The organism is Amycolatopsis sp. NPDC051106, assembly GCF_040682775.1.
Lineage (GTDB): Bacteria > Actinomycetota > Actinomycetes > Mycobacteriales > Pseudonocardiaceae > Amycolatopsis.
In genome coordinates, this window is sequence record NZ_JBFBBQ010000019.1 from 55,630 (window position 1) to 111,033 (window position 55,404).

Annotated in this window: 58 protein-coding genes (1 of these 58 only partly in view); 20 read left to right on the forward strand and 38 right to left on the reverse strand. The window is 71.0% G+C overall.

Going from position 1 to position 55,404, the window contains the following annotated elements; all coding sequences use genetic code 11:
• Positions 1-175 precede the first annotated feature (175 nt).
• The 6 genes from AB0M83_RS17235 to AB0M83_RS17260 form a co-directional block, all read right to left on the reverse strand.
• A complete protein-coding gene (locus AB0M83_RS17235) occupies positions 176-1,459 on the reverse strand; it encodes a thymidine phosphorylase (RefSeq protein WP_364518016.1) in 1,284 nt (427 codons plus the stop codon).
• Complete coding sequence (locus AB0M83_RS17240; protein WP_364518018.1) at positions 1,456-1,848, reverse strand: cytidine deaminase; 393 nt, start codon at positions 1,846-1,848, stop codon at positions 1,456-1,458. Before AB0M83_RS17240 ends, AB0M83_RS17235 begins: the two co-directional genes overlap by 4 nt.
• Positions 1,848-3,125: an ABC transporter permease gene (locus AB0M83_RS17245; RefSeq protein WP_364518020.1), complete on the reverse strand. Its 1,278-nt coding sequence runs from the start codon at positions 3,123-3,125 to the stop codon at positions 1,848-1,850. Before AB0M83_RS17245 ends, AB0M83_RS17240 begins: the two co-directional genes overlap by 1 nt.
• Positions 3,125-4,222: an ABC transporter permease gene (locus AB0M83_RS17250; protein WP_364518022.1), complete on the reverse strand. Its 1,098-nt coding sequence runs from the start codon at positions 4,220-4,222 to the stop codon at positions 3,125-3,127. The genes AB0M83_RS17245 and AB0M83_RS17250 overlap by 1 nt, the downstream gene beginning before the upstream one ends.
• Positions 4,219-5,790, reverse strand: coding sequence for an ABC transporter ATP-binding protein (locus AB0M83_RS17255; protein WP_364518024.1), 1,572 nt, complete (start codon positions 5,788-5,790; stop codon positions 4,219-4,221). The genes AB0M83_RS17250 and AB0M83_RS17255 overlap by 4 nt, the downstream gene beginning before the upstream one ends.
• A gap of 80 nt (positions 5,791-5,870) precedes the next feature.
• The gene (locus AB0M83_RS17260) at positions 5,871-7,013 is read right to left on the reverse strand and encodes a BMP family ABC transporter substrate-binding protein (protein WP_364518026.1); all 1,143 of its coding nucleotides are present in this window, start codon (positions 7,011-7,013) and stop codon (positions 5,871-5,873) included.
• Positions 7,014-7,679: 666 nt separating this feature from the next.
• Here AB0M83_RS17260 and sdhC point away from each other — a divergent pair.
• The 4 genes from sdhC to AB0M83_RS17280 are packed head-to-tail and all read left to right on the forward strand — an operon-like array spanning position 7,680 to position 11,121.
• Positions 7,680-8,162 (forward strand): succinate dehydrogenase, cytochrome b556 subunit, encoded by a 483-nt coding sequence (gene sdhC, locus AB0M83_RS17265; protein ID WP_364518028.1) that lies wholly within the window; start codon positions 7,680-7,682, stop codon positions 8,160-8,162.
• Between the two features lies 1 nt (position 8,163).
• Positions 8,164-8,577 carry a succinate dehydrogenase hydrophobic membrane anchor subunit gene (locus tag AB0M83_RS17270; RefSeq protein ID WP_155549007.1) on the forward strand — a complete coding sequence of 138 codons (414 nt, stop codon included), beginning with the start codon at positions 8,164-8,166 and terminating at the stop codon, positions 8,575-8,577.
• Positions 8,578-8,596: 19 nt separating this feature from the next.
• Positions 8,597-10,351 carry a succinate dehydrogenase flavoprotein subunit gene (gene sdhA / locus AB0M83_RS17275; RefSeq protein ID WP_364518030.1) on the forward strand — a complete coding sequence of 585 codons (1,755 nt, stop codon included), beginning with the start codon at positions 8,597-8,599 and terminating at the stop codon, positions 10,349-10,351.
• Positions 10,351-11,121 (forward strand): succinate dehydrogenase iron-sulfur subunit, encoded by a 771-nt coding sequence (locus AB0M83_RS17280; protein WP_364518032.1) that lies wholly within the window; start codon positions 10,351-10,353, stop codon positions 11,119-11,121. The genes sdhA and AB0M83_RS17280 overlap by 1 nt, the downstream gene beginning before the upstream one ends.
• A 494-nt stretch (positions 11,122-11,615) precedes the next feature.
• Here AB0M83_RS17280 and AB0M83_RS17285 read toward each other — a convergent pair whose 3' ends face one another.
• The gene (locus tag AB0M83_RS17285; RefSeq protein ID WP_364518034.1) at positions 11,616-13,010 is read right to left on the reverse strand and encodes a S8 family serine peptidase; all 1,395 of its coding nucleotides are present in this window, start codon (positions 13,008-13,010) and stop codon (positions 11,616-11,618) included.
• 63 nt (positions 13,011-13,073) lie between these two features.
• The gene (locus AB0M83_RS17290) at positions 13,074-13,313 is read right to left on the reverse strand and encodes a hypothetical protein (protein ID WP_364518036.1); all 240 of its coding nucleotides are present in this window, start codon (positions 13,311-13,313) and stop codon (positions 13,074-13,076) included.
• 43 nt (positions 13,314-13,356) lie between these two features.
• On the opposite strand from AB0M83_RS17290, the gene AB0M83_RS17295 reads away from it, so the two are divergent.
• Complete coding sequence (locus tag AB0M83_RS17295) at positions 13,357-14,601, forward strand: D-alanyl-D-alanine carboxypeptidase family protein (RefSeq protein WP_364518038.1); 1,245 nt, start codon at positions 13,357-13,359, stop codon at positions 14,599-14,601.
• Here the strand turns inward: AB0M83_RS17295 and AB0M83_RS17300 are convergent.
• From AB0M83_RS17300 to AB0M83_RS17325, 6 genes are all read right to left on the reverse strand, one after another.
• A complete protein-coding gene (locus tag AB0M83_RS17300; RefSeq protein ID WP_364518040.1) occupies positions 14,598-15,035 on the reverse strand; it encodes a helix-turn-helix domain-containing protein in 438 nt (145 codons plus the stop codon). The genes AB0M83_RS17295 and AB0M83_RS17300 overlap by 4 nt on opposite strands.
• The gene (locus AB0M83_RS17305; protein ID WP_364518042.1) at positions 15,032-16,138 is read right to left on the reverse strand and encodes an acyl-CoA dehydrogenase family protein; all 1,107 of its coding nucleotides are present in this window, start codon (positions 16,136-16,138) and stop codon (positions 15,032-15,034) included. Before AB0M83_RS17305 ends, AB0M83_RS17300 begins: the two co-directional genes overlap by 4 nt.
• A 56-nt stretch (positions 16,139-16,194) precedes the next feature.
• Positions 16,195-17,205: an inner membrane protein YhjD gene (gene yhjD, locus AB0M83_RS17310; RefSeq protein ID WP_364518044.1), complete on the reverse strand. Its 1,011-nt coding sequence runs from the start codon at positions 17,203-17,205 to the stop codon at positions 16,195-16,197.
• Between the two features lie 45 nt (positions 17,206-17,250).
• Complete coding sequence (locus tag AB0M83_RS17315; protein WP_364518046.1) at positions 17,251-17,754, reverse strand: ATP-binding protein; 504 nt, start codon at positions 17,752-17,754, stop codon at positions 17,251-17,253.
• Entirely contained in the window at positions 17,751-18,782 is a 1,032-nt protein-coding gene (gene trpS / locus AB0M83_RS17320; RefSeq protein ID WP_364518048.1) for a tryptophan--tRNA ligase, read from the reverse strand. The genes AB0M83_RS17315 and trpS overlap by 4 nt, the downstream gene beginning before the upstream one ends.
• 124 nt (positions 18,783-18,906) lie before the next feature.
• Positions 18,907-19,257: a hypothetical protein gene (locus AB0M83_RS17325; protein ID WP_364518050.1), complete on the reverse strand. Its 351-nt coding sequence runs from the start codon at positions 19,255-19,257 to the stop codon at positions 18,907-18,909.
• Between the two features lie 454 nt (positions 19,258-19,711).
• Between AB0M83_RS17325 and AB0M83_RS17330 the strand changes: the two genes are divergently transcribed.
• Positions 19,712-20,440: a chitinase gene (locus tag AB0M83_RS17330; RefSeq protein ID WP_364518052.1), complete on the forward strand. Its 729-nt coding sequence runs from the start codon at positions 19,712-19,714 to the stop codon at positions 20,438-20,440.
• Positions 20,441-20,497: 57 nt separating this feature from the next.
• On the opposite strand, the gene AB0M83_RS17335 is transcribed toward AB0M83_RS17330, so the two are convergent.
• Entirely contained in the window at positions 20,498-20,998 is a 501-nt protein-coding gene (locus AB0M83_RS17335; RefSeq protein WP_364518054.1) for a MarR family transcriptional regulator, read from the reverse strand.
• A gap of 82 nt (positions 20,999-21,080) precedes the next feature.
• On the opposite strand from AB0M83_RS17335, the gene AB0M83_RS17340 reads away from it, so the two are divergent.
• Positions 21,081-21,554, forward strand: a complete 474-nt coding sequence (locus AB0M83_RS17340; protein WP_364518056.1) for a cupin domain-containing protein — start codon at positions 21,081-21,083, stop codon at positions 21,552-21,554.
• Here AB0M83_RS17340 and AB0M83_RS17345 read toward each other — a convergent pair.
• Positions 21,551-22,357: an exodeoxyribonuclease III gene (locus AB0M83_RS17345; RefSeq protein ID WP_364518058.1), complete on the reverse strand. Its 807-nt coding sequence runs from the start codon at positions 22,355-22,357 to the stop codon at positions 21,551-21,553. The genes AB0M83_RS17340 and AB0M83_RS17345 overlap by 4 nt on opposite strands.
• A gap of 52 nt (positions 22,358-22,409) precedes the next feature.
• Between AB0M83_RS17345 and AB0M83_RS17350 the strand changes: the two genes are divergently transcribed.
• Positions 22,410-23,147 (forward strand): MBL fold metallo-hydrolase, encoded by a 738-nt coding sequence (locus AB0M83_RS17350; RefSeq protein WP_364518060.1) that lies wholly within the window; start codon positions 22,410-22,412, stop codon positions 23,145-23,147.
• Positions 23,148-23,731: 584 nt separating this feature from the next.
• Here AB0M83_RS17350 and AB0M83_RS17355 read toward each other — a convergent pair.
• Both AB0M83_RS17355 and AB0M83_RS17360 read right to left on the reverse strand, forming a co-directional pair.
• On the reverse strand, positions 23,732-24,028 hold the full coding sequence (locus tag AB0M83_RS17355; RefSeq protein WP_364518062.1) for an SH3 domain-containing protein: 297 nt from the start codon (positions 24,026-24,028) through the stop codon (positions 23,732-23,734).
• Between the two features lie 179 nt (positions 24,029-24,207).
• The gene (locus tag AB0M83_RS17360) at positions 24,208-25,431 is read right to left on the reverse strand and encodes an NADP-dependent isocitrate dehydrogenase (protein WP_364518064.1); all 1,224 of its coding nucleotides are present in this window, start codon (positions 25,429-25,431) and stop codon (positions 24,208-24,210) included.
• Positions 25,432-25,688: 257 nt separating this feature from the next.
• On the opposite strand from AB0M83_RS17360, the gene AB0M83_RS17365 reads away from it, so the two are divergent.
• Genes AB0M83_RS17365 through AB0M83_RS17375 form a run of 3 tightly spaced genes read left to right on the forward strand, consistent with a single transcriptional unit; the run spans position 25,689 to position 27,240 of the window.
• A complete protein-coding gene (locus AB0M83_RS17365) occupies positions 25,689-26,207 on the forward strand; it encodes a hypothetical protein (RefSeq protein ID WP_364518066.1) in 519 nt (172 codons plus the stop codon).
• 25 nt (positions 26,208-26,232) lie between these two features.
• Positions 26,233-26,613, forward strand: coding sequence for a DUF2203 domain-containing protein (locus AB0M83_RS17370; protein WP_364518068.1), 381 nt, complete (start codon positions 26,233-26,235; stop codon positions 26,611-26,613).
• A gap of 9 nt (positions 26,614-26,622) precedes the next feature.
• Complete coding sequence (locus tag AB0M83_RS17375) at positions 26,623-27,240, forward strand: class I SAM-dependent methyltransferase (protein ID WP_364518070.1); 618 nt, start codon at positions 26,623-26,625, stop codon at positions 27,238-27,240.
• A 259-nt stretch (positions 27,241-27,499) separates the two neighbouring features.
• Here the strand turns inward: AB0M83_RS17375 and AB0M83_RS17380 are convergent, their stop codons facing one another.
• Entirely contained in the window at positions 27,500-28,006 is a 507-nt protein-coding gene (locus tag AB0M83_RS17380) for a hypothetical protein (RefSeq protein ID WP_364518072.1), read from the reverse strand.
• A gap of 77 nt (positions 28,007-28,083) precedes the next feature.
• Positions 28,084-28,497 carry a DUF2000 domain-containing protein gene (locus tag AB0M83_RS17385; protein ID WP_364518074.1) on the reverse strand — a complete coding sequence of 138 codons (414 nt, stop codon included), beginning with the start codon at positions 28,495-28,497 and terminating at the stop codon, positions 28,084-28,086.
• A 50-nt stretch (positions 28,498-28,547) separates the two neighbouring features.
• On the opposite strand from AB0M83_RS17385, the gene AB0M83_RS17390 reads away from it, so the two are divergent.
• Positions 28,548-29,327 (forward strand): AraC family transcriptional regulator, encoded by a 780-nt coding sequence (locus AB0M83_RS17390; protein WP_364518076.1) that lies wholly within the window; start codon positions 28,548-28,550, stop codon positions 29,325-29,327.
• Between the two features lie 30 nt (positions 29,328-29,357).
• On the forward strand, positions 29,358-29,939 hold the full coding sequence (locus tag AB0M83_RS17395) for an HhH-GPD-type base excision DNA repair protein (RefSeq protein WP_364518078.1): 582 nt from the start codon (positions 29,358-29,360) through the stop codon (positions 29,937-29,939).
• Between the two features lie 126 nt (positions 29,940-30,065).
• Here the strand turns inward: AB0M83_RS17395 and AB0M83_RS17400 are convergent, their stop codons facing one another.
• A complete protein-coding gene (locus AB0M83_RS17400; protein WP_364518080.1) occupies positions 30,066-30,500 on the reverse strand; it encodes a TrmH family RNA methyltransferase in 435 nt (144 codons plus the stop codon).
• 195 nt (positions 30,501-30,695) lie between these two features.
• Here AB0M83_RS17400 and AB0M83_RS17405 point away from each other — a divergent pair, with 195 nt between their 5' ends.
• Positions 30,696-30,884, forward strand: a complete 189-nt coding sequence (locus AB0M83_RS17405; protein ID WP_364518082.1) for a DUF1918 domain-containing protein — start codon at positions 30,696-30,698, stop codon at positions 30,882-30,884.
• Here the strand turns inward: AB0M83_RS17405 and AB0M83_RS17410 are convergent.
• A complete protein-coding gene (locus AB0M83_RS17410) occupies positions 30,881-32,056 on the reverse strand; it encodes an MFS transporter (protein ID WP_364518084.1) in 1,176 nt (391 codons plus the stop codon). The genes AB0M83_RS17405 and AB0M83_RS17410 overlap by 4 nt on opposite strands.
• 109 nt (positions 32,057-32,165) lie before the next feature.
• Between AB0M83_RS17410 and AB0M83_RS17415 the strand changes: the two genes are divergently transcribed.
• Complete coding sequence (locus AB0M83_RS17415; protein WP_364518086.1) at positions 32,166-32,489, forward strand: metalloregulator ArsR/SmtB family transcription factor; 324 nt, start codon at positions 32,166-32,168, stop codon at positions 32,487-32,489.
• Positions 32,490-32,683: 194 nt separating this feature from the next.
• The gene (locus AB0M83_RS17420) at positions 32,684-33,865 is read left to right on the forward strand and encodes an MFS transporter (protein WP_364518088.1); all 1,182 of its coding nucleotides are present in this window, start codon (positions 32,684-32,686) and stop codon (positions 33,863-33,865) included.
• On the opposite strand, the gene AB0M83_RS17425 is transcribed toward AB0M83_RS17420, so the two are convergent.
• Both AB0M83_RS17425 and AB0M83_RS17430 read right to left on the reverse strand, forming a co-directional pair.
• A complete protein-coding gene (locus tag AB0M83_RS17425; RefSeq protein WP_364518090.1) occupies positions 33,862-34,185 on the reverse strand; it encodes a DUF3017 domain-containing protein in 324 nt (107 codons plus the stop codon). The genes AB0M83_RS17420 and AB0M83_RS17425 overlap by 4 nt on opposite strands.
• Positions 34,182-35,039, reverse strand: a complete 858-nt coding sequence (locus AB0M83_RS17430; protein WP_364518092.1) for a bifunctional methylenetetrahydrofolate dehydrogenase/methenyltetrahydrofolate cyclohydrolase — start codon at positions 35,037-35,039, stop codon at positions 34,182-34,184. The genes AB0M83_RS17425 and AB0M83_RS17430 overlap by 4 nt, the downstream gene beginning before the upstream one ends.
• A 187-nt stretch (positions 35,040-35,226) precedes the next feature.
• Between AB0M83_RS17430 and AB0M83_RS17435 the strand changes: the two genes are divergently transcribed.
• Positions 35,227-38,037 (forward strand): glycohydrolase toxin TNT-related protein, encoded by a 2,811-nt coding sequence (locus AB0M83_RS17435; RefSeq protein ID WP_364518094.1) that lies wholly within the window; start codon positions 35,227-35,229, stop codon positions 38,035-38,037.
• A gap of 57 nt (positions 38,038-38,094) precedes the next feature.
• Here AB0M83_RS17435 and AB0M83_RS17440 read toward each other — a convergent pair whose 3' ends face one another.
• Complete coding sequence (locus tag AB0M83_RS17440; RefSeq protein WP_364518096.1) at positions 38,095-38,682, reverse strand: pentapeptide repeat-containing protein; 588 nt, start codon at positions 38,680-38,682, stop codon at positions 38,095-38,097.
• 44 nt (positions 38,683-38,726) lie between these two features.
• Positions 38,727-39,200 (reverse strand): VOC family protein, encoded by a 474-nt coding sequence (locus tag AB0M83_RS17445; RefSeq protein WP_364518098.1) that lies wholly within the window; start codon positions 39,198-39,200, stop codon positions 38,727-38,729.
• Positions 39,201-39,319: 119 nt separating this feature from the next.
• Between AB0M83_RS17445 and AB0M83_RS17450 the strand changes: the two genes are divergently transcribed.
• Positions 39,320-40,048, forward strand: coding sequence for a methyltransferase domain-containing protein (locus AB0M83_RS17450; protein WP_364518100.1), 729 nt, complete (start codon positions 39,320-39,322; stop codon positions 40,046-40,048).
• Here AB0M83_RS17450 and AB0M83_RS17455 read toward each other — a convergent pair.
• From AB0M83_RS17455 to AB0M83_RS17475, 5 genes are all read right to left on the reverse strand, one after another.
• The gene (locus tag AB0M83_RS17455; protein ID WP_364518102.1) at positions 40,041-43,346 is read right to left on the reverse strand and encodes an error-prone DNA polymerase; all 3,306 of its coding nucleotides are present in this window, start codon (positions 43,344-43,346) and stop codon (positions 40,041-40,043) included. The two genes, AB0M83_RS17450 and AB0M83_RS17455, sit on opposite strands and share 8 nt — an antisense overlap.
• Entirely contained in the window at positions 43,347-43,856 is a 510-nt protein-coding gene (locus AB0M83_RS17460) for a hypothetical protein (protein ID WP_364518104.1), read from the reverse strand.
• Between the two features lie 2 nt (positions 43,857-43,858).
• A complete protein-coding gene (locus tag AB0M83_RS17465) occupies positions 43,859-45,421 on the reverse strand; it encodes a DNA polymerase Y family protein (RefSeq protein WP_364518150.1) in 1,563 nt (520 codons plus the stop codon).
• Between the two features lie 445 nt (positions 45,422-45,866).
• Positions 45,867-46,565, reverse strand: a complete 699-nt coding sequence (locus AB0M83_RS17470; RefSeq protein WP_364518106.1) for a hypothetical protein — start codon at positions 46,563-46,565, stop codon at positions 45,867-45,869.
• A 153-nt stretch (positions 46,566-46,718) separates the two neighbouring features.
• Positions 46,719-47,279, reverse strand: coding sequence for an HD domain-containing protein (locus AB0M83_RS17475; RefSeq protein ID WP_364518108.1), 561 nt, complete (start codon positions 47,277-47,279; stop codon positions 46,719-46,721).
• A gap of 55 nt (positions 47,280-47,334) precedes the next feature.
• Here AB0M83_RS17475 and AB0M83_RS17480 point away from each other — a divergent pair, with 55 nt between their 5' ends.
• Together AB0M83_RS17480 and AB0M83_RS17485 are read left to right on the forward strand one after the other, a co-directional pair.
• Entirely contained in the window at positions 47,335-47,820 is a 486-nt protein-coding gene (locus AB0M83_RS17480; protein ID WP_364518110.1) for a GNAT family N-acetyltransferase, read from the forward strand.
• 154 nt (positions 47,821-47,974) lie between these two features.
• Entirely contained in the window at positions 47,975-48,724 is a 750-nt protein-coding gene (locus tag AB0M83_RS17485) for a hypothetical protein (protein WP_364518112.1), read from the forward strand.
• 12 nt (positions 48,725-48,736) lie between these two features.
• Here the strand turns inward: AB0M83_RS17485 and AB0M83_RS17490 are convergent, their stop codons facing one another.
• The 7 genes from AB0M83_RS17490 to sucC all read right to left on the reverse strand — a co-directional run.
• Positions 48,737-49,495 (reverse strand): hypothetical protein, encoded by a 759-nt coding sequence (locus AB0M83_RS17490; protein WP_364518114.1) that lies wholly within the window; start codon positions 49,493-49,495, stop codon positions 48,737-48,739.
• Positions 49,496-49,584: 89 nt separating this feature from the next.
• Positions 49,585-51,144, reverse strand: a complete 1,560-nt coding sequence (gene purH / locus AB0M83_RS17495; protein ID WP_364518116.1) for a bifunctional phosphoribosylaminoimidazolecarboxamide formyltransferase/IMP cyclohydrolase — start codon at positions 51,142-51,144, stop codon at positions 49,585-49,587.
• Positions 51,134-51,751, reverse strand: coding sequence for a phosphoribosylglycinamide formyltransferase (gene purN, locus AB0M83_RS17500; protein WP_364518118.1), 618 nt, complete (start codon positions 51,749-51,751; stop codon positions 51,134-51,136). The genes purH and purN overlap by 11 nt, the downstream gene beginning before the upstream one ends.
• A 77-nt stretch (positions 51,752-51,828) precedes the next feature.
• A complete protein-coding gene (locus AB0M83_RS17505; protein WP_364518120.1) occupies positions 51,829-53,271 on the reverse strand; it encodes a DUF6350 family protein in 1,443 nt (480 codons plus the stop codon).
• 143 nt (positions 53,272-53,414) lie between these two features.
• Positions 53,415-54,200 (reverse strand): DUF5336 domain-containing protein, encoded by a 786-nt coding sequence (locus AB0M83_RS17510; protein WP_364518122.1) that lies wholly within the window; start codon positions 54,198-54,200, stop codon positions 53,415-53,417.
• A gap of 208 nt (positions 54,201-54,408) precedes the next feature.
• Positions 54,409-55,299, reverse strand: coding sequence for a succinate--CoA ligase subunit alpha (gene sucD / locus AB0M83_RS17515; RefSeq protein ID WP_364518124.1), 891 nt, complete (start codon positions 55,297-55,299; stop codon positions 54,409-54,411).
• Between the two features lies 1 nt (position 55,300).
• Positions 55,301-55,404 carry the final stretch of an ADP-forming succinate--CoA ligase subunit beta gene (gene sucC / locus AB0M83_RS17520; protein WP_285482417.1) on the reverse strand. It continues 1,066 nt past the right edge of the window, so 104 of the gene's 1,170 nt are visible here — the last part of the coding sequence; its start codon lies off the right edge, out of view; the stop codon is at positions 55,301-55,303.

Below are 55,404 nucleotides of genomic sequence, written 5' to 3' on the forward strand. Positions count from 1 at the left end.
CCCACGAAGAGGCCCCCACCGGTACACCCGGCAGGGGCCTCTTTTCATGTCCGGAGTAACCGCTCCGGATCACTTTCTCGGGGAAAGTGACGCTTCGAGGGCCCGAACGCTGAGCTTTCGTAGGGAAAGTGGCGGGTGGGGTCACTCGGGCGGGTGATCGTCTTCGCGATGATCATCACACCGTGCCGCGGATCGTCTCCCGGACTATCGGGTTCGGCGCGGACGCCGCCGACGCGACCGAGTAAGCGCCTTCGAGAGCGGCGAGAGCCGCTGGGACCGCGGAAGGCGTGTCCGTGTGCAGCTCCAGCAGCGGCTCACCCTCGGTGACCTGGGAGCCGGGCTTCGCCAGGCACAGGATGCCCGCCGCGGCCTGGACCGGGTCCTCCTTGCGGGCCCGGCCCGCGCCCAGCCGCCAAGCCGCGACGCCCACCGCGTACGCGTCCAGCGAAGCCAGCATGCCCGAGGCCGGCGCGACCACCGTGTGGACGTGCGACGGCGTCGGCAGCGGCGCCGCGGGGTCGCCGCCCTGGGCGGAGATCATCCGGCACCACGTCTCGTACGCCTCGCCGGAAGCCAGCACCGCCGCCGGGTCCACGTCGAGACCGGCGAGGGCCAGCATCTCCCGCGCCAACGCGAGAGTCAGCTCGACGACGTCCGAAGGCCCCCCGCCCTGCAAAACGGCAACCGACTCCGCGACCTCCACCGCGTTCCCGACCGCGTGCCCCAGCGGGACGTTCATGTCGGTCAGCAGCGCCGTCGTCGGCACCCCGTGCGCGACCCCGATCGAAGTCAACGTCGAGGCCAGCGAACGCGCCTGGTCCAGCGTCTTCATGAACGCGCCCGACCCGAACTTGACGTCCAGGACCAGCCCGGACGCGCCCTCCGCGATCTTCTTGCTCATGATCGAGCTGGCGATCAGCGGGATCGACTCCACAGTGGACGTCACGTCCCGCAGCGCGTACAGCTTCTTGTCCGCCGGGGCCAGCCCGGACGTCGCCGCGCAGACCACCGCGCCGACGTCCTCCAGCTGAGCCTGGATCTCCGCCGTGGACAGTGAAGCCCGCCAGCCGGGGATCGACTCCAGCTTGTCCAGCGTCCCGCCGGTGTGCCCGAGCCCGCGCCCGGACAGCTGCGGCACCGCCGCCCCGCACGCGGCCACCAACGGCGCCAGCGGCAGCGTGATCTTGTCGCCGACCCCGCCCGTCGAGTGCTTGTCGACCGTCGGCCGCGACACGTTCAACGAGAGCCGCTCGCCGGAGTCGATCATCGCGCCGGTCCAGCGCGAGATCTCGGCGGGATCCATGCCCCGCAGGAAGATCGCCATCGCGAGCGCCGACATCTGCTCTTCGGCGACGTCCCCGCGCGTGTACGCGTCGACGACCCAGTCGATCTGCTCGTCCGAAAGCCGGCCGCCGTCCCGCTTGGTCCGGATGACGTCGACCGCCGCGAAGCCCGTCACGGCAGGTCGTCCGGGCCGAAGGCGTCCGGCAGGACGTCCGACATCGGCAGGATGCCGCTCGGCGTGTCGACCAAGCAGGCAGACCCGCCCAGCTCGAACAGGATCTGCCGGCAGCGCCCGCACGGCATCAGCAGGTCACCGGCGCCACTGCGGCACGCCACCGCGACCAGCCGGCCGCCGCCGGACAGCCGCAGCTGGCCGGCCATCGTGCACTCGGCGCACAGTCCGAGCCCGTAGGACGCGTTCTCGACGTTGCACCCGGTGACCACGCGGCCGTCGTCGACGATCCCGGCGACCCCGACGTGCAGGCCCGAATAAGGCGCGTACGCATGGGAAGCCGCTTCGATGGCCTGAGAACGCAGCGCGTCCCAATCCACAGTGGACGTCATCAGTCCTCACCTCGCCGGTACGGCTGCCCGTCGGCCTTCGGCGGCCGCAGCCGCTGCGAAGCCACCGCGAGCACGATCAGCGTCACGAAGTGCGCGGTGTACGGGATCAGGTCCGACGGCAGCGTGTCGTTCGACCAGTAGATCAAGTACAGGATCCCGGCGCCGACGACGCCGAGCCCGGCCGCGATCCACTGCTTGCGGAACAGCTGGACGACGACGATCACGGCGACCAGGATCACCGCGCCGTACAGCAGCGCGAGCACCGCTTCCCCGCCACCGGCGAGCTGCAAGCCGTCCGCGTAGCCGAACAGCGCCGCGCCGCCGAGCAGGCCACCCGGCCGCCAGTTGCCGAAGATCATCGCCGCGAGGCCGATGTACCCGCGGCCGTTCGTCTGGTTCTCCAGGTAGTCCGCGCCGCCGCGCAGCAGCACCAGCGACGCGCCGCCCATGCCGGCCAGCGCGCCCGAGATCAGCATCGCGATGTACTTGTGCCGGTAGACGTTCACGCCGAGGGACTCGGCGGCCACCGGGTTCTCGCCGCACGAGCGCAGCCGCAGGCCGAAGCGGGTCTTCCAGAGCACCCAGAAGCTCACCGGCACCAGGATGATCGCGATCATCGTAAGCGGCGCCACCTCGGTGACCAGGCCGCGCAGGATGCCGGCGACGTCGGAGATCCCGACGCGCTGTTCCTTCTCCAGGTCACCGAGCCAGTCCGAGAGGCCGCTCGCCGAGTAGGTGTCGAACTTCGGCACCACCGGCGACTGCCGCGGGTTGCCCGACAGCGGCTCGAAGATGAGGTTCGCCAGGTACTTCGTGACGCCGAGGCCGAGCAGGTTGATCGCTACGCCGGAGACGATGTGGTTGACGTTGAACGTCACCGTCGCCACCGCGTGCAGCAGCCCGCCCAGCGCGCCGAACACGAGCGCGGCCACCAGGCCGGCCCACGCGCCGCCGTAGTACGAACCCCAGGCGGCGCCCCAGGTCCCGAGGATCATCATGCCCTCGAGACCGATGTTGACCACGCCCGCGCGTTCGGCCCAGAGGCCGCCGAGCGCGCACAGCAGGATCGGCAGGGCCAGGCGCAACGCCGTCGACGACGTGTTCGACGACGTCAGCGCGGCGACGCCGGTGGAGTACGACGCCGTCGAGACGACGGCGATGGCGATCACGGCCCAGATGACCCCGCGGAGCCAGCCGGGGATCCGGGACCGCTTGCGGTGCACCGGCATGGCGCCGGGGCTGCCCGCGTCGGGCCGGGAGACGTCGGTGACGACCATCAGACCGCACCCCCTTCGGCGACCGAAGCGCCCTTGCGGCCGTTGCCGGCGAGTGCCCGGCCGACCCTGCGTTGTTCGGCGGCGAGGTCGGCCCGGCGCACGACCTCGTACGCCACGACGACCGACAGCACGATGATGCCCTGCATGATCGTCGCGATCTCCTTGGACACGTTGATCTGCTCCAGCGACACCGCCGAGGTGTCCAGGAACGCCCACAGCAGCGCGCCGAGCGCGATGCCACCGGGGTGGTTGCGGCCGAGCAGCGCGACGGCGATGCCGGTGAAGCCGTACATCTGGGTCGAGGTGATGCCGTAGGTGTAGTCGCGGCCGAGCAGCTCCGGCATCGCGACCAGGCCCGCGACGCCGCCCGAGAGCAGCATCGCGATCAGCGTCATCTTCTTGGCGTTGACGCCACCCGCGGCGGCCGCGGTGGTCGACTCGCCGGACGCCTTGAGCTCGAAGCCGAACCGCGTGCGGTTGAGCATGAACCAGTAGGCGGCACCGATAACGGCCGCGACGATGACGAACCCGAAGAGCGTGCCCGAGCCGAGCGGGATGCCCGGGATCCGGCCGGACGACGCGATCTCGCGGGTCCCGATGTTGTTGCCCCGCTGCACGCCGAACTGGTCGGCGTTGATGAGGAAGGCGATGATCCCGCCGACGATCGCGTTCAGCATGATCGTCGCGATCACCTCGCTCACCCCGCGGGTGACCTTGAGGATCGCCGGGACGGCCGCGTACGCCGCACCGGCGACGACCGCGACGATGAGGATCACCAGCGTGTGGATCACCGGCGGCAGCTGCAGAGCGCCACCGGCGATGGCCGCGACGACCGCCGCGAACCGGTACTGGCCTTCGACACCGATGTTGAACAGGTTCATCTGGAAGCCGATGGCGACCGCGAGCCCGGACAGGTAGTACACGGTCGCGAGGTTCACGGTGTCGACCGCGGTCGAGCCCTTGAACATCTGGCCGATCATGGTGCCGTACGCCTGCAGCGGGTCGGCCCCCGAAATGATCAGCGCGATCGCCGACAGCAGCACGGCGAACACGATCGCCAGCAGCGGTGGCAGCAGTTTCGTGCGCCAGGAGGTCACTCTTCTTCACCCTCTCCGGCGCCGGTCATCGCCGAGCCCAGTTCCTGCGGGGTCACGGTGGCGGGGTCGGCCTCGCTGACGAGCCGCCCGCGCAGCATGACGCGGATCGTGTCGGACAGGCCGATGAGCTCGTCGAGGTCGGCCGAGATGAGCAGCACGGCGAGGCCGGCCGCGCGCGCCTGGCGGATGTTCTCCCAGATCAGCGCCTGCGCGCCGACGTCGACACCGCGGGTCGGGTGCGACGCGATGAGCAGCACCGGGTTGCCGGACAGCTCGCGTCCGACGATCAGCTTCTGCTGGTTGCCGCCCGAGAGCGCCGCGGCGGGGACGTCGATCCCCGGCGTGCGGACGTCGTACTCGCGCACGATCCGCTCGGTGTCCGCGCGCGTGCCCGCGATGTCGAGCAACTGTCCTTTGGAGACCGGTTCGCGGGTCTGGTAACCGAGGATCCGGTTGACCCACAACGGTTGCGTGAGCAGCAGGCTGTGCCGCGTGCGGTCTTCGGCGATGTAGCCGATGCCGGCCTCGCGCCGCGCCAGCGTGCCGGCCTTCGTCAGATCGCGAGCCTTGCCCTCCGCGTCGACCAGCTCGATCTTGCCGCCCGAAGGCTTGCGCATGCCCATGATGGTCTCGACGAGCTCGGTCTGGCCGTTGCCCTCGACACCCGCGACGCCGAGCACCTCGCCCGCGCGCACGGTGAAGGTGACGTCGTCGAGCGCGTTGCGGTCCGAGCCCTCGGCGCCCAGCGTCAGCCCGGTCAGCCGCAGCACGGCGCGGTCGGTGACGGTGGACTCGCGGGTCTCCGGGCTGGGCAGCTCGGAACCGACCATCATCTCCGCGAGCTGGCGCGAGGTGATGGTCTTCGGGTCGGCCGTGCCCACGGTCGTGCCGCGCCGGATCACCGTCACGGTGTCGGCGATCGCGCGCACCTCGTCGAGCTTGTGGGAGATGAAGAGGAAGGTGTAGCCGTCGGCCTTCATCTCCCGGACGGTCGCGAACAGCGCGTCGACCTCCTGCGGCACGAGCACCGCGGTCGGCTCGTCCAGGATGATGATCTTCGCCCCGCGGTAGAGCACCTTGACGATCTCGACGCGCTGGCGGTCGGCGACGCCCAGCTCTTCGAGCAGGGTGTCGGGCTTGGCGTGCAGCCCGGTCCGCTCGGCGAGCTCGGCCAGCCGCGCGCGGGCGGCGCGGCCGATGCCGTGCAGGCCCTCGGCGCCGAGGAACACGTTCTCGCCGACCGTGAGGTTGTCGGCCAGCATGAAGTGCTGGTGCACCATGCCGATCCCGGCGCGGATGGCGTCCTGCGGGTTGCGCAGCTTCACCTCGTCGCCGTTGATCGCGATCGTGCCCTCGTCCGGCGGCTGCATGCCGTAGAGGATCTTCATCAGGGTGGACTTGCCGGCGCCGTTTTCGCCACAGATGGCGTGCACCTCGCCCGCGGCGACGGAGAGGTTGACGTCGGAGTTGGCCACCACGCCGGGGAACCGTTTGGTGATCCCGGTCAGCTGGACGGCGGGGACGCCCCGGTCGGGGACGGCCTCGGCCGGGGCCTCGGCAGTGCTCATGGGCGGGAGAATTCCATATCTGTCAAAACACGTGAGGGCTCGGAGGGAGAAGTCCCTCCGAGCCCTGCCCGCGTTGTCAGTTACTTCTGCGGCTTGTCCGAAACGGTGATCGCGCCCGAGATGATCTGGGCCTTGTAGCCGTCCAGGACGTCCTTGATGTCGTCGACCTTGCCGCCGGAGGTGGCGTAGCCGACGCCGTCGACCTTGAGGTCGAACCGCTTCGGCAGGGTCGTCAGGTCACCCTTGGCGACGGCCTGGATGTAGTCGAACACCGCGACGTCGACCCGCTTGAGCATGGACGTGATGATGACGTCCTTGTCGGCCGCGACGGTCTTCTGGTTGTACTGGTCGGAGTCGACGCCGATGGCCAGCGCGTTGCCCGACTTGGCGGCGTCGAAGACACCCTTACCGGAGGCGCCGGCGGCGTGGTAGATGACGTCCGCGCCCTTGGCGATCTCGGCCGCGGCCTTGGCGTTGCCCTTCGGCGGGTCCTGGAACCCGGAGAAGTCACCGGCCGGGGTGAGGTACTCGTCCTCGATCTTGATCTTGGACGAAACCGTCTTCGCGCCCTGCAGGAAGCCGGCCTCGAACTTCTGGATCAGCGGGGTGTTGACACCGCCGACGAAGCCGATGTGGCAGCTCTTGCTCTTGTACGCGGCGGCGACGCCGGCCAGGAACGAGCCCTGCTCCTCGGCGAAGACCAGCGGCGTGACGTTCGGGAGCGTGATCGAGTCGTCGTCGACGATCGCGAACTTGGTGTTCGGGTACTTGGCGGCGACGGCCTTGACCGAGTCCGCGTAGGCGAAGCCGACCGCGACGATCGGGTTCAAGCCCTGCGAGGCCATCTGGTCGAGGCGCTGCTGCTTGGCCGACTCGGCCTCGCTGGCGGACGCGGTGCTCTCGTTGACCGTCGTCACGCCCAGGTCGGCCTTCGCCTTGTCGGTGCCCGCGGCGGCGGCGTCGTTGAACGACGCGTCACCCCGGCCGCCGACGTCGAAGGCCAGGCCGATCTTGAGCTGGCTGCCGTCCACCTTGCCCCCGGCGGCGGCCGTGCTGCTCGACGCGGCGGGCGCGGCGGGCGGCTTCTGCGCGGTCACGCAGTCCGAACCACCCGACGAAGGCGCGGCGCTGTTGTTGCTGCTGCCACCGCTCGAGTCCTTGGCGCACCCGGCCAGGGTGAGCACCCCGGCCATGGCCACGGCGGCCAGCGCGGTTCCACGCATGCGACGCAACGTGTGTCTCCCTCCCCGCTGATCCAGCGGATGGTCAAGGGCACGACCCGGCCCACTGCCGGGTCGACCGCCAGACCGTACCCAACGGACAGGAATGCGCCATAGGAACGGCACGCTACGTAACACAAACGTTTACTCACGAGTCGCACGCGCGACCGGGCGCACACCCACTGTGATCAAAGCGATCATCGGGCGGCGCATTCGGCGGCTCCCAGACCTCCGGGACGGCCGAAATGCCGTTTGCTGTCACTCAGTGTGCCAGGCGGACCGAAGGATGGACCAGTCCGATCACTCTATGAGATGGCGCGAAGCGCAGGCCGGACGGACCGGCGACCGAATCGCTTCAGACGCCCGCCACCCGATCGGGCGTCAGCCGGGCGGGCGGGCCACCCCTCGCCTCCCGCAGTACGTCCACAGTGGACCCCCTTTTTCTGTGACCGCGCACACAATCGGTATGTGCCCCGGTGTCTGGTCCATCACAGAGAGGAACCCGGAGGTGAGCCGTCCGTCGGGAGCGGGTCTAGCATCCTTTTCATCCACGCTCGATGACCCTTGATCTCGGCATTGCCGCCGTAGACGTCCCCAGGTGGACGACGACGATCAGTGCGGACCTCACCGGCCACCGGGCACAAGTCAGACGTTGGAGGCCGTTCACCGATGTCCACCACGGCGAGCACTGCCAGCGGGGTGGGTTCACCCCCTTCGGGGGCGGGGACCAGCACCGCGGCAGGGGCGAGCGATCGGGCGGGTGCCTCACGCCGGCAGGGGACCTTCTACCGGGGCGACCCCGGCATGTGGTCCTGGGTGCTGCACCGCATCACCGGCGTGCTCACATTCTTCTTCCTGTTCGTGCACGTGCTCGACACCGCGCTGGTGCGCGTGTCGCCGAACACCTACGACCAGGTCATCGAGACCTACAAGACCCCGATCGTCAACCTCCTCGAGGTGGGCCTGGTCGGCGCGGTCCTCTTCCACGCGCTGAACGGCATCCGCGTCATGCTGGTCGACTTCTGGTCGAAGGGCCCGAAGCTGCAGAAGGCCATGCTCTGGGTGATCGGCGTGGTCTGGGTCGTCGTGATGGTCCCCGGTGCCTTCTTCATGCTGAAGCGCACCGTCGAAACGCTCTTCGGGGGTAACTGACATGGCCGACCTCGCCCTCGCGAACCCCCGCGCGCCGAAGCGTCCCGCCGCCCGCCGGAGCAACTTCGAGCTCTACAGCTGGCTGTTCATGCGGATCTCCGGCCTCGCGCTGATCATCCTGGTGCTCGGCCACCTGCTGATCATGAACATCCTCGACGGCGGCGTGCACCGGATCAACTGGGGCTTCGTCGCCGGCCGCTGGGCCTCGCCGTTCTGGCAGTTCTGGGACCTGGCCATGCTGTGGCTCGCCGAGATCCACGGCGGCAACGGCCTGCGCACCATCATCGACGACTACGCGCGCAAGGACAGCACGCGGTTCTGGCTGAAGATCCTGCTCTACGTCTCGATGGCGCTGATCCTGGCCGTCGGCACGATGGTGATCTTCACCTTCGACCCGAACATGCCCGCGAACTGAAGCCCGGAGACCTCCCACCATGCAGTTCCACAAGTACGACGTGGTGATCGTCGGCGCCGGCGGCGCCGGGATGCGCGCGGCCATCGAGTCCGGCCAGCGCGCCCGCACCGCGGTCCTCACCAAGCTCTACCCGACCCGGTCCCACACCGGCGCGGCCCAGGGCGGCATGTGCGCCGCGCTGGCGAACGTCGAAGAGGACAACTGGGAGTGGCACACCTTCGACACGGTCAAGGGCGGCGACTACCTCGTCGACCAGGACGCCGCGGAGATCATGGCCAAGGAGGCCATCGACGCGGTGCTCGACCTGGAGAAGATGGGCCTGCCGTTCAACCGGACGCCCGAGGGCAAGATCGACCAGCGCCGCTTCGGCGGGCACACGCGTGACCACGGCAAGGCCGCGGTGCGCCGCGCCTGCTACGCCGCGGACCGCACCGGCCACATGATCCTGCAGACGCTCTACCAAAACTGCGTCAAGTACGGCACGGAGTTCTTCAACGAGTTCTACGTGCTCGACCTGGTGCTGTCGGAGGACGACAACGGCAACCCGGTCGCCTCCGGCGTCGTCGCCTACGAGCTGGCCACCGGCGAGCTGCACGTCTTCCAGGCGAAGTCGATCGTGTTCGCCACCGGCGGCGCGGGCAAGATCTTCAAGACGACGTCGAACGCCCACACCCTCACCGGGGACGGCCTCGGCATCATCTTCCGCAAGGGCCTCCCGCTGGAGGACATGGAGTTCTTCCAGTTCCACCCGACCGGCCTCGCGGGCCTGGGCATCCTGATCTCCGAAGCCGTCCGCGGCGAGGGCGGGATCCTGCGCAACGCCGACGGCGAGCGGTTCATGGAGCGCTACGCCCCCACCATCAAGGACCTCGCGCCGCGCGACATCGTGGCGCGCTCGATGGTGCAGGAGGTGCTGCAGGGCCGCGGCTGCGGGCCGAACAAGGACTACGTCGTCCTCGACGTCACGCACCTGCCGGTCGAGGTCCTCGAGACCAAGCTGCCGGACATCACCGAGTTCTCCCGCACCTACCTGGGCGTCGACCCGGTGAAGGAGCCGGTGCCGGTGTTCCCGACCTGCCACTACGTGATGGGCGGCATCCCGACCAACGTCCACGGCGAAGCGCTGCGGGACAACGAGAACGTCATCCCGGGCCTGTACGCCGCGGGCGAGGTCGCGTGCGTGTCCGTGCACGGCTCGAACCGCCTGGGCACGAACTCGCTGCTGGACATCAACGTGTTCGGCCGCCGCGCTGGCATCGCGGCCGCGGAGTACGCACTGGCGCACGAGCACGTCGAGCTGCCGGAGAACCCGACCGCGCTGGTGGAAGAGCAGCTGTCGGGCCTGCTGTCGGAGCACGGCGACGAGCGCGTCGCCGACATCCGCAAGGAAATGCAGCAGACGATGGACTCGCACGCGTCGGTGTACCGGACCGAGGACACGCTGAAGCAGGCGCTGACCGACATCCAGGCGCTGAAGGCGCGTTACCAGCGGATCACCGTGGCGGACAAGGGCAAGCGGTACAACACCGACCTGCTCGAGGCCGTCGAGCTGGGCTTCCTGCTGGAGCTGGCCGAGGTGCTGATCGTGGGCGCGCTCGCGCGCAAGGAGTCCCGCGGCGGTCACGCCCGCGAGGACTACCCGAACCGCGACGACACGAACTTCATGCGGCACACCATGGCATACAAGCAGGGCACCGGGCTGGCGTCCGACATCCGGCTCGACTACAAGCCGGTTACCTTCACCCGCTACGAACCGATGGAGCGGAAGTACTGATGACTGCGGCAACCACTGAGGACGCTCCGGCCGCTTCGGACGCGCACACGCCGATCACGGTCACGCTGAAGATCCTCCGGTTCAACCCGGAGGTCGACACGGAGCCGCACTGGGAGTCCTACGACGTCCCGGCGCAGCGCACCGACCGGCTGCTGAACCTGCTGTTCTACGTCAAGGACTACATCGACGGGACGTTCTCGTTCCGCCGCTCGTGCGCACACGGCGTGTGCGGGTCCGACGCGATGCAGATCAACGGCATCAACCGCTTGGCGTGCAAGGTCCTGATGAAGGATCTGCTCGAGAAGGACGGCAAGAAGACCACGATCACGATCGCCCCGATCAAGGGCCTGACGACGTTGAAGGACCTCTACGTCGACATGGACCCGTTCTTCGAGGCGTACCGGGCGATCAAGCCGTACCTGATCAACTACAGCCCCGAGCCGACGCGCGAGCGTCTCCAGTCCCAGGCGGACCGCGACCGGTTCGACGACACCACGAAGTGCATCCTGTGCGCGTGCTGCACTTCGTCGTGCCCGGTGTACTGGAACGACGGGTCGTACTTCGGCCCGGCGGCGATCGTGAACGCGCACCGGTTCATCTTCGACTCCCGTGACGAGGGAGCGGAGGAGCGCCTGGACATCCTGAACGACGGCGAGGGCGTGTGGCGCTGCCGGACGACGTTCAACTGCACGGACGCGTGTCCCCGGGGTATCCAGGTGACGAAGGCGATCCAGGAAGTGAAGCGGGCTTTGCTCTTCAAGCGCGTCTGACATCCTTCACGACGAAGGGCCCCCGCTCGACTGAGCGGGGGCCCTTCGTCGTCCTGCCAGGGCAGGCAACCGCCAGCCGGCAGCGCAAGCCGACCACGAGATCACCAGACCTCCCCCGCCCCTCATCCCAGCCTTCTCTTCAGCCGGCGGTCGGGTTTGTCAAGGCACGCTTTCCCGCCTTGACAAACCCGGGCGGCGGCTGAGAATCCGACCGGAGGGGCGGGGGAGGTCGGACCCGCTTTCTCACGCGGTAGAACAAAAACTGTCCTCGCCGGACGGGCAGGCTCCGGGATGACCGCCCGTCCCGCTGGCCTCTCACCTTTTCGAGGTGGGCCGCTGGGTGGTCATCCCATCGCCTGAACGAGGCCCATCCCTTTGAGCCGGGCCCGCAAGCTTGCGCTGTCTTCTCGCGTTGCGCTTCGGGTTGCGGGCCCGGCTCAAAGTGATTTGACGGCCTCAGGCGACGGGATGACCACGCAGCTCCTTTGCTGGGGTCAGCGGACCGCGTCCAGGGCGTTGACCAGGCCGTGGCCGTAGTACGAGTTGTTCTTCGCCGGCCCCGTGCACTCCGTCTCCGCCGACGCGCACGTCACCGGGTCCGCTTCACCCGTCAACACCCGGGCCAGCAGCTGCGGCGGAAGCCCCCGGAAGCGGGACGCGATCAGCGCCGCGACCCCGGCCGCGTGCGGCGAGGCCATCGACGTCCCGCACTTCGAGCCGTACAGCCCGCCGAACACCGTCGTCGACAGCGGGCACGAGGGGCCCTCACCCGCGGGAGGCATCTGCGAGAAGTCGCCGCCCGGAGCTGTCACGTCGATCGAACCGTAGTTGCTGAACGACGACTTCGTGCCCGCGTAGCCCACCGATGACACCGTCACGACGCCGTCGATCGCCTTCGGGAGGATGCCGCACGACGAGTCCACCGGGTGGGGGCGGTTCGGGTCCGTCGTCTGGGAAGTCGTGTCGAAGCCCGAGTTGCCCGCCGCCGACACGTTCAGGACCCCGTGGTGCGTCGAGTACTGGATCGCGCGCCGGACCGCCTCGTAAGCCGCGGCGTCTCCGGGCTCGCGGGAGCAGAAGAACATGCCCGGGTCGATGTAGTAGCTGTTGTTCGTCACCGGGAAGCCGTGCTTGGCCGCCCACACGAAGCCGCAGACCGCCGACTCCGGGAAGATGTAACCGTCGTCGTTGACGACCTTCACCGAGGCCAGGCGCACTCCCGGCGCGATGCCCGTGAAGCCCGCCGCCGGGTCCTTGCCCGCGATCGTGCCCGCCACGTGCGTTCCGTGGTCGGACGTCGTCGGGGCCCACGACGCCGGGGAGGTGTCCGCGGCGCCCGTGATGCAGCCCGCCGATTCCGAAGGCGAAACGGCCGCCTTCAACGCCGGGTGCGTAGCGTCGATACCCGAGTCCAGGACGCCGACCGTCACCGACCGGCTGCCCTGGTACTTCTTGTTCGCCTCCGGCGCGTGAATCGCCTTCATGTCCCACTGCTGCGCCGACAGGTCACCCGCGGCGGCCGTCGAGCGCGTGTCCTCCAGCGTCCGCACCGCGCCCAGCGAACGAGCGGCAAGACCGGAAGAAGCCACGTCCTTCCCGCCCGAGTAAGCCCGGTAGACGCCGATCTTCTGCTGGAAGTCCGCGTTGCGCGAGCTGGCGATCGCGACGCCGATCTCGCCGTAGTACGCCACCTTCGTGCCGCACTTCGCCGCCAGCTCCTTGTCGACGGCCGAAGCACGCGTGCCCGGCTGGTAGGTCACCACGTAGGTGTACGGCGTGCTCGTCGTGTCGCAAGCGACCTGCGCGGCCTCGGCGGCCGGTGCCGCGACGAACAGGCCGCCCCCGACGGCCAGCACGAGCGGGGCCGCCATTCGGCGTAAACGGGACATTCCACCTCCAGAGTCAGTGGCGTCAACCTAAACCGGCCCCGGGGACCGCGCCACCGACCAAAGTCAGGAGGAGACGCGCGAAGTAGCACGCACCCCGCGCCAGCCCAGCACGCCGATGACCGTCCCGAGCACGAACGACACGACCGTCAGCACCGCGTGCACCACGAAGTACGCGGTCGGCGAGCCGTCGGGCGTCCAGGACTGGTCGCTCGCCCACAGGTTCTTGGCGAACGTGATCCAGATGATCCACGACCACACGCCGAAGGCCAGCAGGAACAGCGAGGTGCCTCGCGAAATGCGCATGCCCCTGAGTATGCGACGCGAGCCTCGGCGCTAGATTGCGTGGGTGCACTCCGCTGTCTTCCGGTCGCTCAAGGTCTTCACGACGACGCTCGCCGCCGCCCTCCTGGCCCTGAGCACCCCGGTCCTCGCCGCCGCGGCGCCGCAGCAGGGCCAGTGCGCGAACCGCCAGGCCCCGCCGGCCCCCGTCGACACGTCGGAGAAGCCCGCGCCCGGCCAGCAGGCCCCGCCGGCGCTGGCCGTGCCCGCCGTCCCGGTCGGCGGCCCGCGGATGGCCGAGTGCGGCCTGGTCACCCCGGACGGCGCGCTCAACCCGCCGGACGGCAACACCGCGGCGTCGTGGGTGGTGCAGGACCTCGACACCGGCGCGGTGATCGCGGCCAAGGACCCGCACGCCCGGGAGCGGCCGGCGTCGCTGATCAAGACGCTGCTCGCGCTCGTCGTGGTCACCCAGCTGAACCCGCAGCAGGTGCTCGTCGCGACGAAGGAGGACGCCGAGCAGGAGTGCACCTGCGTCGGCCTCGTCGCCGGTGGCCAGTACACCGTCGACCAGCTGCTGCACGGCCTGCTGATGCACTCGGGCAACGACGTCGCGCACGCGTTCGCCACGGCGCTCGGCGGGGTCGACTCCGCGGTGGCCAAGATGAACGCGCTGGCGGCCCGCATCGGCGCGCACGACACGCGCGCCGCGACGCCGTCGGGGCTCGACGGGCCGGGCATGTCGACCTCGGCCTACGACCTGAGCCTGATCTTCCACTACGCGATGAAGCAGCCGGAGTTCGCGAAGGTCGTCTCGACGAAGAACTTCGAGATCCCGGCGACCGGCGGCAAGCCGGCCATCCCGGTCTACAACGACAACAAGCTGCTCGGCGTCTACCCCGGCTTCCTCGGCGGCAAGACCGGCTTCACCGACGACGCCCGCCACACCTACGTCGGCGCGGCGCAGCAGAAGGGCAAGCGGCTCGCGGTCGTCATGCTGCGCGCCGAGCAGAAGCCGACGAAGGTCGTCGACCAGGCCGCGAAGCTGCTCGACTACGGCTTCGAGCTGGAGGCCGACCGCGCCGTGCCGGTCGGCCGGATCGACTACCAGGCCCCGGTCACCACCCCCGAAAGCACCGACACGTCCGTGCTCGCCGACGGCGGCACCGGCAACAGCGGGACGTCCTCGGCCGCGGCCGCCGCCAAGGAAGACCCGTTCGGGGTCACCGGCTGGATCATCACACTGGTGGTGTTCCTGATCATCGTCGGCGCGTTCGTGGTCGGGCACCAGCGCAAGAAGGCCGCGAACTAGCGGAACCCGGGGCCGGGTTCGGGGGTCACCCGATCGGTGGCGATCGCGCCGCCGCAGTGTCCACACGCGACGTACGTCTCGGCGACCTCGCCACAGTCGTGGTGGCGCAACAGGATCGGCGGGCCTTCCGGACCGGCGAGGTGCTTGTCGCCCCACTGCATGAGCGTGACGACGGCGCCGAAGAGGTCCCGCCCGGCCTGCGTCAGCACGTATTCGGGCACGGGGTCGACGCGGTCGAGCACGCCGGCGTCGACGAGGGTCTTGAGCCGCGCGGACAACGTCGGGCGCGGGATCGACAAGTTGCGCGCGAACTCGCCGTAGCGCCGCACGCCGAAGAACGTCTCCCGCAGGATGAGCAGGCTCCAGCGCTCCCCGACCAGGTCGAGCGCGCGTCCGACCGAGTCGCTGGTGAACCGGTGCGTCAGGCCGGTCACAGCTGCTCCGTGCGGGCCGGGACGCCCAGCAGCAGCTTGCCGGACAGCTCGAAGCTGGCCGGGTTGACCTGGAAGTGGGCGGTCGCGGTGTGGGCGTCGCGGAAGCGGCGCTGCAACGGCGAAGTCTCGTAGATCGCCGCGCCGCCGCCCAGGTCGTACATGCTTTCGGCGACCTTCGCGGCGGTGCGCGTGACGTGCGTGGCGGCCAGCCGCAGGCCGAGTTTCAGCTGGTCGGAGACCGGTTCGGCGCCCTGCGCGGCCTGCCAGGCCTCGTCGATGCTGGTGTAGAAGAGCAGCCGCGCGGCGCGCACGGCGGCCTCGGCTTCCGCGACGGCCGCCTGCGTCGCCGATCGCTCGGCGAGCGACCGGCTGGAGCCGAGGGGTTTGCGCGTCGAGGCGAGCTCGACGAGGTCGTCGATCGCGCCGCGCGCGTTGCCCAGCGCGGCCGCCGCCACCGACAGCGCGAAGAAGCCGAAGAGCGGAAAGCGGTGCAGCGCAACGGCTTCCGCGGGCGGGCCACCCAGCACCGAGAAGACGCGGTGCCCGGGGACGAACAGCTCGTCGGCGACGCAGTCGTGGCTGCCGGTGCCGCGCAGGCCGGTGGTGTGCCAGGTGTCGAGGACTTCGATCTCGGCTTTCGGCAACGCGGCGACGTACAGCTCGCCTTCGTGCACGAAGCCGGCAAAGAGCCAGTCGCAGTGCGGGATGCCACTGCAGAACGCCCACCGGCCGGAGACGACGTAACCCCCGTCTGTCTTCTTACCGGCCCCGCGCGGCGCCCAGACGCCCGCGGCGACGGTCTTCGGGTCGCCGAAGACCTCTTCGGCGCACTTCGGCGGGGCGTAGGCCGAGAGCAGGCTGCTCGTCACGGCGATCGAGACGCACCAGCCGGCCGAGGCGTCGCCGCGCGCGACGGTCTCGGCGGTTTCGAGGCTGAGCGCGGGTGGGGCTTCCGGGCCGCCCAGGTAGCCGGGGACGCCGCTGCGCAGGAGCTGGGCGTCGGTCAGCTTGGCGACGAGCTCGGCCGGCAACGCGCGCTGCCGTTCGGTGACGGGCGCGAGCGACTTGGCGAGGGCGGCGCACTCGCGGGCGGCGTCCAGCATGAAACCTCCGGTTCAGATTTCTTACCGGTTCAGTTTCTTTACTGGGCGGATCGGTGTCAAGGCTTGCGGCGGCCACCCAGCCACGCGAGCAGCGCACCGGCGCTGAACGCACCCGCGACGGCGCCGACGCCTGGCCCGCGCTGCACGGTGACGCTCTGCTCGAGCCGCACCGGCGGCGGGGGCGCGACGACCTTGCGCTCGTTCTCCTTCGCCGTCGCCGTCCAGGCGGTGACGAGCAGGAGGAAGCGCGAGACGAAGTTCGCGAAGACGAGCAGGCCGATGACCGGGCCGAACAGCGCGAACGCCGGCGACTTCGTGACGCTGGCCAGGTAGAACGTGGCGGCCTGCTGCAGGATGACGAACCCGACGGAGGCGAACACCGCGCCCTTGACCGCGCTGCGCAGCGCGACGCGTTCGCGCGGCAGGCGCGCGATGACCCAGAGGAAAACGAGGGTGTTGGCGGCCAGGCCGAGCACGATGGTCGCGATGCGGAGCAGGACCTTCGCCCAGGTCTCGTCGGCCAACCCGACGAGCCCGAGCAGGAAGTTCCCGACACCGCCGCCGATCGCGGTCAGCGCGAACGAGACGACGAGCGCGACACCCAGCCCGACCAGCGCGACGAGGTCCTTGAGCGTCTGCTTGACGATCGGCTGGGACTGCTTCTCCTGCCCCCACTGCGCGGTGAGCGCGTCCCGGAGGTTCGACATCCAGCCGACGCCGGAGTAGAGGGCGATGAGCAGACCGAAGATCCCGATCCCGCTGCCGGCTCCGATCGCGGCGTCCACGATGCCCTGGACGAGGCTGCGCAGGCCCGAGGGCACCGAGTTGTTGATGCTGTCTTTGATCTGGTTGATGATGTGCGGGTCATGGTTGACGACCAGCCCGACCACGGCGAAGGCGACCATCAGGATCGGGATGACCGACAGGACGCTGAAGTAGGTGATCGCGGCGGCGTAGTGGTTGCCGTACCGCTCGGTGAAGGCCTCGTTCGCCCGGATCAGGTGATCGAGCCACGGGTACTTCCGCCGCAGCCGCGGCAGGAGCTTTTCCTTCTCTTCGTTCGCCACCGTGAAACGCTAACCACGCCCGGTGACTCCCGCAACGCGAGCGGCTCACGTGAGGGAGGCGAGGAGGGCCGGGTAGGCGTCGGCTTCACGCAGGATCACAGCCCCGGGGCGCGTCGCGGCGTACTCGGCCACGCGGTCGTACGCCGCCGTCAGGTCTTCCTCCGTGAGGGGCGCCGCTGTCTCGATCTCCGACGAACCGCGTCCGGCGAAGCGCCGGCGGGTCTCCTCGCGGCCGGGCAGGAGCACGATCTCGTGGAAGCTCGCGCCGGTCTCGGCGGCCAGTGCTTCGAGCCGCTCGGCGAACCCCGGGCGGGCCAGCAGCTGGGGCACCACGACGTCGTGGCCTGCGGTCAGATGCGTGCGGGCCGCCGTCACCGCGAGGTCTCGCGCCAGCACGCCCGCCTCGCCCGGCGAAGAACGCCAGCCGCCGATCATTGCGCGGACGACGTCCACGTCCAGGGCGAGCGCCGGTGGGTGGGTGTCGGCGTAGCGCCGGGCGAGCGTTGACTTGCCGCTGCCCGGCGGGCCGTTCAGCAGGATCAGCTTCACCGCACCGGCGGCAGGAAACCGATCCGCTGGTACGTCTTGGCCAGCGTCTTCGACGCCACGTCGCGGGCGCGCTCCGCTCCCGCCGCGAGGACCTTGTCCAGCTCCGCGACGTCGTCCAAATAGGACTGCGCACGGTGTTGAATGGGGGTCACCCACTCGACGAACACCTCGCCGAGGTCCTTCTTGAGGTCGCCGTAGCCCTTGCCCTCGTACGCCGCCTCGAGGTCGGCGATCGTGCGGTCGGTCAAGGCCGAGTAAATAGTCAGCAGGTTCGAGACGCCCGCCTTGTTCTCGGCGTCGAACTTGACCTCGCGGCCCGTGTCGGTGACCGCCGAGCGGATCTTCTTCGCCGAACGCTTCGGGTCCTCGAGCAGCTCCACGATCCCGTTCGCGCTGGAGGCCGACTTGCTCATCTTGGCCGTCGGGTCCTGGAGGTCGTAGATCTTCGCCGTGTCCTTGATGATGTACGGCTCCGGCACGACGAACGTCTTGCCCAGCCGGTTGTTGAAGCGCTGCGCGAGGTCGCGCGTCAGCTCCAGGTGCTGGCGCTGGTCCTCGCCGACCGGGACCGCGTCCGCCTGGTAGAGCAGGATGTCCGCGGCCTGCAGGATCGGGTAGGTGAACAGGCCGACGCTGGAGCGGTCGGAGCCCTGCTTCGCGGACTTGTCCTTGAACTGCGTCATCCGGCCGGCCTCACCGAACCCGGTCTGGCACTCCATGACCCAGCTCAGCTGGGCGTGCTCCGGGACGTGGCTCTGCACGAACAGGGCGCTGCGCCGCGGGTCGATGCCGATGGCGAGCAGCTGCGCGGCCGAGACGCGGGTGCGCTGCCGCAGCACCTTCGGGTCCTGCTCGACGGTGATCGCGTGCAGGTCGACCACGCAGTAGAACGGCTCGTGGGTGTCCTGCAGCCGCACCCACTGGCGCAGCGCGCCGAGGTAGTTGCCGAGGTGGAACGAGTCGGCGGTGGGCTGGATCCCGGACAGGACCCGCGGACGGCGTTCGGCGACGGTCTGCTCTTCGGACACGGGAGGATTCTTCCAGGCCGGGCGGTGCGGCGGGTGCCGAGGGGGCCCAAGCTGGGGATTCTTCCAAGTCGCGCCACGGCCGGGAATCGCCCGCCGGGTAGCGCAACGGACGCCGCGCGACAGGTCAGGCGTGCGGGCGCTGCGTGAGGAACGGGCGGGTCGGCGTGGCCTCGGGCTCGCCGAGGACGGCCTCGGCCATCGCCGTGACCGGGCCGGGCGCTTCGGGGACCGCCGGGGCGGCCTCCGCGACGCGGGCCTTGCGACGCTGGCGCAGCACACCCAGCGTCATGCCGACGATGCCGAGCGCGACCGCGACCAGCCCGACCGGGCCGAGCACGCCGAAGCTCTCCGCGCCCGAGTCCGCCTGCGCGGTCACGACGTCGGCGAACGCGTTCCCGCCGCCGGCCAGGAGCAGCGCCGCCGGGACGAGCGCGACCACCGCGGCGGCGCGAGATGCGCGCAGCGTGGACCGCATCAGGGTTGGACCTGGGTTGCGCACCGGAGTGCCTCCCGCGATTGACGAGCGAAACGCTCACCCATACGAGTGAGACGCTGCATGCTGCTGGTCAAAAAACTACCGAGTGTGTCAAGACCCGGAGGCGCTGACCGACTCGGCGGCCGACACTAGCGCCCAACCGAGAACACGATCCGGGCACCCCCACGGTTCACATCGCCACCCGAGTGGGTGTTGCGGAAGACGGAACGCTCGTACAGAAAGTAGAGAATGACCGGTCACTGTCCGGCCGTCCGTCACTCGTTCATCGCAATCCGAGCTCACCCTCTGCCATTCGCCGCAGTCCCCACTGCTCCGATCGCGCGGTCTTATTCGGAAAACTATTAACACGAAAGTGATTGGTCTATACCTCTTGGTGTAACCCATTCGGCTCGGTCGGACCGCGCACGACCGGCGTGATCAAGAGGAGTCCCGAATGTCGATTACCCGGTTCCTGAAGCGCACCGGCGTGGCGGTGAGCGCGCTCGCCGCGGCGGCCGCCGCCGTCGTGCTCCCGGCCACCACCGCGTCCGCCGCGGCGGACGCGTCCTTCGTGGTCAGCGAGGCCCAGTTCGACCAGATCTTCCCGAACCGCAACAGTTTCTACACCTACAGCGGCCTGACCGACGCGTTGTCGGCCTACCCCGGCTTCGCCAACACCGGCGACGACACGGTGAAGAAGCAGGAAGCGGCGGCGTTCCTGGCGAACGTCAACCACGAGACCGGCGGCCTCGTCTACGTCGTCGAGCAGAACACCGCGAACTACCCGCACTACTGCGACGCGAGCCAGTCCTACGGCTGCCCGGCCGGCCAGGCCGCGTACTACGGCCGCGGCCCGATCCAGCTGAGCTGGAACTTCAACTACAAGGCCGCCGGCGACGCGCTCGGCATCGACCTGCTCGGCAACCCGTACCAGGTCGAGCAGAACGCGGCCGTCGCGTGGAAGACCGGGCTCTGGTACTGGAACACCCAGAGCGGGCCGGGCACGATGACGCCGCACGACGCGATGGTCAACCAGCGCGGCTTCGGCGAGACCATCCGCAGCATCAACGGCTCGATCGAGTGCAACGGCGGCAACCCGGCGCAGGTCCAGAGCCGGATCGACAAGTACACGCAGATCACCGGGATCCTCGGGGTCCCGGCCGGTGACAACCTGTCCTGCTGAGCCGGGCGCGGCGAGAAGGGCCTTCCCGGCAGACCGCCGGGGAGGCCCTTTTTCGTTTCACGCCTGGGGATCGAGGTGCCCCAGGAGCTTGCGCAGGACGTCGTCGAGCAGAGCCAGGTCCTTTTCGGACAGTCCGGACAGCAGCTCGGAGACGTTCGCGGTGTGCTCGGTCATCGCGGCGTCGACGGCGTCGAAACCCGCGTCCGTCAAGCGGATCCGGAAGCTGCGGCGGTCGTTCGGGTCCAGCGCGCGCTCGACGAACCCGGCCTTCTCCAGCCGGTCGAGACGGCTCGTCATGCCGGCGCGGGACATCATCAGCGTCGCGGACAGCTCGGACGGGATCAGCGTGTAGGGCGGCCCGGACCGGCGCAGCGCCGCCAGGACGTCGAACTCCCCGCGCTGCAGGCCGAACTTGCCGAACACCCGCTCCTGGGCCGGGCCGAGCACCAGCGCCAGCCGGCCCATTCGCCCGGCCACGCCGATGGCGGTCAGGTCGAGGTCGGGGCGTTCGCGGTGCCAGGCCGACACGACGGCGTCGACGGCGTCTTCGTCACTCACCCCGCTCACTCTATTCGACGTCGGCACTATTCGCTGCCTGATAGTTTGACAGCGAACTATCAGGCATGGAACCATCGTCGGCATGACGACATTGCTGGTACGCCACGACGAAGCCGAGCAGCTCGGCTCGACCCCCGACACGATGACCCTGCTCGCGGACGTCTCCCAGACCGGCGGGCACCTGAGCACGAACCGCGCGTCGCTGGGCCGCGGGCGCGACGGCGCGACGCCGCACTTCCACACCTCGTCGGCCGAGATGTTCTTCCTGCTGGACGGCGAGCTCGAGGTCCTGAACGGCGAAGACGTCGTGACGGTCCGGACCGGCGACATGCTGTTCGTGCCGCCGCACACGAATCACGCGTTCGGCGCGACGGCGCGGTCGGGCGCGGACTTCCTGATCGTCTTCACACCCGGCGTCGAGCGCTTCGAGTACTTCCGGATGATCGACCGGATCCGCCGGGGCGAGGCGTCGCCGGCGGAGATCCTGGCGACGCAGGACCGGTTCGACAACCACTTCGTGGACAGCGCGGCCTGGCGCGCCGCCCGCGCGGCCTAGATGTCGTAGGTGGCGGTGACCGGCGCGTGGTCGGACCAGCGCTGGTCGTAGGCGGCCGCGCGCTCGACGACGACGTCGACGACCTTCTCGGCAAGGCCCGGGGTGGCGAGCTGGCAGTCGATGCGCCAGCCGGAGTCGTTGTCGAAGGCCTGGCCGCGGTAGGACCACCAGGTGTACGGGCCGGGGCCTTCGGGGTCGAGGCGGCGCTGGACGTCGGTGTAGCCGGCCTCGGTGTACACGCGGCCGAGCCAGGCGCGTTCCTCGGGGAGGAAGCCGGAGTTCTTGCGGTTGCCGCGCCAGTTCTTGAGGTCGACGGTGTCGTAGGCGATGTTCCAGTCCCCCACGACGACCACCTCGCGCCCGGCCGCGGCGGCCTTCGCCCGCAGTTCGACGAGGTAGGGCAGGAACGCGGCCATGAAGCGTTCCTTTTCGTCCTGGCGCTCGGTGCCGACGTCCCCGCTGGGCAGGTAGAGGCTCGCGACCACGACGTCCGGCAGGTGGACTTCGAGGTAGCGGCCGCTGTCCTCGAACTCGGGTTCCCCGAAGCCGATCCGGACCTCTTCGGGCTCGGTGCGGCTGTAGACGGCGACACCGTTGCGTCCCTTGACCGCGGAGGGGGCGTGCACCGCGAACCAGCCCTCGGGCGCGACGACCTCGGCGGGGAGCTGCTCCGCCGTGGCGCGCACTTCCTGGCAGCAGACGACGTCGGCCTTCGTGGCGGCGAGCCACTCGACGAAGCCCTTTTTGGCGGCGGCGCGGAGGCCGTTGACGTTCACGGTGGAGACGGTCAGCACCTGCTGCACGCTACCGGCTCGCGTTTCCCGGACCGGTGGCCGCTCTGCCAGACTGCCGGGCATGGGTGAGCTGACGGTGCTCGGCAGCTGCGGCGCGTTCCCGGAGCCCGGGCGGGCGTGCGCGGGATTCCTGTTGTCGCACAACGGGTTTCGCGTCGTCCTCGACCTCGGGTACGGCGCGGCGTCGCGCCTGTTCGCGCACGGGCTGCCCGACGCCGTGGTGGTGACGCACGAGCACCCCGACCACTGCGCGGACGTGAGCGCGCTCGGGCGGGCCTGGCACTACACGGTCCAGGCCGGCAGCGGGTCGCCGCGGTTGCCGCTGCACTGCACGCCCGGCACGCTCCGGCGCCTGGAGGCGATGGAGCCGCGGCCGCACCCGGCGGAGCTGTTCGAGGTGCACGACCTCGGCTCGCCGGCCGACGTGGGACCGTTCCGGCTCACGACTTACGAGCTGCCGCACTACCTGCCGAACTTCGGCGTCCGGCTGACGGCGCCCGGGCTCACGGTGGCTTACACCGGGGACACGGGACCGTCGCCGGCGTTGGCGGACCTCGGCCGCGACGCGGACCTGTTCATCTGCGACGCCACCCTCCGCACCCCACCGGCGGAGGGAGAGCCCCGCTTCTTGATGACCGCGGCCGAGGCAGGCCACTGGGCAGCCGAGGCCGGAGCGCGCCGGCTCATGCTGACCCACTTCTGGCCGGGCACCGACCGAGCGGCGGCTGCCGCCGAGGCCCGCACCGAGTTCGGCGGCGAGGTGCTGGTCGCGGAAGAGGGTCTGACCGTCACGCTTTGACGCTCGGGAGTGGTTGCCCTGGGCTGGCACCGCGGAGCGCCCGCGCTGCCATGGCCGGGAAGCTCGCGCACGCAGCCGACCTCGGTCCGCCGAGCGCCACCTCGCATGTCGATGCCGAGCCTGCGCGCCGACGAGACCGGGGGCGCGCTGACCTGGCACAGCCTGCGCGCGGCCACGGCCGAGCACTCGCCTACGCAGCCAGCCTCGACCCGCCGAGCGTCACCCAGCACGCTGATGCCGAACCTGTGCGCCGACCAGACTTGGAGTCGCGCTCCGCAGGCCCGGCAGGCGCGGAGGGAGTTCGCCCTCTCGCTCCGACCCCCGTCCGAGCGCGGTCCCCAGGTTTCCTCCTCCGGCACCCGCCGAGCCGCCGGCACACCCACCGCCCGCGGAACTCCCCCTGGAGACCCCGCGGACACCGCCTCAGCCCATGCCGCATTCAGTTGTCGTCCGCCCCCGGACGTTCGGCCACACCTCCGCTCACCTGCGTTTTCCGGCTCGCCAAGTTCTATCAGCGACCACCGACAAAAAACGCGCCTCGAAGCCACCCGCGCGCGTTCGCCGGGCTTGAGACGAGTGAGAACTCAGCAGGCGGACCCGGCGACCGGCTCGGTGAACGCGGCGGCCACCCACTTGTCGTCGGCCACCTTCCGGAAGCCGTTCTGCACGCCCGGGAGCGCGTCGAACTGGGCGTCGCGCAGGTACTTGCCGACGATCTTCGCGTTGCCGTCGGCCGTCTCGCGGGCGTTGAGGACGTCCGCGGTCACGGTCACCTTGCAGCCGGTCGCCGAAGCGCCCGAGGCCTGCTTGTCCGTGTTCACCACGTAGACCAGGACGACCAGGACGATGGCGCCCAAGATGAGCAAAGTCTTCTTCGACATGCCTTCCTCCAACCGCGTGCCCCGTCCCACGCCAAGGGTAGGCAATCCTTTACCCGGACCGACAGCGCCGGACGCAGCAACCACCCGGAGGCGCCAGTCCGCATCCCCCGCCGGTGACGCACCGTGTACGAAAAAGGCCCCCTTCCCGGCGAACCGGAAAGGGGGCCCTTCGACCACGCTCAGCCCTGGGCGATCTTCTTGGCCAGGTTGTCGTCCAGCGTCGCGAGGAACTCCTCGGTCGTCTGGAACGGCTGGTCCTTGCTGATCAGCAGCGCCAGGTCCTTCGTCATCTGGCCGGCCTCGACCGTCTCGACGACGACCTGCTCCAGCTTGTTCGCGAAGCCGATCAGCTCCTGGTTGCCGTCCAGCTTGCCGCGGTGCTCGAGGCCCCGGGTCCACGCGTAGATCGACGCGATCGGGTTCGTCGACGTCGGCTTGCCCTGCTGGTGCTGGCGGTAGTGCCGGGTGACCGTGCCGTGCGCGGCCTCGGCCTCGACGGTCCGGCCGTCCGGCGTGCGCAGCACCGACGTCATCAGGCCGAGCGAGCCGAAGCCCTGCGCGACCGTGTCGGACTGGACGTCACCGTCGTAGTTCTTGCACGCCCAGACGTAGCCGCCCTCCCACTTCATCGCCGCGGCGACCATGTCGTCGATCAGGCGGTGCTCGTAGGAGATGCCCTTGGCGTCGAAGGCGGCCTTGAACTCGTTCTGGAAGATCTCCTCGAACACGTCCTTGAACTGGCCGTCGTAGGCCTTGAGGATGGTGTTCTTGGTGGAGAGGTAGACCGGCAGGCCGCGGTCGAGGCCGTACTGCAGCGACGCGCGCGCGAAGTCCTCGATGGACTTCTTGAAGTTGTACATCCCCATGGCGACGCCGCCGCCCTCGGGGAACTTCGCGACCTCGAACTCCATCGGCTCGGAGCCGTCGTCCGGGGTGTAGCTGATGGTCAGCGTGCCCGGGCCGGGGACCTTGAAGTTGGTCGCCTTGTACTGGTCGCCGTGGGCGTGGCGGCCGATGATGATCGGCTTCGTCCACGTCGGCACCAGGCGCGGGATGTTCTGGATGACGATCGGCTCGCGGAAGATCACGCCGCCGAGGATGTTGCGGATCGTCCCGTTCGGGGACAGCCACATCTTCTTGAGGCCGAACTCTTCGACGCGCGCCTCGTCCGGGGTGATCGTGGCGCACTTGACGCCGACGCCGTGCTTCTTGATCGCGTTCGCGGAGTCGACCGTGACCTGGTCGTCGGTGCGGTCCCGCTCCTCGATGCCCAGGTCGTAGTAGTCCAGGTTCACGTCCAGGTACGGGTGGATCAGCTTGTCCTTGATGAACTGCCAGATGATGCGGGTCATCTCATCGCCGTCGAGTTCGACGACGGTGCCCTGGACCTTGATCTTGGCCATGAGCAGCGGTGCTCCTTCCGCGGATCTTCGCGTTCTTCTTTTAAGTCTCGCCGGTAGCGGTACAAGCGTACTGCTTGACCGTCCTGGATGGTTCCAGTAGTGGCCGGTATCAAGTCTCCCCCGGCCGTTTGTGGCCAGGGTCACCGGGCACGACCTGCCGTTAGGCCGATCCGACCGCTCGCCGAGCGAGCGTCGCGCTTCCGGGTGAACCAGGGCACGATGCCATCCGTGAACTCATCATGCGGGAGGTGACGGCCATGTCGACCCATCGGTACGCCGAGTACGAAGACGACTACGAGGACTACGAAGACCCCGAGAACACCGCTGACGTGCTCGACGAGCGGCCGCGCCGTGGCGTCGCCCACCTGGTCAGCGCGCTGAGCGGCCTGCTGCTCACGCCGGTCGCGCTGGGCCTGCTGAGCTGGGGCGGGCTGCGCCAGCAGCAGCTGGTCCAGGCGACGCTGAGCACCAACCGCGACTCGCTGGGCATCGCGCTGCTGGCCGGCGGGGCGATCCTGCTGCTCGTCGTCGCGTCGCTCGGCGCGCTGTCGGCGGTCGGGCCGATCCTCGGCGGGCTGATCTACGGCGTGCTGCCCGGCGTCGCGGCGATGGCCGTGCCCGAGTGGGGCTTCCGGCTGGTGAACCTCATGCCGAAGAGCGACATCGCGTACGGCGTCATGGACTTCCTCTTCATCGGCGGCCTGCTCGGCGTGGGCTTCCTGCTGGTCGGCAGCGGGCTCGCCAACGCACTGGTGCGGCGGCGCCGGGAGGCCTGAACCACGCCGGTGGGATCATCGGCCGATGGGGTTGTTCACCGTCGCGGAGGCACGCGACGAACTGGCGCGGCTGCGGCCGGTCCTCGACGAGCTGGTGCGAGTCCGGGCCGACGCGGCGGAGCTCGCGGCATCACTGCGCCCGGGCGGGCGGGAGACCGAGCTGGGCGGCCTGCCCGAGTGGAAGGCCGCGCAGGCCCGGCTCGACGACCTGATGACGACCGTCCAGCGCACCGGCGCCGAGCTCAAGGGGTTCGCGCCGCTGCTGGTCGACTTCCCGGCCGAGATCGACGGCACCGACGTGCTGCTGTGCTGGCTCGAGGGCGATCGCGAGCTGGGCTGGTACCACCGCGCCGACCTGGGTTTCGCCGGCCGCCGGCCGCTGAAAATCACTGGTCGAGCGGACTAGGTTGGGTGCGTGGACCACGCATCGAGAGCTGCCCTGTTCGACGGTACGGCCGAGCACTACGACGAAGACACCTTCCACGCCCAGGTGGCGGACGAACTGGTCGCGCCGCTGCCACCCGGGCCGGGGCTCGTGCTGGACGTCGCCACCGGGACGGGCTTCGCGGCGTACGCGGCGTTGCGGCTGAAGCCCGCTCGGGTGCTGGCCGTCGATCTTTCGCCGGCGATGCTCGCGAAGGCGTCGGCGAAGGCCGCTTCGCTGGACCCCGCCGGGGTGATCACGTGGCAGGTCGGGCCGGCGGTGCCGATGCCGGCGCCGGACGGGTCCGCCGACGTCGTGCTGTGCGCGTCTTCGCTGCACTTCCTGGGCGCCGTGGCCTTCGCCGACTGGCTGCGGGTGCTGCGGCCGGGTGGGCGGCTGGCGTTCTCGGTGGTGTCGGGGGCGCGCTTCCAGCCTTCGGGTCCGTTCGCGGCGTTCGTGCCGGAGGACTTGTCGTTCCCGCTCGACGAGGCCGGCGCGGCGGCACTGGCCTCGTCGGCGGGGTTCGTGGACGCCTCCGCCCGGACGTTCACGGTCGACGGCGGGGACCGGGTGCGGAGCGTCTTCCTGGTGCACGCGACGGCGCCGTGAACCTGGAGCGGTTCGCGGACGGCCGAGCCGCCGGTCGCCGGGCACTGCATCGAAGAGCCGTCGAGCTGGGAAGACGACGGCGTGTGGACTGCCGAGTTCTTCGCGCCGCTTCGGATCCGCGTGAGGGCCGCCGTGTTCAGGCTGACCGGTTACGGGACGGGCGGCGAAGCGGGCGCGCGAGCCGCGTGTGGTCTGGCAACTGCGTCTTCCGGCCCGCCGACTGGGTCGCCTGGGTAAACGCTGCCGCCGGTGGAGCGGCTCAGGCCGTGAAGTGGACCTCGCCGCGGGTCGCCGGGCCGTCCGGGCTGTCGCAGCGCTGGACGAACGTCGCGTCGAGGCCGGTGACCGTGCCGTCCGCCGCGCGGTCCAGGCGGTCCAGGGTGAAGTCCGCGTAGACATCGCCGCAGCCCAGGCCGCCGCTGACGACCAGGAAGCCCGGCGTGTCCGTCGCCGGGTCCTCGGTCCAGCGGAAGCGCGCACCGGTGTACGTGCCCGTGTGCAGCGCTTCGCCGGCCGGCGGGCTCATCTCGACCCGCAGGTCGGTGAACCCGGACTGGACGTCGACCTTCAGGATTCCCGCGTTGACCCACACGCGGACCTCGTCGCCCGGCCCGGCGTAGTGCGCGGTGCCGTGCAACGGGTGCGAGCCTTCCTCCGCGACGTAATCGACCGTCTGCACCGGGTCCGCCGAAGCGACCGGCACGAGCGCCAAGCCCAGCCCGGCCGCCGCCGTCAGGACCACGCACGCACGACGAAGTGAATTCACGGAACCTCCCCATCCCGAGGCCGCCGGTGCGGCATCACCGATCATGCTGCCAGCGCTCCGCGAACCGGGGAAAGGGCTCAACGGTGCAATGAAGCGCCCTTGAGGATCTTGTCCACCGCGTTCTTCGGGCCGTGCACCGCCAGGCCGGCCAGCGCCAGCTTCTCGCCGGGCACCGCGCGGACCGCCGCCCGGTTGTCGGCGTCGTTGCCCGTGTGGAACAGCTCGTCGGTGAAGATCGAAAACCGCAGGCCGCGGCCGAGCGCGCGGGTGTGCGCCGCCGTCAGGACGTCGGCCGGGCCCGAGAACACCATCACCGGCTGGCCGAACATCGGCAGGTATTCGGTGTCGTCGGCGTCGAGGTACGGCTCGCCCATCAGCTCCGGCGTCACGTGGGCGATGCCGCTCACCAGGAACGCGGTGACGTTGAGCCGCTGCCAGGACGCCAGGTCGTCGCGGAGCAGGACGGCGATCTTCGTGTCGAAGGAACTCATGCCGGACAGACTCGCCCGCCGGCCACGCCCGCGTCTTGTACGTTCTTGACATGGAGGCGCGCGTCTCGGCTTGGCGGCCGGCGGTCCCGGGGATCGCCGAGGTCTTCCACGCGCGCTTCTTCACGCACGCGTACCCGCTGCACACCCACGACACGTGGACGCTGCTGATCGTCGACGACGGCGTCATCCGCTACGACCTCGACCGCCACCACCACGGCGCGCTCGGGCCGGCCGTGACGCTGCTGCCGCCGAACGTCGCGCACGACGGGCGCGCCGCGACCAGCCACGGCTTCCGCAAGCGCGTGCTCTACCTGGAGACGTCGGTGCTGGGCGAGGACCTCGTCGGCGCGGCCGTCGACCAGCCGAGCGTCGCCGACGGGCTGCTGCGCACGCGGATCCACCAGCTGCACGCGTCCCTGGCCGAGCCGGGCGACGCGCTCGAGGCCGAAAGCCGGCTCGCGCTGGTGGCCGAGCGCCTGCGCGACCACCTGGGCCGGCCGACGTCCCACGAGCCGAAGCGCGGGCTGGCCGACGACCTGCGCGACCTCCTCGACGCAAGGCTGCCCGAAGCGCTGACGCTGACCGAAGCGGCGTCGACGTTGGGGGCGCACCCAGCGCATCTGGTCCGCTGCTTCGGAGCGCGGTTCGGGTTGCCGCCGCACCGCTACCTGACCGGCCGCCGCGTTGACCGCGCGCGCCGGCTGCTGCTGGACGGCGCCCCGGCGGCGGAGGTCGCGGCGGTCACCGGGTTCACCGACCAGGCGCACCTCACGCGGCACTTCAAGCGGTACCTGGGCACGACGCCGTCGCGGTACTCGAAGGCCCGTTGACCTGCCGGCCGCTTGTGTCAAGATGACCGCATGCTGCGCGAACTGCACCTGACCGGCGACCCGGCCGCCGACAAGCTGCTCAACGACGACCCGTTCGCCCTGCTCGTCGGCATGCTCCTCGACCAGCAGTACCCGATGGAGCACGCGTTCGCCGGTCCGCGCAAGATCGCCGACCGGATGGACGGTTTCTCGCTGGCGAAGATCGCCGGCACCGACGTCGAAAAGTTCGTCGAGATGTGCGTGGTGCCGCCGGCGATCCACCGGTACGGCGGTTCGATGGCCCGCCGCGTCCACGCGCTCGCGCAGCACATCATCGAGAACTACGACGGCCGCACCGAGGGCATCTGGCTCGACGGCCGCCCGAAGCCCGACGGCCCGGAAGTCCTGAAGCGGCTGCGGGCGCTGCCCGGGTTCGGCGAACAGAAGGCGAAGATCTTCCTGGCCCTGCTAGGCAAGCAGCGCGGCATCACCCCGAAGGGCTGGCGCGAAGCGGCCGGAGCGTACGGGGATCGCGGCTCGCGCCGGTCGATCGCCGACGTCACGAGCGCCGAGACGCTCGCCGAGGTCCGCGCGTTCAAGAAGGCCGCCAAGGCCGCGGCGGCCTCGGGCTAGCGCACCACCTCGCCGCTGGGGGCGGCGCGCGTTGCCTTCCGCGACCGTCCACTCTGGACCGTTGTCGACGTCGAGGCACAGGGCGTCGAAGCGGCCGGCACACGCCTCGACCACCGTTCGGCTTCCTCACAGCAGTCCAGCGAGTTTGTACAGCACCAAACTCCCCGCCACCGCGACGTTGAGACTGGCGCCGGTGCCCACCATGGGGATCTCGACGACGGTGTCCAGCAGGTCGAGAGCTTCGGGCGGAATACCGGTCTGCTCGTGGCCGAGCACGGCGATCGTGCGGCCGCGGGCGGCGGGGAGATCCCCCAGCCGCACCGCTTCCTCCGCCAGCTCGACGCCGACCACCCGCGTGCCGGCCGCCCGTTCGCGGGCGAGCCAGCCCGGCGGATCGTGCACCCAGTGCACGCATGCCGGGCGCCGCAACGTGTTTCCGCGCCGCAGCGCCTCGGGCACCCACGGGAATCGCGGCACCGCGAGGCACGCGCCCACCGCGTCACACGTGCGCAGGAGCGTGCCGAGGTTCGCGCCGTGCAACGGCCAGAGCGGGGCGGCCACCAGGTGACCCCAACAGGAATGTGCTTTGTTCCGCCGGGAGTTCCGCAGTTCGCGGGGTGTGCGGACCCGGACAGCGGGGCTCACCGGCGCCGAGGCGCGGCGCCTCCGAATTCACTGGTCATCCCCGGATTCTAACCCGTTCGCCGGGACCGCGGGACGATCCGCGCTCCTACCCTGGATTCGGAGGTGAAGGCCATGCACGCCGGAGTGGGAGACGAAATCCAGGTACACGGCCGTACCGTCGGATCGGCCGAGCAGCGCGGTGAGATCCTCGAAGTCCGCGGGCCCGACGGCGCCCCGCCCTACCTGGTGCGGTTCGCCGACGGGCACGAAGCGCTCGTCTACCCCGGGCCCGACTGCGAAGTCCAGGCCCGCGCCGACTAGACGGCGACCTCTTCCCGCGGAGCGCGGACCCGGCCCCACGCGGTGCCCACGAGCACCAGCGCCACCAGGGTCAGCGCCGCCGCGACCTCGGGCAGCACCAGCGGGCCGGCGGACGTCAGCACCGCGCCGCCGATCACGCCGGACAGCCCGACGCCGAGGTAGATCGCGGACGCGTTGAGCGACAGCACCAGACCCGCGTGGCCCGGGGCCAGCTCGATCAGCCGGTGCTGCACCGGCGGGCTGAACGACCACGTCGCCATGCCCCACACGAACAGCGTGACGCCGGCCGCGATCGGGGTCGCCGTCGCGATCGGCAGCAGCGCCATGACGACGGTGATCGCGGCCGTCACGACGAGCAGCGGCGCGCGCGAACCCCAGCGGTCGGCCGCCCGGCCGCCCGCGAAGTTGCCGACCGCGCCGCCGACGCCGTAGCAGAAGAGCAGCACCGTGACCGCCGTGCCGTGGAGGCCCGCGGTCGCGGCCAGCAGCGGGGACACGAACGTGTAAACCATGAACGCGGCGAGACACCCGAGGACCGTCACGGCCAGCATGACGAGCACGCGCGGGTCGCGGCCGGCGGCGAACCGTTCGGCCAGGGTGACCCGCGGCGGCGCGGCGACCGACGGCAGCGCCATCCGCACGGCCAGCGCGCTCGCCAGCGAGAACGCGGCGACCAGCGCGAACGCCGTCCGGTAGCCGAGGTGCTGCGAAATGAGACTGCCCAGCGGCACGCCGAAGATGAGCGCGACGGTCAGGCCGCCGAACACGAGCGCGATCGCGCGGCCCCGGCGTTCCGGACTGGTCAGCTGGGCCGCGACGGCGCTCGCCGCGGGGGTGAACACCGCGGCGCCGATCGCGGTCACCACCCGGGCCAGCAGGAGCGTGCCGTAGCCGGGCGCGAGCGCGGCGAACAGGTTGCCGGCGGCGGTGACGACGAGGGCGGCGACCAGCAGCGTGCGGCGTTCCCAGGTGCCGGTGACGGCGGCGAAGATCGGGGAACCGATGGCGTACGCGATGGCGAAGGCGGTGACGAGCTGCGCCGCGGCGGTGGCCGAGACGTGCAGCTCGCCGGTCAGCGCCGGCAGCAGCCCGGCGACGATGTACCCGCTGGTCCCGACGCCGAACGCGCCGAAGGCCAGCACCGAGATCCTCGAGGACGAGGGTGTGGACATGGGTGGGTCCCCCAAGCGGAACGGGTGATTGGTTCGACGAACGTCGTAGTTCGACCATCACCGTACTACGACCCTCCGACAATTTCGACCGGCGTCGTACAATGGACTCATGGCCAAGACCGCCGCACTGCCGCCGATCGTCCACCCGACGCTGGACGAGATCACCGTCGAAGGGGTGCTCCGCGCCCTGGCCGACCCGGTGCGGCTGGGTATCGTCCGCCAGCTCGCGGCGGCGGACCGCGAGCTCGCGTGCGGCGCGCTGACCGTCCCGGTGACCAAGTCCACAATCACCCACCACCTGAGCATCCTGCGCCAGGCCGGCATCGTGGCCGGCCGCCAGGAGGGCACGACCCGGTTCAACTCGTTGCGCCGCAACGACCTCGACGCCCTGTTCCCGGGCCTCCTGAACGGCGTTCTCGCCGCTCCGCGCTGATCGCGGCGTTACGGTGTGGATCGTCACCCGCTATCGGGATGACAACACCCCCCTTCCCTTGTTGGACTGTGGGTAGGACAGCCGACGGCGCTGGGGCCGCAGGGCTGTCCTCTTTTGTGTCCATGAACTGAACCGATCCAGTACTCAACTCTGGAACGGTCGAGTAATCGTTTACCCACCCTGGAAGGAGTGCCGTGCCCGTCGCGCTGCTCGCGCTCGCCATCGGAGCTTTCGGCATCGGGACCACCGAGTTCGTCATGATGGGCGTGCTGCCCCAGGCGGCCGCCGACTTCGGCGTCGACATCCCGACCGCCGGCTACCTCATCTCCGCCTACGCCCTCGGCGTCGTCGTCGGCGCCCCGCTGCTCACCGCGGTCGCCGTCCGGCTGCCGCGCAAGACCATGCTGCTGGCCATGATGGGCCTGTTCACGCTGGGCAACGCCCTGTTCGCGCTCTCCCCCAACCAGGAGTTCGGCGTCGCGTTCCGGTTCCTGGCCGGGCTGCCCCACGGCGCGTTCTTCGGCGCCGGTGCCGTGGTCGCCTCCAGTCTCGTCGGCCCCGGCCAGCGCGCCAAGGCCGTGTCGATGATGTTCCTCGGCCTGACCCTGGCCAACGTCATCGGCGTGCCGCTGGGCACGCTGCTGGGCCAGCAGGTCGGCTGGCGCGCCACCTTCGGCGTCGTCGCCGTGATCGGCCTGGTCGCCGCCGCGGCCATCGCGAAGCTGGTGCCCCACCAGGGCCGGCCCGCGGAAGCCTCGCTGCGCACCGAGCTCGGCGCGTTCAAGCGGCCGCAGGTGCACCTCGCGCTGGCGATCGTCACCTTCGGACTCGGCGGCGTCTTCGCCTGCCTGTCCTACATCACGCCGATGCTGACCGACGTCGCCGGCTACTCGCCGTCGAACGTCACCCTGCTGCTGTCGCTGGCCGGGGTCGGCATGACGATCGGCAACCTGCTCGGCGGCCGCCTGGCCGACCGCGCGCTGATGCCGGGCCTGTACGCCGCGCTGCTGGCGCTGGCCTGCGTGCTCGGGATCTTCACGATCACCGCGCAAGGCAAGGTCGGCGCGGCGATCACGATCTTCTTCGTCGGCGTCGCCGGGTTCATGATCGGCCCGATGATGCAGGCGCGGATCATGGAGAAGGCGGGCGGCACTCCGTCCCTGGTGTCGGCCGCCGTCCAGTCCGCGTTCAACATCGCCAACTCGATCGGCGCCTACCTCGGCGGCCTGGTGATCGCCGGCGGCCTCGGCCTGGTCGCCCCGAACTGGGTCGGCGCGCTGCTGGCCGTCTTCGGGCTGTCGCTGGCGATCGTCTCGGGCACGTTGGACCGCCGCGAAGCCCGCGCCGGACGGCGCGAGCCGGCGATGGCGTCCTAAGAGGAGGCGAGCGGGCCGCCGATGATCGTCAGGGCCACGTAGAGCACCGCGGCCGCGAGACCGGCGTAGGTCACGATGTCGACGACCTTGCCGCGGATCGCGAGCAGCCCGGCGCGTTCCGTCGGCAGCACCGCCCGCAGCACCCCGGCGAGGAGGAGCGCGGCGCCGATCAGCGCCGCGCCCTCCCGCCAGTGGTACTGGACGATCCGCAACGCGGCGACGGCCACCACCAGCAGCACCACCGCGAGCGGGAGCTGGGCGAACCGGGCCGGCCGGCTCCGGCGGTCGTGGACGTCCCGCCGGTCCTCGGTCATGGTCATCGGCCCTGGACCGAGCGCTCCGCCGCTTCGACGACGTTGCTCACGAGCATCGCCCGGGTCATCGGGCCGACCCCGCCCGGGTTCGGCGAGATCCAGCCGGCCACCTCGGCCACGTCCGGGTGAACATCGCCGGTGAGCTTGCCGTCCACGTGGGACACGCCGACGTCGAGCACCGCGGCGCCCGGCGCGACCATGTCCGGCGTGATGATCCCCGGCACACCGGCCGCGGCGACCACGATGTCCGCCCGGCGGACCTCGGCGGCGAGGTCGCGCGTGCCCGTGTGGCAAAGGGTGACGGTGGCGTTCTCACTGCGGCGGGTCAGCAGCAGGCCCAGCGTCCGGCCGACGGTGATGCCGCGGCCCACGACGGTGACGCGCGCGCCGTTCAGCTCGACGCCGTGGCGCTTGAGCAGCTCGATGATCCCGTACGGCGTGCACGGCAGCGCGCCCCGCTGGCCGAGCACGAGCCGGCCGAGGCTGACCGGGGCGAGGCCGTCGGCGTCCTTCTCCGGGTCGATGCGCTCGAGCACGCGGTTCGCGTCGAGGTGCTTCGGCAGCGGCAGCTGGACGATGTAGCCGTGGCAGGCCGGGTCGGCGTTCAGGTCGTCGATGACGGCCTCGAGCTTCTCCTGGGTGATGTCGGCCGGCAGGTCGCGGCGGATCGAGTTGACGCCGATCTTGCCGCTGTCGGCGTGCTTCATCCGCACGTACGAGTGCGACCCGGGGTCGTCGCCGACCAGGACGGTGCCCAGGCCCGGCGTCACCCCCTTCGCGGCCAGCGCCGCGACGCGCGGCTCGAGCTCCGCGAAAATGGCGTTCTTGGTGGCCTTGCCGTCGAGAATCTTCGCCGTCACGAGGCCCATTCTGGCAAAGCGACCCCCGCGCGTCGCTTCCAGGCGCGGGTGGTGGCAGCCCGTAGAGTGATCGTCACCCCACACGGTCCACTCGCGACGCTGCCCGCGATCGAGCTGTGATCTACCGCACGTCGCATCACCCGAGGTCAGGCCGGGTGCGATCGGATCGCCGAGCGGCAAAACCCACATGCGGGGTGCACTCGCGCGCGCGAACAGTCAAAATGTCCCCGTGGCACAACCGACGACGCAGCTGAACGCGACCGAGCAGGACACCCTGGTCAAGCAGATCGGACTTGCCCTGCTGCGTGCCGCCCCGCGCGACTGGCGCAAGGTCTCCGCGGAGTACCGAGCCGTCGGGAGGTACCACGAGCTCACCGGCGAGATCGTCACCGAGGACGGCACGGTGCACGAGTGGCTCGCGACGCACGACATCGCGACCCTCTTCGGCAGGCTCCGCGGCGGCATGTACCGCGACGGCCGCGGAACGTGGTTCAACGCGCGCTACCAGCTCGACCACCCGTCCAGCTACAACCTCGAGTACAACCGCGACGAGCCGGTGTGGAACCTCGCGCCGCCGCCGCAGGCCTACTCGGACGAGCTGCGGATGTTCCCGCGCACCGAGGACAACGTCCCCGAGTGGCTGATCCGGCGGATGTCCGGGCTCGGCCCGGAGCAGCCGGGGCCGCACTTCCGGATCGCCCGGATCTTCGACACGATCGGCCCCGCCGGCCGCCCGGTGATCAACCGCCCCGACCTCGAGGTCGAGGAGCAGGACCGGCTGCTGGAGTACCTCGACCACGCGCCGCTGGTCGTCACCGAGCGCGGCTACGACATCGACCGGCTGGCCGCGGCGCCCGAGGCCACCGTGCCGGTCGCCTTCCACAGCGACGGCCAGTGGATCTGGCCCGCGGCGGTCAACTTCTACCTGCGCAAGTACGGCGTTTCGCCCGAGTCGGACCTGGTCGAGCACGTCCGCGCGGTCGGCTTCAAGCTGCCGCCGGTCGACGAACCGACGCTGCAGGCCGCCGGCGCGTACCTGACCCGGGGCAACCAGCCGCCCCCGCAGCAGCAGCGCCCGGCCGGGCCGCCGCCGCAGGGGACCCCTCCCCAGGGTCCGCCGCCCCAGCAGCAGGCGCCCGCGGGCCCGCCGCCGACCATGGTCGCGCCGGCGGTGCCGGCCGGGCCGCCCCCGCAGCCGCCCGCGCCGGTGGAAGCGGCAGCAAGCGCCCCTGAGCCGGAGGCCCCGGCCGAGGAGCACGCCTACGCCGAAGAGGGCGAGTTCGCCGAAGAGGGCTACGACGACCAGGAGTTCGACGACCGCTTCGCCGAGGAGGACTCCTACGGCGAGGAGGAGTACGGCCACGCCGCCGGCTCCAACGGCACGTCCCCGGAGCCGGGCCGCGTGCCCGACCTCGAGGAGACCGCGGAGTACGTCCCCGACCAGCCGATCGGGCACGAAGAGGAGCCGCACGACGGCGTGGCCCTGTCCTCGCACGAAAGCGAGGGCGGGTTCGACGACGAGCACGCGCCGGAGCCCCCCTCCCACCGCGAGGACGACGCGCGCCCCGCGTTCGACGCCGGTGCCCACCGGGACGACGAGCCGGCGCACGCGGCCTTCCAGCCCGATCAGGAGCAGGCCGGCGAGTTCCGGCCGGCTCAGGACGAGCCGGCGCACGCGGCGTTCCAGCCGGGCCAGGGCCGCCGTGAAGACGAGGCGGCACCAAGCGGGTTCCCGGGCCGGCCCCGGCCGGACGAGGCGCCGCGCGGTGGCTTCCAGCCCCCGGAGCGGCCCGCGTTCGACCCCGGTCCGCCGACCATGCTCACCCAGCCCGAGGTGCCCGGCGTGCTGCCGGTGCCGGAGCCGCCGGCGCCCGAGCCCGCTCCCCGCTCGGGCCGGCGCGCGCTGCGCCGCGAGACCCCGGACCACCCCGTGCTCGCCGGGCTGCAGGCCAAGCTGGACGAGCTCGAAGTGCCCGAAAGCGGCTACAAGCTGGGCGAGCCCGCCGAGCACGGGTGGAGCGTCGAGCAGGTCGACGACGGCTGGCGCGTCGGCTGGTACGACGGCAAGCTCAGCAACCCCGCGGTGTTCGGCGACGCCGAGGACGCGGCCGCGTTCATGCTCGGCAAGCTGCTGCTCAACCCGGAGGGCCACGTGCCCGAGGAGCCGCCCGCTCCCGAGCCGGAGCCCGAACCCGAGCCGGAACCGGAACCGGCGCCGCAGCGGGTCGTCGCGACGCTGTCGCCGGAGGTCGCGACCGGGTCGTACCCCGTCCGCAAGCCGGAGCCGGTGCCCGCCCAGGAGCAGACGGCGTTCACGAGCGCCGAGGAGCTGTTCGGCGACCTCGAGGACGACGAGCCGCCGGCCCCGCCGCGCCAGCCCGCCCCGCCCGCGCCGGTCCCGGCCGGGCCGCCGCCGTTGGCGCAGCAGCAGGCCGGCCCGCCGCCCGCGGCCCCCGCGCCGCCCCGGCGTGAGCCGCCGTCAACGCCGACCGTCCTGGCGGCCCCGGTGCCGCAAGGTGCCCCGCCGCTGGGTGCTCCGGGCGCACAGCCGGCGCCGCCGGTACCGCCCGCGCCACCTGCTCCGCCGCGTCGTGAGGAGCCGGCCCGGCCGGCCGTCAACGGCGGTGGTGGCGGTGGCCAGCAGCAGTGGCCGATCGGCCCGATGGCCGGTGAGCCGCCGCTGACGCTGTTCCGCGGCAAGGAGCTGCGCGAGCTGCCCGCGGGCAGCGAGCTGGACCGCTTCGGCGGCCCGAACGGCAACCTGACGTACGCGGCGGGCACGCCGTTCGCCGAGCGGTCGCTGGTCCCCGAGTGGGTGAACCGGCCGTACCACGTCTACCGCGTGCAGCGGCCGCTCGAGGCGCTGGCCGGCGTCGCGATCCCGTGGTTCAACCAGCCGGGCGGCGGGTCGGCGTACCTGCTCCCGGCGTCGATCGAGGAGCTCGTCGCCGAGGGCGACCTGATCGAGCTCGACCCGGGCGAACCCCCGATCGACTGAATTTCCGCGAAGGCCCGGCAGCTCATCTGCCGGGCCTTCGTGCTTTCAGCGGACTTTTCAGCGGATGACGAGCCCGTGGGCGGCGGCGAAGGCGATGGCCGTCTCGACGTCGACCTCGGCGCCTCGCAGATCGGCTTGGACCAGGGCGTTCGCGTCGATACGCGCGCCGCGCAGGTCCGCACCGTCGAGCTTCGCGGCCTGGAGGCGGGCGCCGGTCAGGTCGCTGCCGCGCAGATCGGCGCCGGCGAGGTCGGCCTCGGTCAGGTTGGCTTCGCGCAGTCGCAGCCCGGACAGGCCCAGCTTGCGCAGCCGCGCCTTCGCGAACGACGCCAGCGAGAGGTCGCACTCGGTGAGGGCGATGCCGCCGAACCCGCACTCGGCGAACGACGAGCCGAGCAGCGAGCACGACGTCCAGCGGCTTTCGACGAGCACCGAGCGGTCGAAGGTGCACGAACGGAACGCGGACGCGTCGTGCCGCGAGCGCGACAGATCGGCCCGGCTGAACACGCAGTCGTCGAAGGTGCAGCCGCGCGTGCGCAACCCGCTCAGGTCCGCCCCGGTGAAGTCGCACCCGGTGAACCGGCGCTTTTCCCACCACTGCCCGGACAACACCGCTTCGCGGTAGTCCTCCCCGGTTTCCAGCACGGCCCCAGGGTGCCACACCGGCGACGCGGGGCCGCAACCGTCCACTATGGACGACCGTTGACCAGGTCCGCGCCTTGGACGTAGGCCATCGCCTCGAGGTACTCGGGCAGCTGCGCGCGGCGCGCCATCTCAGCTTCGTCCAGGTTCTCCAGCCGGGTCTGGATCCACCACAGGTTGCCGAACGGATCCCGCACGCGGCCGACGCGGTCGCCGAAGAACAGCACCGTCTGCCGGGTGACCTCGGTAGCGCCGGCTTCGACCGCGCGCCGCTGGGTCTCTTCGCTGTCCGGCACGTACAGCCGCAGGTAGGCCGGGGTGTCCGCCCAGTCGTCCGGCGAGTCGAACGCCATCACGACCGCGTCGCCGATGCGGACCTCCGCGTGGCCGATCTTCCCGTCCTCGCCGACGACGCGGCCGAGCTCTTCGGCGTCGAAGGCCTGCTTCAAGAAACCGAGCAGGCCGGCGGTGTCGTGGCCGATGATCCACGGCGTGACCGTCGTGTAGCCCTCGGGAACCATGTTTCCTCCTCAGCAGGTGTGGTCCCGACGGTAAGAGTGAAATAGGACAGTTCTTGACCGCTCGGCCCAGCCCCGAAAACGACGTGAGCTTTCCCGGCCCGCTCACTACGGTGACGACCGTGCCGGACCACGACTACGTCGATCCCTACCTCGCCTCGCTGTACGACGCCATGAACCCGCGGGAGAGCAGCGGCGACTTCGCGTTCTACCTGCCGATGATCATGGCCGCGGAGTCGGTGCTCGACGTGGGCTGCGGCACGGGCTCCCTGCTGCACTGGGCGCGCGAATCCGGCCACTCAGGACGGCTCGTCGGCCTCGATCCCGCCGAGGGCATGCTCATCCAGGCTCGCCGCCGGGACGACGTCGAGTGGGTGCACGGCGATTTGTCGACCGCCACGTGGGACAGCGAGTTCGACTTCGCGGTGATGACCGGGCACGCGTTCCAGGTGCTGCTGACCGACGAGGAGCTGAGGACGGCGTTCTCGGCGATCCGGCGCGCCCTGAAACCCGGCGGCCGGTTCGGCTTCGACACCCGCAACCCGGCGGCGCGCGGCTGGGAGCGCTGGACGCCGGCGAACGTCTGGGAAGCCGGCGAAGTGCGGTCGTGGAACGACGCCGGACCGTTCGAGAACGGGTACGTCAGCTTCACGACCACGTACGAAAGCCCGAACTGGGACGCGCCGCGGTACAGCGAGAGCACGCTGCGGTTCCTCGACGTCCCTTCCCTGGCCGAGTTCGTCGCGGAGGCCGGCCTGGTCGTCGACGAGCAGTACGGCTACTGGGACCGCACGCCGGTGACGGACGCGAGCCCGGAGATCGTCACGATCGTGCGGCGTCCCCTCACCTGAAGTCGCGCGACTTCGCCTTGATGCGCATCGGGAGCGCCTCCACGCGGTCGGCGAGGACGCTGACCACGCCGTCGGCCTTCTCCACCACTCCGCGGATCAGCAGCGCCGGGCTGGCGCGCGCGACGCGGTGGTAGCGCTGCCACAGCCCGAGCGTGCAGATCACGTTGACCATCCCCGTCTCGTCCTCGATGTTGAGGAAGGTGACCCCGCCCGCCGTCGCCGGGCGCTGCCGGTGCGTGACGGCGCCGCCGATCAGCACGCGCGCGCCGTCGTCGAGGTCGGCCAGGCCGTTCGCCGGGACGACGCCGAGCGCGTCGAGCCGGTCGCGGATGAACTCGGTCGGATAGCTGTCCGGCGAGACTCCGGTCGCCCAGACGTCCGCCGCCGCGAGGTCTAGGCCGTCCATCCCGGGCAGCACCGGGGCCGGGCCGCCGACCAGGCCCGGCAGCTTCTCCGGGCGTTCCCCGGCGACCGCACCCGCGGTCCACAGCGCCTGCCGGCGGTCGCCGCCGAACCCGGCGAACGCGCCGGCCGTGGCGAGCGCCTCGATCTGCGGGGTCTTCAGCCGCACGCGGCGGGCGACGTCGGCCATGTCGGTGAAGTCGCCGTTCGCCTCCCGCTCGGCCACGATCCGCTTCGCGACGTCCTCCCCGATCATCCGGACGGTGCTCAGCCCGGTGCGGACGTCGTGGTACTTCCCCGTGCCCGCCTCCAGGGTGGCGTGCGGGAGGCTGCGGTTGATGTCCGGGCCGTGCACGGTGACGCCGTGGCGCCGCGCGTCGGCGACCAGCGACTGCGGCGAGTAGAAGCCCATCGGCTGCGCGCGCAGCAGGCCCGCCAGGAACGCGTCCGGGTGGTAGTACTTGAAGTAGGCGCTCGAAAACACGAGGTGCGCGAAGCTCAGCGCGTGGCTCTCCGGGAAGCCGAAGTTCGCGAACGCCTTGAGCTTCAGGAAGATCTTCTGCGCCAGCTCGGCCTCGACACCGTTCGCGGCGGCGCCTTCGAGGAACCGCTGACGCAGCCGGTCCATCTTCCGGTCCGAACGCTTCGACCCCATCGCGTGGCGCAGCTGGTCGGCCTCCGCCGCGGTGAAGTTCGCGACGTCCAAGGCGATCTGCATCATCTGTTCCTGGAACAGCGGCACGCCTTTGGTCTTATGCAGCGCGTTTTTCAGCAGCGGGTGGTCGTAGTCCCACTTCTCGATCCCCTGCTTGCGGCGGATGTACGGGTGCACCGAGCCGCCCTGGATCGGGCCGGGCCGGATCAGCGCCACCTCGACCGCGAGGTCGTAGAACTCCGTGGGTCGCAGTCTCGGCAGCGTGGCCAGCTGCGCGCGGCTCTCGACCTGGAACACGCCGATCGCGTCCGCGCGGCAGAGCATGCCGTAGATGTTCTGGTCGGTGAGGTCCAGCTCGGCGAGGTCGATCTTCTCGCCCTTGTAGTCCTCGACGAGGTCGAGCATGTAGTGCAGTGCCGAGAGCATGCCGAGGCCGAGCAGGTCGAACTTGACGAGCCCGGCGGCGGCGCAGTCCTCCTTCTCCCACTGGATGACGCTGCGGTCGGCCATCCGCGCCCACTCGACCGGCACCACCTGGCTCACCGGCTCGTGGCACATGACCATCCCGCCGGAGTGGATGCCCAGGTGGCGCGGGAAGTCCTCGAGCGCGAAGGCGAGCTGGACGACGTCGTCCGGGATGTCGTGGTCGTGGTCCCTTTCGGTGCTGCGCAACGATCCCCAGCGGTCGATCTGCTTGCTCCAGGCGTCCTGCTGGCCCGGCGAGTAGCCCAGCGCTCGCGCGGCGTCGCGGACGGCGGACCGGGCGCGGTAGGTGATCACGTTCGCGACCTGGGCCGTGCGGAGGCGGCCGTGCTTCTCGAAGACGTACTGGATGGCCTCCTCGCGCCGGTCGGACTCGATGTCGAGGTCGATGTCGGGGTAGCCGTCGCGGTCCGGGGCGAGGAAGCGTTCGAAGAGCAGCTTGTTGGCCACCGAGTCGACCTTCGTGATGCCGAGCGCGTAGCAGACGGCCGAGTTCGCGGCCGAACCCCGTCCCTGGCAAAGGATGTTGTGGTCGTTGCAGAACCGCACGATGTCCCAGACGATCAGGAAGTACCCGGGGAAGCCGAGTTCCTCGATGATCTCCAGCTCGTGCTCGATCTGAGCTTTGGCCTTCTCTTCGTGTTCTTTGCCGCCGAAGCGTTCCTCCGCTCCTTTTCGGGTGAGTTCGCGGAGGAAGGTCGCCTCGGTGTGGCCCTCGGGGACGTCGAAGGGCGGCAGCTTCGGGGCGATCAGCTCGAGCGGGAAAGCGCATTCCATGCCCAGGAGGGCGGAGCGGCGGACGGCGCCGGGGTAGCGCCGGAACAGGACGTCCATTTCGGCGCCGCTGCGGAGGAACGCCGTCCCGGCCGCGGGCAGCCAGCCTTCCAGCTCGTCGATGCCGCGGCGCGCGCGGATGGCGGCGAGCGCGTCGGCGAGCGGGGCGCGTTCCGGCCGGGCGTAGTGCGCGGCGGTGGTGGCCACGGTCGGGAGGTGCAGTTCCTCGGCGAGCTGCGTCAGGACGTCGTTGTGGGTGCTGTCGAGCGGCTGGCGGTGGTCGGTGAGCTCGACGTAGACGTTGTCCTGGCCGAAGCGGTCGGTGAGTTCTTTCAGTTTCTCCGCGGCGGCCGCCGGGCCGTGCGTGACCAGGGCGGAGCGCACCGCGCCCTTGCGGCAGCCCGTGAGGACGACGCACTGCCCGGCGACCTCCTCGGCGACCGCGCCGAGGTCGTAGATCGGCTTGCCCTTTTCGGCGTCTTCGTGGATCTGACCGGCGGTGATGGCGCGGCAGAGGGCCCGGTAGCCCTGGTCGCCGCGGGCGAGCAGCAGGAGGTGCTCGCCTTCGGGGTCGGCGACACCGTTCTGCGGGTTCCGGAGGCCGAAGCTGAGCTCGGTGCCGAAGACGGTGTTGACACCGAGTTCCCGCGCGGCCTCGGCGAACCGGACGACGCCGTACATGCCGTCGTGGTCGGTGAGGGCGATGGCGTCGAGCTGCAGGCGCGCGGCTTCTTCGACGAGCTCTTCGGGGTGGCTGGCGCCGTCGAGGAAGCTGAAGTTGGAGTGGCAGTGCAGCTCGGCGTAGGGGACGCGGACGGTCTCGCCGCCGTCGTCGTTGCGCCGGGTGGGAAGGTTTTGCGGCCGCTGGTAGGCCTCGCGCTTGCGGCCCCAGGCGGGGCTGTCACCGTGGTCTCCGGGAGGCACCCCGCCGGCGAGGGTGCGGGCGAGGTCCTTCCAGCGGACGGGTGGGTTGTTCCAGCCCATTCAGTGGCTCCCGGGCTCGCGTTCTTCGTGGTGGGGAAGGGCTTGCTCTTCCCGGCGGCGGCGGTGCCAGTTGCTGGGGTGGTTCCAGCGGCTGCGGGCTTCGGCTTCGCTGAGACGGCGAGGCTCGGCGGATTCCTCGCTAAGCCGGCCTGATGGGTGATTCCGGCGGCTCTGTGCTTCGGCTTCGCTCATGCCGCGCTGATCCGCCGTTCCCTCCGGCGGTCGTCCCGACGGGTGGCTCCGGCGGCTGCGGGCGTCGGCCCCGCTCATGCGGCAGCCGTTCTCCTTCGACGAGCGCGGAACCGGCAGCTCGATCACCGGGCACACCCACTCGTCGTCGGCTTCGGGTTGGGTGGCGGGCAGCTGTCCTCGCACCGTCCACCTTTGCGGGTCAGGGTGCGGCGCCGGCACGTCGCGCAGCCACTCGCGCTCCTCTTCGGCCTGGCGGGGCGTGGCCTCCGGTTCGGCGCGCAGCCAGGCCCGGAGCTTTCGTGCGTAGTCCTCGTCCATGCTCAGTCGTACACTCCCTCGACCGTCCACAGTGGATTTTCCGTGCCCGCGCAGTGCACCAGCACCGCGTCGGGCGGGTCGTCCGGCTCGCCCGCGACCAGCAGTTGCAGCCGCGCCCGCCGCGGGCCCGGTCTTCGGCGATCGCCCGCCAGCGGCCACGGTCCCGCCCACCCCACGACCTCCCGGGGCGCGCCGCCGGTGATGCTCAGCCCGCGCGGGACCGCCGTGAGCTGCTCGCGCGCCGTGATGCCCACCGGCCGGCCTTCGGCGTCGAAGACCTGGGCCGGCACCGGGCGGTCGAGGACCGTCGCCGGGGACGGCGCCGGCAGCCGCCCCGGCCACGTCGCGTCCGCCGGCGCCGTCCGCTCGCGCGGGTCGCCCCAGGGCACCAGCCGGACGCGCCCCGCCGGATCACGGCCGCCGTCGAGCAACGGCGTCACCACCCCCGCCGGCCCGAGCAGCCCCTGGACCCGCACGAACGCCCGCGCCGCGCGTTCGTCGTCCTCGTCGGAACCGCCGTTCTGCCACAGGTCGAGCTGCAGCGACCGCCCTTCGACGATCTCTTCGGGTTCCAGCCGCAGCCGCACCACACCGGAAGTCGGACGCTGGCCCGGCGCCGCGCGCAGCCAGCCCTCGAACTGCCAGCGCACGCGGTCGGCGACGCCGGCGGGCGTCAGCGGTTCCGCGCACCGCCACGCGCGGCCGAGGTGTTCGCCCTCTTCGGTGACCGCGTAGATGCCGAGCCGGGTGCAGGCCAGGCCGTGGCCCGCCAGGCCGGCGCAGAACCGCGTCGCGAGGTTCTTGGCGAGGAACGCCGCGACGTCGACCCGCTCGACGACCGGGTCGAACTCCTCGGTCAGCGTCAGCTCGGGCGGCGGGCGGCGGCGCAGCGGTGGACGTTCGGAACGGCCCCGCGCCAATCGGTGGGCGAGGACGCCGACAGCGCCGAAGCGGTTGACGACGTCACGCTCCGGGAGTTCCGCGAAGGCGCCGAGCGTCCGCAAACCGAGCCGGCGCAGCAGGTCGACGAGCTCCGCGCGCTCGGCGCCCGGCTGGTCGAGTTCGGTGATGGGCAGCGGGGCGAGGAACTCGGCGACGCGCCCGGGTTCGACGAACGTCCCGCAGCGAGCGGCGAGCGTCGCGGCGAAGAGCCCTTCGGCCACGCCGACCTGGCACTCCACGCCCGCCGCGGCGGACACTTCGTCGACGAGCCGCTCGACGAGGGCGTGTTCCCCGCCGAAGTACCCGGCAGCACCGGCGACGGGGACGGCGACGAGCCCCGGCCGCACGACCTCGACCCCGACGACGAGGGCTTCGACGGCCCTCGCGACGGCCTCGAAGAGGCGCGCGTCCCGGCCGTCGTCGGCGGCGAAGACGGCCAGGTCCGGACAGTTCGACTGCGCCTCCCGCCGCCGCATCCCCCGCCGGACACCGTTCCGCCGGGCGGCGGCATTGCTGGCGACAACGCGGTTCGCGCTGAAGACGGCGGCGGGCGCGGTGACGGCAACACCACCGACAGCCGCAGCGGCGACGACCGGCCAGTCCGGGCACCAGAGGACGAGCATCCGGGTGGGGAGGTCGGAGGAACGCCGTTGCGCGGGGACGGTCATGCGGCCTCCCCACGCGGGTACCGAACATCGGCGAGGTGCGTGTGACGGAAAGGTCGACACGCGTGATTGGGGAGTCGACTCGGGTGCCTGGAGGGTCGGCTCACGCACTCAGAGGGTCGGCTCGCGTACCCAGACAGTCGGCTCGCGTGTCCGGAGGGTCGGCTCACGTACCCAGAGAGTCGACTCGGGTGGCTGGCAGGTCCGCTCACGTGATCCGAGAGCCGACTCGCGTACCCAGAGGGTCGGCTCGCGTACCTGGACGGTCGGCTCACGTACTCAGAGGGTCGGCTCGCGTGATTGGAGGGTCGGCTCGCGGGCCTGGGTGGGCGACACGTGGGTGTGGGCTGGTTGGTCAGGGTGCCGGGCTGGGCCGGGCTGGGGGTGCAGATTGGACGGAGGGTCATGCTGTGGCCTCCGTGTGGAGGGCGAGGCCACGAGACGCCGGAGTGATCGAGCCGGCGGAGCCGGGCAGCGTGAACGAAGCCGAGGCCGGGCGGGCCGCCGCGCCGCGGCCGTGGACCCTCACCTCGACCCGGCGCTCACGCAGGTGGCCGTAACCGTCCGACAGACCGGACCACGCCGAGAACCGGCACGACAGCTCGACGTCCGCTCCCGGCCAGCCGCCGGTCGCCAGCAGCACCGCCCCGCGGTGCCGGGCCCGGGCCGACAACCGCCGCGCCACGGCTGCCTGCACCTTCTCCGCGTTGACCGCCACCAGGTCCACGCCGTCGAGCAACGCCGCGACCACCGCCGGGAGCTCCGCGCCCGGACGCGGGACCAGCGCCACCCGGCCGAGGTCCACGCCGTACTCGGCCGCCGCCGCCAGCCCCAGCGACGGCATGCCGACCACAGCAGCCCACGACCCGGTGGCCGTGGCCTCGGCGAGCAGCGCGAACAGCAGCGACGTCCCCCCGTGGACGGCCACCGTGCTCCCGCGCCGGAGCCCGGCGGCGGGCAGCAGCCCGGCGAGCGCCGGGACGACCGGGAGCACCTTCCCCGCCGCCCGCGCACGCTCGGCCTGGGCCGCGACCCGGCTCGCCGTGCTGACCCCGGGCAAGGCCGCCAGCCGGGCCACCGGCGGCTCCACCACAGCGGTCACCGCACGCACCTCCCCACCACGGACTAGGCCGGCGGTCGAGCCTCTCCCAAAACACGACCGACGGCACTGGTTCGCCGCGGGGAAGGCGGCGGTTCCATGTCGAACACCTGTTCGACATGGACAAGTCAACCGCGAACCACCGGAGGTGTCAAGTCACCCACTAGTGGGGTACGAACCCTGGAACGCCAGCCGCGAATCGGCCTCCGAAGCGATCCGCGAGAGCTCGTCGTCCAGGGCCATGAACGTCTCCCACGCCGGGCCGCCGAGCCAGGCGATGACCCGTTCCTCCAGGTCCGGCACCCGCTTCGCCTTCCACACCTTGTCCGCCAGGCTGACGAGCAGGTCCTCGCCCGTGACGTCCGGAGCGGACCAAGAACCGTGCGTCCGCGCGAAGCGCGCCAGGTCCTCGGAGACCCCGTGCGACACCAGCAACGCATACCCGGCCGGCTCGTGCGCCGACCCCGGACCGGACAGCTCCGCCGGGTGCAGGATCTTCCCGATGTCGTGCGTGGCCGCGCCGAAGAGCACCGCGGCCGCATCGAACGAAACGCGCTGCGCCGCCCAGCCGGTCAGGGAAAGCGCGACGTCGTGCACCACGCGCAGGTGCGCGCCCAGCCGCGGCGGCGCACCGAGCGTCTCCACCAGCTCTCGTGCCCTCGAAGGCAGCGGGGCGTATCCGGGGGCATCCAGTGCGGCACGCAGCAGACCGGTCACCCCGCCAAGGTAATGAAGTTGCCCGCGCCGAGCCCCGGTCGCTAGACAGATCCGCGTGGAGCTCACCGAAGTCCGGCCCGAAGACTGCCCGGAACTGCTCGTCCTGCAACGCTGCTGCTGGGTCCAGGAGGCCGTCCTCAACGACACCCTCGACATCCCCGCGCTGCACGAAACCCTCGAGGACATCCGCGACTGGACGAAGACCTGGTCGGTGTGGGTCCTGCGCGAGGACCACCGGCTGGTCGGCGCGGTGCGCGCCCGCCTCGAAGGCGACTGCTGGGAACTCGGCAGGCTGATGGTCGCGCCGGATCTCGCCGGCCGGGGGCTCGGCCGGAAGCTGCTCGAACACGCCGAATCGCACGTCCCCGCCGAGGCGCGCCGGTTCGCCCTGTTCACCGGTGCCCGCAGCACCCGCAACATCACGCTCTACCAGCGGGCGGGCTACCGGCTCACCGACGCACCCGAGGCCGGCGGCCACATCAGCGGCGCGGTGTACCTGGAGAAAGAAGTCACACAGCGCTACTGTGCCGATCGTTACTGATCCGACCACAGTCACGGCCGAATGACTTCGTAGCAACGGTTTCGTGCCACTCGGGGGATCGGCCTGCTTTCGGTCGGATCAGTAAAAACCCGGTCCGCCCGCCTGACGCTGCGGCGTCGGCTAGATTCCCCGGTGGACTTCTGGGGGTGGAGCGATGACCAAACGGCCGGTTCTGTGGGTCGCCGGAGCGCTGGTCGCCGCGGGTGCGGTGCTGGCCGTCGTGCTCACGGCGGGCGGCGGGGTGCCCGGCGCCAAAGCCGCGGCCCCCGGGCCGACGACGATGGGCGCGGAGTGGCGCTCGTTCCGCGCCGACGTCACCGGGATCCGCCCCGGCCCGGAGGAAACCAGCCTGTTCGTGCAGGTCGCCCTGCCCGGCAAGGACCCCGGCTGCGTCCGGGAGCCGCGCATCGAACAGGTCGTGGAGACCAAGACCGACGTCCGCGCCGACGTCGTCTACTCGACCCGGCCCGCGTCCGGCGGCTGTCAGGACAAGGTGGGCGCCGAGCTGCTGCTGGCCACGGCCACCCCGCTCGCCGACCGCACCGTGATCCTCAACGGCGACAACGGCAACGCCTGGCACAAGCTCGGCGCCGGCTGGGGGCACTGCGCGCCCCAGGGCACCTGCGCCCCGCCCGCCGACCACTGCGACCCGGCCTGGATCGGCGCCGCGGTGTCCGCGACGGGCGCCCAGAACGCGGGCACCACCCGCGTCTGCGCCCCGGAGTGGCTGGTCCTCGACCTGCTGGTGCACCAGACCGACCCGCCCGCCCGCGCGGTCTTCCGCTGGAGCGACACGGGCTGGACGTCGTTCGCGCAGGTCAAGACGGCCGGCTGCCCGGAGATCCGGGCGGCCGATCCGAAGTTCCCGGTCGCGCTCTGCAAGACGCTGCCCGCGCCCGCGTGACCGGCGCCGTCGCTAGCGCCCCAGCTTCTTGACGACCTCGGCGCCGACCGCCTTCACCGCTTCGTCGGCCTCCTGCTGAGGCATCGGCGAGTTCGAGAAGAACCCCTTGTCCCAGCCGGACACCTCGACGATGACGACCGTCGTGCCCTTCATGACGTGCAGCTCGGCACCGCTGAACGCGCTCTTGGTGACCAGCCGGACCAGCACCGCCTTGTCGCCGATGCCCTTCACTTCGGTCGGCGGGACCGCCGGGTCGATCGGCTGGTACAGGTGGTTCGCCGAATCCCGCGCGTTCTCCCCGGAGTACCCCGTGATCCGGACGCTCAGGGTGGCGTCGCGGACGTTCTCGTCGGGGCCGGGCTTCCAGCTGCAGTTGACCTGCTTCAAGCCGGGCACGTTCGCGGTGCCCGGGCCGCCCAGCGCGAAGCTCGGGAAGCCCGCCTTCTCCAGCACCGCCGCCGGGACCTGGCACTCGGCGGGCACCGGCGACGGCGACGGTGCCGCGCCGGTGCTCGCGAAGTAGTCGCTCGCGAAGATGCCGAGCGGGATGCCCGCGCCGAGCAGCACCACCACCGCACCGGCGATCCCGAGGATCAGCCCGGTCCGCTTCTTCTTCGGGGGCGGCATCGGCCCGCCGTAGCCCGGGGGCGGATATCCCTGCTGCGGATGTCCCTGCGGGTACCCGGGCGGCGGGTAGCCGGGCTGCTGGGGATACGGCCCCTGCTGCCCGTAACCCGGCTGCCCCGGTCCGTACGGCGGTGGTTGCTGCATCGAGCCCTCCCTCTCGAAGCGCGGGTCAGTGACATCCGGGGCTTCGCCCCGGGGCCGGGGGCTCCGCCACCCGGAGCCCCCGAAAGCGGTTAGTGCGCGAAGTGGCGCGTCCCCGTCAGGTACATCGTGACGCCCGCCTTCTCCGCGGCCGCGATCACCTCGGGGTCGCGGACCGAGCCGCCCGGCTGCACGATCGCGCGCACACCCGCCTCGACCAGCACCTCCAGGCCGTCCGGGAACGGGAAGAACGCGTCGGACGCGCCCACCGAACCCTTCGCCCGGTCGCCCGCCCGCGACACCGCGAGCCGCGACGAGTCGACGCGGTTGACCTGGCCCATGCCGACGCCGACGGTCGCGCCGTCCGCGGCGAGCAGGATCGCGTTCGACTTGACCGAGCGCAGCGAGCGCCACGCGAACTCGAGGTCGCGCAGGGTCTGCTCGTCGGCCGGGGTGCCGGTGGCCAGCTGCCAGTTCGCCGGGTCGTCGCCGGGCGCGTTGATCGCGTCGACGGTCTGCACGAGCACGCCGCCGGAGATCTGGCGGAACTCGACCGGCGACGGCGCGATCTCCGGCAGCTTCAGCAGCCGGATGTTCTTCTTGCGCTGCAGGATCTCCAGGGCTTCTGCGTCGAAGTCCGGCGCCAGCACGACCTCGGTGAAGACCTCGGCGATCTGCTCCGCGGCCTCGCGGCTGACCGGCCGGTTCGTCGCGATGACGCCGCCGTAGGCCGAAACCGGGTCGCACGCGTGCGCCTTGCGGTGCGCCTCGGCGATGTCGGTGCCGACCGCGATGCCGCACGGGTTGGCGTGCTTGATGATCGCGACGGCCGGCGCGTCGAAGTCGAACGCGGCGCGCCGGGCGGCGTCGGTGTCGACGTAGTTGTTGTAGGACATGGCCTTGCCGTGCAGCTGCTCGGCGTGCGCCAGGCCGGCCCGGTGCCCCTTGTACAGCGCGGCCCGCTGGTGCGGGTTCTCGCCGTAGCGCAGCACTTCCCCGCGTTCCCAGCTGACGCCGGAGAAGTCCGGGAAGCCGGAGTCGTCCGCGGGCGCGTACACGTTGGAGAACCACGAAGCGACGGCGATGTCGTAGGACGCCGTGTGGGCGTACGCCTGCGCGGCGAGGCGCTTGCGGTCGGCGAGGTCGAAGCCGCCGTCGGCGACGCGCTCCAGGACCCAGCCGTAGCGGGCCGGGTCGACGACGACCGCGACGCTGCCGTGGTTCTTCGCCGCGCCGCGGACCATGGCCGGGCCGCCGATGTCGATGTTCTCGACGCAGTCCTCGGGGCTCGCGCCGGAGGCGACGGTCTGCTCGAACGGGTACAGGTTCACGACCAGCAGGTCGAACGCCGCGATGTCCAGCTTGCGCAGCTGCTCCACGTGGTCGGGGTTGCCCTGGTCGGCGAGCAGGCCGGCGTGCACGTTCGGGTGCAGCGTCTTGACGCGGCCGTCCAGCGACTCGGGGAAGCCGGTGACGTCTTCGACCGGCGTGACCGGGACACCCGCGTCGGCGATGGCCTTCGCCGTGCCGCCCGTGGACACGATCTCGACGCCGGCCGCGTGCAGGCCGGTCGCGAGGTCCAGCAGGCCCGCCTTGTCCGAGACGCCGATCAGCGCCCGGCGGACCGGGCGCCGTCCCAGGTCAGTGCTCACGAAATGTCACCTTTCGTCCGTCCACGGTGCAGCCACCGCGGCCGAGTCGCTCGATCGTTTCCACCAGCAGCCTGCGTTCGACGGCCTTGATCCGTTCGTGCAGGACGTCTTCGGTGTCGTCGTGCTCCACGACGACCGCTTCCTGGGCGATGATCGGCCCGGTGTCGACCCCGGCGTCCGCGAAGTGCACGGTCGAGCCGGTGACCTTGACGCCGGCCTCGAGCGCGTCGCGCACCGCGTGCATCCCGGGGAACGACGGGAGCAGCGCCGGGTGCGTGTTGACCACCGTGAACCGGCCGAGGAACTGTTCGCCGAGGATCTTCATGAACCCGGCCGAGACGACGAGGTCGGGCTGGTACGCCGCGACGGCCTCGGTCAGCGCCTTGTCCCAGGCGGCGCGGTCGGGGTGGTCGGCGACGCGGACCGCGAACGACGGGATGCTCAGGCGCTCGGCGCGGGTCAGGGCCTCGATGCCGGTGCGGTCGGCGCCGACGGCGACGACCTTGGCCGGGAAGCCGGACCGCCCGGTGGCGTCCAGCACCGCCTGCAGGAGGGTGCCGGAACCCGACGCGAGGACGACGAGCTTCACCGGAGTGGGCAGGTCCAACCGTTGAGACAGAGCGGGCTCCTTGCCGCGGGCGGTGCGCAGCCGGGCGCACGGCGCTTCACCAGGTCACGTCAACCCTAACGGTCGGTCTCGTCCGGCTCGACGTCGCCGCAGGTCTCGGTGCCTCCGGTCACAGCCTCGCCGTCGTCGGCGGCGGCACTTTCACGTGAAAGTGCAGCGTCCTCGCCCGGTTCCTCGGCCTCTTCGGACTCTTCAGCGGCTTCGTCCTCTTCGGACGCTTCGGACGCTTCGAGTTCCTCGACGGCTTCGGCTGCTTCGTCGACGTCGACCTCTTCGGCGTCCTGGAACGCTTCGTTGTCTTCGAGCGCTTCGGGCGGCGCCGGCGGCTCGTGCTCGCCCGTGAAGAACGCGACGAACGAGCCCGGGATGACGATCCAGCAGAACGCGACGACCGACGCGACGCCGACCGGGACGCTCACCGGGTCGAACGGGCCGTCGCCGAGCCGCCCGCCGGACAGCGTCCCCAGCAGGACGCAGCCGAGCGCGACCACCGCGCCGGCCACCGCCACCGCGCGGATGCGCTGCGCCGGGTCCGCGTCGACCTTTCTCAGCGTCCAGCCGACGAGCACGCCCGTCGCCGCCGGCAGTGCCAGCAGCGCCGGCCACCACGCCGCATGGTGCTCGGGCAGCCCGCCCAGCAGCGGGACGCCGGGAACGGCACCGCCGCGATAGCCGAACATCCCGACGTTCAGGTCGCCGATCGAGAAGCCGGGCCCGGTGACGAACGACAGCACGGCCGTCACGGCGTTCGGCAGGTACAGCACCGACAGCAGGAACATCCCGAAACTGCTGCCGAGCGCGGGCTCGTACATGTCGGCGACCGTCCGCCAGGACAGCGCGGTCGCGACGGTGAACACCACGGCGCCGCAGGCCACCAGCACCGCGAGGCCCAGCGCACCGGCCCGGACCCCGCGCAGGGCGAGGGGGTCGAGACGCTCGGCGACGAAGTCCGGCAGCCCGCAGCACCGGACGATGCCCACCGCCGCGGCCGCCGCGGCGAGCAGCCCGGGCACGGCGAAGGCGACCAGCGGGTTCGCCGTCACCGGCGAGCCCTGCGCGCAGAGCGCGATGACGAGCCCGAACAGCGCGTGCGCGCCGGTGATCGTGACGAACACCGACAGCGCTTCGCGGGGTGACCGGCAGCCGAGGCGCACGGCGGCGCCGGACGCCGTCCGCGCGGCCAGGGCGAGCGCGCCCAGCGTCGGCAGCAGTGGCAGTACGCCGAGCGGGTGAACGCCGAGGTCGAGCCGGACCTGGTGCGCGGCGAGCCAGCCGGGCCCGGCGGCCAGCAGCACGCCGGTGCCGGGGAAGACGGTGCGCGGGGCGGTGAGCGCCACCAGCGTCAGCACGGTCGCGACGGCGGCGTAGCCGGTGACCAGCGGGCCGAGGGCGGCGGCGAGCAACACCCGCACCCGCGCCGCCCGGGAAAGTACGACGTCGGGTTCGAGGTCGCCCCCCGGCTCCTCACGGGAGTCGGTGAGCAGGTCCATGATCCGCACCCTGACATCCCCGTTGGTCCGACCGGGTGAGCCACGCCGCCGCCGGCCGGCGTGGGGAAGCTAACCCACCCGGTCGAGTAACCCCGGAGTGCAAAACACCCGCTGTGACACAGAGCGTCACAGCGGGTGTTTCGGGGACTGCGTCAGCTCGACTTGCCGAAGCCACCGGGCGGCGTGCCCGGGTTGTCCGACGGCGGCTGCTGGAAGAACGAGCCCTGCTGCGGGGCGTACGTCGTGGCCTGCTGCCCCGGCGGCGGCGTGGTCGACGGCGGGTTCGGCGAGCCGTACTGGCCCTGCGAGAACGGCGCCCCCGACGGCTCCCCGCCCTGGCCGGCCGGGCCGGGCCCGTGTCCGGGCTGCTGCTGGCCATACTGCTGTCCGGGCTGGCCGTACTGCTGCTGCTGGCCGGGCTGGCCGCCGTACTGGCCGCCGTAGGACGGCGCGGCGGGCTTCGGCGCCGGCGGCTTGACGACGTCGTACTCGAGGAGCAGCGCGCCGACCGCGGCGACCATCTGCAGGATCCCCAGGATCAGGATGACGGTGACGATGCCGGGCGAAGTCTGCATCCCGACCAGCGCGTCCAAGACGTAGAGCGCGCCGAGGACGCTGAACAGCGCCGCGAACGGCAGCGTCTTCGGCCCCTTCGGCAGCGCGTGCATCCCGGCGAGCAGACCGCCACCCAGCAGGAAGACGCCCCCGAGGCCGACGTCGCCGGCCTCGGAGAAGCCGAGGAAGTACTGCACGAGACCGAACAGCGCGACGCCCAGCGCGAGCAGCAGCGGCAGGTTCTGCGTGAGGCCTGCGGCGCCCGAGGGCGCCTGGTGGGAGTGCGGCGGCTGCTGCGCCGGGAAGCCACTGGACGGCGGTCCGGGGGGCTGCTGGCCGCCACCCTGCTGGGGGTAGCCAGGCCCACCGCTGGGGAAGGTCATCGGGATGCACTCCTGTCGGTTCGACCGGCACTCCGGGGCACGAGGACACCCGGGGAAGACGAGGCGGCTTTGTGTGCGCAGAACGCTAGCGCACTCGCAGGCCACCAGCCCATCAGACGCGTGAATACCTCGGGAGGTTTCGTCCTGAAACGCGGAAAGGCCGGGCACCCTGCGGATGCCCGGCCTCACCAGGAGTTATCCCTCGGAATCAGCCGAGGTTGTTGTACAGCTCACGCGCGAGGACGGCGGTCTCGCTCGGGGTCTTGCCGACCTTGACGCCGGCGGCCTCGAGGGCCTCCTTCTTCGCGGCCGCCGTGCCGGAGGAACCCGACACGATGGCGCCCGCGTGGCCCATGGTCTTGCCCTCGGGCGCGGTGAAGCCCGCGACGTAGCCGACGACCGGCTTCGTCACGTTGTCCTTGATGTAGGCCGCGGCGCGCTCTTCGGCGTCGCCACCGATCTCGCCGATCATCACGATGACCTTGGTCTCGGGGTCCGCCTCGAACGCCTCGAGGGCGTCGATGTGCGTGGTGCCGATGATGGGGTCACCGCCGATGCCGACCGCGGTGGAGAAACCGATGTCCCGCAGCTCGTACATCATCTGGTAGGTCAGCGTGCCGGACTTCGACACGAGGCCGATCTGGCCCGGGCCGGAGATGTCGGCCGGGATGATGCCGGCGTTCGACTTGCCGGGGCTGATCACGCCGGGGCAGTTCGGCCCGATGATGCGGGTCGTGCCGCCCTTCGCGACCGCGTGCGCCCAGAAGTAGGCCGAGTCGTGCACCGGGATGCCCTCGGTGATGACGACGGCCAGCGGGATCTCGGCGTCGATCGCCTCGACCACCGCGTCCTTGGCGAACTTCGGCGGCACGAAGATGACCGACACGTCGGCGCCGGTCTCCTTGATCGCCTCTTCGACCGTGCCGAAGACCTTGAGGTCCTTGCCCTCGATGGTGACGGTCTGGCCGGCCTTGCGGGCGTTGACGCCGCCCACGATGTTCGTGCCGGACTTCAGCATCTTGGTCGCGTGCTTCATGCCTTCGGAGCCGGTGAGCCCCTGCACGATGACCTTGCTGTTCTCGTTCAGGAAGATCGACATCTCACGCACCTGCCGCGGCGAGCTCGGCAGCCTTGTCGGCCGCGTTGTCCATTGTGTCCACCACGGTGACCAGCGGGTGGTTCGCGTCGGCCAGGATCTGGCGAC

Excerpts from the sequence above, each read along its gene's own strand:
- AB0M83_RS17465 (WP_364518150.1), bottom strand. The coding sequence starts at position 45,421 with ATGCTCGTCCTCTGGTGCCCGGACTGGCCGGTCGTCGCCGCTGCGGCT.
- AB0M83_RS17340 (WP_364518056.1), top strand. The coding sequence starts at position 21,081 with ATGACGACATTGCTGGTACGCCACGACGAAGCCGAGCAGCTCGGCTCG.
- AB0M83_RS17425 (WP_364518090.1), bottom strand. The coding sequence starts at position 34,185 with ATGACCATGACCGAGGACCGGCGGGACGTCCACGACCGCCGGAGCCGG.
- AB0M83_RS17245 (WP_364518020.1), bottom strand. The coding sequence starts at position 3,125 with ATGGTCGTCACCGACGTCTCCCGGCCCGACGCGGGCAGCCCCGGCGCC.
- sdhC (WP_364518028.1), top strand. The coding sequence starts at position 7,680 with ATGTCCACCACGGCGAGCACTGCCAGCGGGGTGGGTTCACCCCCTTCG.
- AB0M83_RS17285 (WP_364518034.1), bottom strand. The coding sequence starts at position 13,010 with ATGTCCCGTTTACGCCGAATGGCGGCCCCGCTCGTGCTGGCCGTCGGG.
- AB0M83_RS17485 (WP_364518112.1), top strand. The coding sequence starts at position 47,975 with ATGACCAAACGGCCGGTTCTGTGGGTCGCCGGAGCGCTGGTCGCCGCG.
- AB0M83_RS17355 (WP_364518062.1), bottom strand. The coding sequence starts at position 24,028 with ATGTCGAAGAAGACTTTGCTCATCTTGGGCGCCATCGTCCTGGTCGTC.
- AB0M83_RS17290 (WP_364518036.1), bottom strand. The coding sequence starts at position 13,313 with ATGCGCATTTCGCGAGGCACCTCGCTGTTCCTGCTGGCCTTCGGCGTG.
- AB0M83_RS17365 (WP_364518066.1), top strand. The coding sequence starts at position 25,689 with ATGTCGACCCATCGGTACGCCGAGTACGAAGACGACTACGAGGACTAC.
- sdhA (WP_364518030.1), top strand. The coding sequence starts at position 8,597 with ATGCAGTTCCACAAGTACGACGTGGTGATCGTCGGCGCCGGCGGCGCC.
- AB0M83_RS17490 (WP_364518114.1), bottom strand. The coding sequence starts at position 49,495 with ATGCAGCAACCACCGCCGTACGGACCGGGGCAGCCGGGTTACGGGCAG.
- AB0M83_RS17510 (WP_364518122.1), bottom strand. The coding sequence starts at position 54,200 with ATGACCTTCCCCAGCGGTGGGCCTGGCTACCCCCAGCAGGGTGGCGGC.
- AB0M83_RS17435 (WP_364518094.1), top strand. The coding sequence starts at position 35,227 with ATGCGGGGTGCACTCGCGCGCGCGAACAGTCAAAATGTCCCCGTGGCA.
- AB0M83_RS17445 (WP_364518098.1), bottom strand. The coding sequence starts at position 39,200 with ATGGTTCCCGAGGGCTACACGACGGTCACGCCGTGGATCATCGGCCAC.
- AB0M83_RS17410 (WP_364518084.1), bottom strand. The coding sequence starts at position 32,056 with ATGTCCACACCCTCGTCCTCGAGGATCTCGGTGCTGGCCTTCGGCGCG.
- AB0M83_RS17325 (WP_364518050.1), bottom strand. The coding sequence starts at position 19,257 with ATGCGGTCCACGCTGCGCGCATCTCGCGCCGCCGCGGTGGTCGCGCTC.
- AB0M83_RS17330 (WP_364518052.1), top strand. The coding sequence starts at position 19,712 with ATGTCGATTACCCGGTTCCTGAAGCGCACCGGCGTGGCGGTGAGCGCG.
- AB0M83_RS17350 (WP_364518060.1), top strand. The coding sequence starts at position 22,410 with ATGGGTGAGCTGACGGTGCTCGGCAGCTGCGGCGCGTTCCCGGAGCCC.
- AB0M83_RS17360 (WP_364518064.1), bottom strand. The coding sequence starts at position 25,431 with ATGGCCAAGATCAAGGTCCAGGGCACCGTCGTCGAACTCGACGGCGAT.
- AB0M83_RS17280 (WP_364518032.1), top strand. The coding sequence starts at position 10,351 with ATGACTGCGGCAACCACTGAGGACGCTCCGGCCGCTTCGGACGCGCAC.
- AB0M83_RS17305 (WP_364518042.1), bottom strand. The coding sequence starts at position 16,138 with ATGCTGGACGCCGCCCGCGAGTGCGCCGCCCTCGCCAAGTCGCTCGCG.
- AB0M83_RS17415 (WP_364518086.1), top strand. The coding sequence starts at position 32,166 with ATGGCCAAGACCGCCGCACTGCCGCCGATCGTCCACCCGACGCTGGAC.
- AB0M83_RS17255 (WP_364518024.1), bottom strand. The coding sequence starts at position 5,790 with ATGAGCACTGCCGAGGCCCCGGCCGAGGCCGTCCCCGACCGGGGCGTC.
- AB0M83_RS17260 (WP_364518026.1), bottom strand. The coding sequence starts at position 7,013 with ATGCGTGGAACCGCGCTGGCCGCCGTGGCCATGGCCGGGGTGCTCACC.
- AB0M83_RS17460 (WP_364518104.1), bottom strand. The coding sequence starts at position 43,856 with ATGGACGAGGACTACGCACGAAAGCTCCGGGCCTGGCTGCGCGCCGAA.
- sucD (WP_364518124.1), bottom strand. The coding sequence starts at position 55,299 with ATGTCGATCTTCCTGAACGAGAACAGCAAGGTCATCGTGCAGGGGCTC.
- AB0M83_RS17370 (WP_364518068.1), top strand. The coding sequence starts at position 26,233 with ATGGGGTTGTTCACCGTCGCGGAGGCACGCGACGAACTGGCGCGGCTG.
- AB0M83_RS17395 (WP_364518078.1), top strand. The coding sequence starts at position 29,358 with ATGCTGCGCGAACTGCACCTGACCGGCGACCCGGCCGCCGACAAGCTG.
- AB0M83_RS17385 (WP_364518074.1), bottom strand. The coding sequence starts at position 28,497 with ATGAGTTCCTTCGACACGAAGATCGCCGTCCTGCTCCGCGACGACCTG.
- AB0M83_RS17240 (WP_364518018.1), bottom strand. The coding sequence starts at position 1,848 with ATGACGTCCACTGTGGATTGGGACGCGCTGCGTTCTCAGGCCATCGAA.
- AB0M83_RS17405 (WP_364518082.1), top strand. The coding sequence starts at position 30,696 with ATGCACGCCGGAGTGGGAGACGAAATCCAGGTACACGGCCGTACCGTC.
- AB0M83_RS17455 (WP_364518102.1), bottom strand. The coding sequence starts at position 43,346 with ATGGGCTGGAACAACCCACCCGTCCGCTGGAAGGACCTCGCCCGCACC.
- AB0M83_RS17270 (WP_155549007.1), top strand. The coding sequence starts at position 8,164 with ATGGCCGACCTCGCCCTCGCGAACCCCCGCGCGCCGAAGCGTCCCGCC.
- AB0M83_RS17390 (WP_364518076.1), top strand. The coding sequence starts at position 28,548 with ATGGAGGCGCGCGTCTCGGCTTGGCGGCCGGCGGTCCCGGGGATCGCC.